This is a genomic window from Vibrio sp. R12-SG2-ISO1, from assembly GCF_059834045.1.
On record NZ_JCBDGO010000008.1, the window covers coordinates 461,372 to 519,042 of the forward strand.

The 57,671-nt window shown below is 49.3% G+C and carries 49 protein-coding genes and 4 tRNA genes (2 of these 53 running past the window's edge); 33 read left to right on the forward strand and 20 right to left on the reverse strand.

The window, feature by feature from the left end:
- On the reverse strand, window positions 1-2,386 hold the 5' portion of the coding sequence (gene purL / locus AC6R10_RS07515; RefSeq protein WP_500671896.1) for a phosphoribosylformylglycinamidine synthase. Its footprint begins 1,508 nt before the window's first position; the window shows 2,386 of its 3,894 coding nt (coding positions 1-2,386); it begins with the start codon at window positions 2,384-2,386; its stop codon lies beyond the left edge, outside the window.
- A 371-nt stretch (window positions 2,387-2,757) separates the two neighbouring features.
- On the opposite strand from purL, the gene mltF reads away from it, so the two are divergent.
- Window positions 2,758-4,299: a membrane-bound lytic murein transglycosylase MltF gene (mltF, locus tag AC6R10_RS07520; RefSeq protein WP_500628841.1), complete on the forward strand. Its 1,542-nt coding sequence runs from the start codon at window positions 2,758-2,760 to the stop codon at window positions 4,297-4,299.
- Window positions 4,300-4,701: 402 nt separating this feature from the next.
- On the opposite strand, the gene tadA is transcribed toward mltF, so the two are convergent.
- The 6 genes from tadA to AC6R10_RS07550 all read right to left on the reverse strand — a co-directional run bounded on the left by tadA (window position 4,702) and on the right by AC6R10_RS07550 (window position 10,019).
- The gene (gene tadA, locus AC6R10_RS07525) at window positions 4,702-5,229 is read right to left on the reverse strand and encodes a tRNA adenosine(34) deaminase TadA (protein WP_500671897.1); all 528 of its coding nucleotides are present in this window, start codon (window positions 5,227-5,229) and stop codon (window positions 4,702-4,704) included.
- Window positions 5,230-5,402: 173 nt separating this feature from the next.
- On the reverse strand, window positions 5,403-6,962 hold the full coding sequence (locus AC6R10_RS07530) for an AbgT family transporter (protein ID WP_500638165.1): 1,560 nt from the start codon (window positions 6,960-6,962) through the stop codon (window positions 5,403-5,405).
- Between the two features lie 266 nt (window positions 6,963-7,228).
- Window positions 7,229-7,654, reverse strand: coding sequence for a type IV pilus modification PilV family protein (locus AC6R10_RS07535; RefSeq protein WP_500671898.1), 426 nt, complete (start codon window positions 7,652-7,654; stop codon window positions 7,229-7,231).
- A complete protein-coding gene (locus AC6R10_RS07540) occupies window positions 7,644-8,882 on the reverse strand; it encodes a hypothetical protein (protein WP_500671899.1) in 1,239 nt (412 codons plus the stop codon). The genes AC6R10_RS07535 and AC6R10_RS07540 overlap by 11 nt, the downstream gene beginning before the upstream one ends.
- Window positions 8,879-9,535 carry a PilW family protein gene (locus AC6R10_RS07545; RefSeq protein ID WP_500671900.1) on the reverse strand — a complete coding sequence of 219 codons (657 nt, stop codon included), beginning with the start codon at window positions 9,533-9,535 and terminating at the stop codon, window positions 8,879-8,881. Before AC6R10_RS07545 ends, AC6R10_RS07540 begins: the two co-directional genes overlap by 4 nt.
- Window positions 9,516-10,019 carry a GspH/FimT family pseudopilin gene (locus tag AC6R10_RS07550; RefSeq protein ID WP_500672023.1) on the reverse strand — a complete coding sequence of 168 codons (504 nt, stop codon included), beginning with the start codon at window positions 10,017-10,019 and terminating at the stop codon, window positions 9,516-9,518. Before AC6R10_RS07550 ends, AC6R10_RS07545 begins: the two co-directional genes overlap by 20 nt.
- Window positions 10,020-10,121: 102 nt before the next feature.
- Between AC6R10_RS07550 and AC6R10_RS07555 the strand changes: the two genes are divergently transcribed.
- The 3 genes from AC6R10_RS07555 to AC6R10_RS07565 all read left to right on the forward strand — a co-directional run bounded on the left by AC6R10_RS07555 (window position 10,122) and on the right by AC6R10_RS07565 (window position 12,360).
- Entirely contained in the window at window positions 10,122-10,553 is a 432-nt protein-coding gene (locus tag AC6R10_RS07555; protein ID WP_500628835.1) for a type IV pilin protein, read from the forward strand.
- Window positions 10,554-10,684: 131 nt separating this feature from the next.
- Window positions 10,685-11,539: a co-chaperone YbbN gene (locus AC6R10_RS07560; RefSeq protein ID WP_500671901.1), complete on the forward strand. Its 855-nt coding sequence runs from the start codon at window positions 10,685-10,687 to the stop codon at window positions 11,537-11,539.
- A gap of 185 nt (window positions 11,540-11,724) precedes the next feature.
- Window positions 11,725-12,360, forward strand: coding sequence for a YccT family protein (locus AC6R10_RS07565; protein WP_500671902.1), 636 nt, complete (start codon window positions 11,725-11,727; stop codon window positions 12,358-12,360).
- 129 nt (window positions 12,361-12,489) lie between these two features.
- On the opposite strand, the gene AC6R10_RS07570 is transcribed toward AC6R10_RS07565, so the two are convergent.
- The 3 genes from AC6R10_RS07570 to zipA form a co-directional block, all read right to left on the reverse strand.
- Complete coding sequence (locus AC6R10_RS07570; RefSeq protein WP_500671903.1) at window positions 12,490-13,617, reverse strand: porin; 1,128 nt, start codon at window positions 13,615-13,617, stop codon at window positions 12,490-12,492.
- Between the two features lie 508 nt (window positions 13,618-14,125).
- Complete coding sequence (ligA, locus tag AC6R10_RS07575) at window positions 14,126-16,138, reverse strand: NAD-dependent DNA ligase LigA (protein WP_500671904.1); 2,013 nt, start codon at window positions 16,136-16,138, stop codon at window positions 14,126-14,128.
- A gap of 148 nt (window positions 16,139-16,286) precedes the next feature.
- A complete protein-coding gene (gene zipA, locus AC6R10_RS07580) occupies window positions 16,287-17,249 on the reverse strand; it encodes a cell division protein ZipA (RefSeq protein WP_500671905.1) in 963 nt (320 codons plus the stop codon).
- 186 nt (window positions 17,250-17,435) lie between these two features.
- Between zipA and cysZ the strand changes: the two genes are divergently transcribed.
- From cysZ to crr, 5 genes are all read left to right on the forward strand, one after another.
- Window positions 17,436-18,179, forward strand: coding sequence for a sulfate transporter CysZ (gene cysZ, locus AC6R10_RS07585; protein WP_334555159.1), 744 nt, complete (start codon window positions 17,436-17,438; stop codon window positions 18,177-18,179).
- 142 nt (window positions 18,180-18,321) lie between these two features.
- Window positions 18,322-19,290, forward strand: a complete 969-nt coding sequence (gene cysK / locus AC6R10_RS07590; protein ID WP_334555158.1) for a cysteine synthase A — start codon at window positions 18,322-18,324, stop codon at window positions 19,288-19,290.
- Between the two features lie 297 nt (window positions 19,291-19,587).
- A complete protein-coding gene (locus AC6R10_RS07595) occupies window positions 19,588-19,845 on the forward strand; it encodes an HPr family phosphocarrier protein (protein ID WP_334555157.1) in 258 nt (85 codons plus the stop codon).
- A 195-nt stretch (window positions 19,846-20,040) separates the two neighbouring features.
- Window positions 20,041-21,765, forward strand: coding sequence for a phosphoenolpyruvate-protein phosphotransferase PtsI (ptsI, locus tag AC6R10_RS07600; protein ID WP_334555156.1), 1,725 nt, complete (start codon window positions 20,041-20,043; stop codon window positions 21,763-21,765).
- Between the two features lie 174 nt (window positions 21,766-21,939).
- Entirely contained in the window at window positions 21,940-22,449 is a 510-nt protein-coding gene (gene crr / locus AC6R10_RS07605) for a PTS glucose transporter subunit IIA (protein ID WP_334555155.1), read from the forward strand.
- Window positions 22,450-22,505: 56 nt separating this feature from the next.
- Here crr and AC6R10_RS07610 read toward each other — a convergent pair whose 3' ends face one another.
- Window positions 22,506-23,669 (reverse strand): 2-octaprenyl-3-methyl-6-methoxy-1,4-benzoquinol hydroxylase, encoded by a 1,164-nt coding sequence (locus AC6R10_RS07610; RefSeq protein ID WP_500671906.1) that lies wholly within the window; start codon window positions 23,667-23,669, stop codon window positions 22,506-22,508.
- A gap of 276 nt (window positions 23,670-23,945) precedes the next feature.
- Between AC6R10_RS07610 and miaB the strand changes: the two genes are divergently transcribed.
- The 5 genes from miaB to lnt all read left to right on the forward strand — a co-directional run bounded on the left by miaB (window position 23,946) and on the right by lnt (window position 29,605).
- Window positions 23,946-25,370 (forward strand): tRNA (N6-isopentenyl adenosine(37)-C2)-methylthiotransferase MiaB, encoded by a 1,425-nt coding sequence (gene miaB / locus AC6R10_RS07615; protein ID WP_334555153.1) that lies wholly within the window; start codon window positions 23,946-23,948, stop codon window positions 25,368-25,370.
- A 106-nt stretch (window positions 25,371-25,476) separates the two neighbouring features.
- On the forward strand, window positions 25,477-26,589 hold the full coding sequence (locus AC6R10_RS07620; protein ID WP_334555152.1) for a PhoH family protein: 1,113 nt from the start codon (window positions 25,477-25,479) through the stop codon (window positions 26,587-26,589).
- A complete protein-coding gene (gene ybeY / locus AC6R10_RS07625) occupies window positions 26,586-27,047 on the forward strand; it encodes an rRNA maturation RNase YbeY (RefSeq protein WP_500671907.1) in 462 nt (153 codons plus the stop codon). The genes AC6R10_RS07620 and ybeY overlap by 4 nt, the downstream gene beginning before the upstream one ends.
- 108 nt (window positions 27,048-27,155) lie before the next feature.
- On the forward strand, window positions 27,156-28,055 hold the full coding sequence (corC, locus tag AC6R10_RS07630; protein WP_334555150.1) for a CNNM family magnesium/cobalt transport protein CorC: 900 nt from the start codon (window positions 27,156-27,158) through the stop codon (window positions 28,053-28,055).
- A gap of 17 nt (window positions 28,056-28,072) precedes the next feature.
- Window positions 28,073-29,605 carry an apolipoprotein N-acyltransferase gene (lnt, locus tag AC6R10_RS07635; protein WP_500671908.1) on the forward strand — a complete coding sequence of 511 codons (1,533 nt, stop codon included), beginning with the start codon at window positions 28,073-28,075 and terminating at the stop codon, window positions 29,603-29,605.
- Between the two features lie 13 nt (window positions 29,606-29,618).
- On the opposite strand, the gene AC6R10_RS07640 is transcribed toward lnt, so the two are convergent.
- A complete protein-coding gene (locus AC6R10_RS07640) occupies window positions 29,619-30,089 on the reverse strand; it encodes a zinc ribbon-containing protein (protein ID WP_487903195.1) in 471 nt (156 codons plus the stop codon).
- Window positions 30,090-30,218: 129 nt separating this feature from the next.
- Between AC6R10_RS07640 and leuS the strand changes: the two genes are divergently transcribed.
- The 13 genes from leuS to AC6R10_RS07705 all read left to right on the forward strand — a co-directional run bounded on the left by leuS (window position 30,219) and on the right by AC6R10_RS07705 (window position 43,331).
- Complete coding sequence (gene leuS, locus AC6R10_RS07645; RefSeq protein ID WP_500671909.1) at window positions 30,219-32,792, forward strand: leucine--tRNA ligase; 2,574 nt, start codon at window positions 30,219-30,221, stop codon at window positions 32,790-32,792.
- 157 nt (window positions 32,793-32,949) lie between these two features.
- Window positions 32,950-33,570, forward strand: coding sequence for an LPS-assembly lipoprotein LptE (locus AC6R10_RS07650; RefSeq protein WP_500671910.1), 621 nt, complete (start codon window positions 32,950-32,952; stop codon window positions 33,568-33,570).
- A gap of 20 nt (window positions 33,571-33,590) precedes the next feature.
- Window positions 33,591-34,604: a DNA polymerase III subunit delta gene (gene holA, locus AC6R10_RS07655; RefSeq protein ID WP_500671911.1), complete on the forward strand. Its 1,014-nt coding sequence runs from the start codon at window positions 33,591-33,593 to the stop codon at window positions 34,602-34,604.
- Between the two features lie 96 nt (window positions 34,605-34,700).
- The gene (gene rsfS / locus AC6R10_RS07660; protein ID WP_334555144.1) at window positions 34,701-35,018 is read left to right on the forward strand and encodes a ribosome silencing factor; all 318 of its coding nucleotides are present in this window, start codon (window positions 34,701-34,703) and stop codon (window positions 35,016-35,018) included.
- Window positions 35,019-35,021: 3 nt separating this feature from the next.
- The gene (gene rlmH, locus AC6R10_RS07665; protein ID WP_334555143.1) at window positions 35,022-35,492 is read left to right on the forward strand and encodes a 23S rRNA (pseudouridine(1915)-N(3))-methyltransferase RlmH; all 471 of its coding nucleotides are present in this window, start codon (window positions 35,022-35,024) and stop codon (window positions 35,490-35,492) included.
- Between the two features lie 7 nt (window positions 35,493-35,499).
- On the forward strand, window positions 35,500-37,386 hold the full coding sequence (gene mrdA / locus AC6R10_RS07670) for a penicillin-binding protein 2 (protein ID WP_500671912.1): 1,887 nt from the start codon (window positions 35,500-35,502) through the stop codon (window positions 37,384-37,386).
- Window positions 37,386-38,507: a rod shape-determining protein RodA gene (rodA, locus tag AC6R10_RS07675; RefSeq protein ID WP_487903190.1), complete on the forward strand. Its 1,122-nt coding sequence runs from the start codon at window positions 37,386-37,388 to the stop codon at window positions 38,505-38,507. Before mrdA ends, rodA begins: the two co-directional genes overlap by 1 nt.
- Window positions 38,508-38,509: 2 nt before the next feature.
- Window positions 38,510-39,286: a septal ring lytic transglycosylase RlpA family protein gene (locus AC6R10_RS07680; RefSeq protein ID WP_334555140.1), complete on the forward strand. Its 777-nt coding sequence runs from the start codon at window positions 38,510-38,512 to the stop codon at window positions 39,284-39,286.
- A 90-nt stretch (window positions 39,287-39,376) separates the two neighbouring features.
- Window positions 39,377-40,555: a serine hydrolase gene (locus AC6R10_RS07685; protein ID WP_500671913.1), complete on the forward strand. Its 1,179-nt coding sequence runs from the start codon at window positions 39,377-39,379 to the stop codon at window positions 40,553-40,555.
- 191 nt (window positions 40,556-40,746) lie between these two features.
- The gene (ybeD, locus tag AC6R10_RS07690) at window positions 40,747-41,025 is read left to right on the forward strand and encodes a DUF493 family protein YbeD (RefSeq protein WP_334555138.1); all 279 of its coding nucleotides are present in this window, start codon (window positions 40,747-40,749) and stop codon (window positions 41,023-41,025) included.
- A 178-nt stretch (window positions 41,026-41,203) separates the two neighbouring features.
- Window positions 41,204-41,854, forward strand: a complete 651-nt coding sequence (gene lipB / locus AC6R10_RS07695; protein WP_500671914.1) for a lipoyl(octanoyl) transferase LipB — start codon at window positions 41,204-41,206, stop codon at window positions 41,852-41,854.
- A gap of 25 nt (window positions 41,855-41,879) precedes the next feature.
- Window positions 41,880-42,845, forward strand: a complete 966-nt coding sequence (lipA, locus tag AC6R10_RS07700; RefSeq protein ID WP_334555136.1) for a lipoyl synthase — start codon at window positions 41,880-41,882, stop codon at window positions 42,843-42,845.
- A gap of 174 nt (window positions 42,846-43,019) precedes the next feature.
- Window positions 43,020-43,331 carry a hypothetical protein gene (locus AC6R10_RS07705; RefSeq protein ID WP_487903210.1) on the forward strand — a complete coding sequence of 104 codons (312 nt, stop codon included), beginning with the start codon at window positions 43,020-43,022 and terminating at the stop codon, window positions 43,329-43,331.
- A gap of 104 nt (window positions 43,332-43,435) precedes the next feature.
- On the opposite strand, the gene glyA is transcribed toward AC6R10_RS07705, so the two are convergent.
- Window positions 43,436-44,686 carry a serine hydroxymethyltransferase gene (glyA, locus tag AC6R10_RS07710; protein ID WP_487903188.1) on the reverse strand — a complete coding sequence of 417 codons (1,251 nt, stop codon included), beginning with the start codon at window positions 44,684-44,686 and terminating at the stop codon, window positions 43,436-43,438.
- Window positions 44,687-45,125: 439 nt separating this feature from the next.
- On the opposite strand from glyA, the gene AC6R10_RS07715 reads away from it, so the two are divergent.
- Complete coding sequence (locus AC6R10_RS07715) at window positions 45,126-45,725, forward strand: DUF6198 family protein (protein ID WP_487903187.1); 600 nt, start codon at window positions 45,126-45,128, stop codon at window positions 45,723-45,725.
- A 31-nt stretch (window positions 45,726-45,756) separates the two neighbouring features.
- Here AC6R10_RS07715 and vexH read toward each other — a convergent pair whose 3' ends face one another.
- Window positions 45,757-48,867, reverse strand: a complete 3,111-nt coding sequence (gene vexH / locus AC6R10_RS07720) for a vibriobactin export RND transporter permease subunit VexH (RefSeq protein WP_500626575.1) — start codon at window positions 48,865-48,867, stop codon at window positions 45,757-45,759.
- Entirely contained in the window at window positions 48,867-49,937 is a 1,071-nt protein-coding gene (locus tag AC6R10_RS07725; protein WP_500671915.1) for an efflux RND transporter periplasmic adaptor subunit, read from the reverse strand. Before AC6R10_RS07725 ends, vexH begins: the two co-directional genes overlap by 1 nt.
- Window positions 49,938-50,204: 267 nt before the next feature.
- Between AC6R10_RS07725 and AC6R10_RS07730 the strand changes: the two genes are divergently transcribed.
- From AC6R10_RS07730 to AC6R10_RS07745, 4 genes are all read left to right on the forward strand, one after another.
- Window positions 50,205-50,289, forward strand: a tRNA-Tyr gene (locus AC6R10_RS07730).
- Between the two features lie 67 nt (window positions 50,290-50,356).
- A tRNA-Tyr gene (locus tag AC6R10_RS07735) sits at window positions 50,357-50,441 on the forward strand.
- 67 nt (window positions 50,442-50,508) lie between these two features.
- Window positions 50,509-50,593 (forward strand) — tRNA-Tyr (locus tag AC6R10_RS07740).
- A gap of 67 nt (window positions 50,594-50,660) precedes the next feature.
- Window positions 50,661-50,745 (forward strand) — tRNA-Tyr (locus tag AC6R10_RS07745).
- Between the two features lie 230 nt (window positions 50,746-50,975).
- On the opposite strand, the gene treC is transcribed toward AC6R10_RS07745, so the two are convergent.
- The 5 genes from treC to gmhB all read right to left on the reverse strand — a co-directional run bounded on the left by treC (window position 50,976) and on the right by gmhB (window position 56,348).
- Window positions 50,976-52,670: an alpha,alpha-phosphotrehalase gene (gene treC / locus AC6R10_RS07750; RefSeq protein WP_500671916.1), complete on the reverse strand. Its 1,695-nt coding sequence runs from the start codon at window positions 52,668-52,670 to the stop codon at window positions 50,976-50,978.
- 72 nt (window positions 52,671-52,742) lie between these two features.
- Complete coding sequence (gene treB, locus AC6R10_RS07755) at window positions 52,743-54,167, reverse strand: PTS trehalose transporter subunit IIBC (protein WP_334554527.1); 1,425 nt, start codon at window positions 54,165-54,167, stop codon at window positions 52,743-52,745.
- Window positions 54,168-54,376: 209 nt separating this feature from the next.
- Complete coding sequence (gene treR, locus AC6R10_RS07760; protein WP_500671917.1) at window positions 54,377-55,324, reverse strand: trehalose operon repressor TreR; 948 nt, start codon at window positions 55,322-55,324, stop codon at window positions 54,377-54,379.
- A 66-nt stretch (window positions 55,325-55,390) separates the two neighbouring features.
- Window positions 55,391-55,723 (reverse strand): MliC family protein, encoded by a 333-nt coding sequence (locus AC6R10_RS07765; RefSeq protein WP_334554523.1) that lies wholly within the window; start codon window positions 55,721-55,723, stop codon window positions 55,391-55,393.
- Between the two features lie 73 nt (window positions 55,724-55,796).
- On the reverse strand, window positions 55,797-56,348 hold the full coding sequence (gene gmhB, locus AC6R10_RS07770) for a D-glycero-beta-D-manno-heptose 1,7-bisphosphate 7-phosphatase (protein WP_487901255.1): 552 nt from the start codon (window positions 56,346-56,348) through the stop codon (window positions 55,797-55,799).
- 300 nt (window positions 56,349-56,648) lie between these two features.
- Here gmhB and metN point away from each other — a divergent pair, with 300 nt between their 5' ends.
- Window positions 56,649-57,671: the 5' portion of a methionine ABC transporter ATP-binding protein MetN gene (gene metN / locus AC6R10_RS07775; RefSeq protein WP_334554519.1), read on the forward strand. 12 nt of this gene lie beyond the right edge of the window; 1,023 of the gene's 1,035 nt are visible here — the first part of the coding sequence; the start codon lies at window positions 56,649-56,651; the stop codon falls past the right edge of the window.

Here is a 57,671-nt window from a genome sequence, read left to right on the forward strand (position 1 = left end):
AGGTCACCTCTTTGCTTTCACCATTATCTTCCCATTTAGTCTTCATCGACATGGAGTCTTTACCCACCGGGATAGTAAGACCTAGCGCTGGACATAGCTCTTCACCGACGGCTTTCACGGCTTCGTAAAGACCGGCATCTTCGCCTGGGTGACCTGCTGGAGACATCCAGTTCGCTGACAGTTTGATGCGCTTGATATCACCGATATCTGTCGCTGCAATGTTTGTTAGAGACTCACCTACTGCTAGACGTGCTGATGCACCAAAGTCTAGAAGAGCCACTGGTGTGCGCTCACCCATAGACATGGCTTCACCGTGGTAAGAGTCATAGCTTGCTGCGGTTACCGCGCAGTTTGCCACTGGAACCTGCCAAGGACCAACCATCTGGTCACGCGCAACAAGACCAGTTACCGAGCGGTCACCAATAGTGATCAGGAAGGTTTTCTCTGCCACTGTTGGTAGGCGTAGGACGCGATCAACCGCTTCGTTAATTTCGATGCCATCGCGATCAATCGCTGGGCTATCGACTTTAAGCGTTTTCGCATCACGGTGCATCTTCGGCGTTTTACCCAACAAGATGTCCATTGGCATATCAATTGGCGTGTTGTCGAAGTGAGAATCTTCTAGTGTTAGATGACGCTCTTCAGTAGCGACACCCACAACCGCATAAGGCGCACGTTCACGCTTACAGATAGCATCGAATACTTCCATATTCTCTGGCGCCACTGCCATTACGTAACGCTCTTGAGATTCGTTACACCAGATCTCAAGTGGGCTCATGCTCAGCTCGTCGTTTGGTACGTCGCGTAGCTGGAATAAACCACCACGTTCGCCATCATCACACAGCTCTGGTAGTGCATTTGAGATACCGCCTGCGCCCACATCGTGGATAAACGCGATTGGGTTGCTCTCACCAAGCTGCCAACAACGGTCGATCACTTCCTGACAACGACGCTCCATCTCTGGGTTTTCACGCTGTACAGAAGCAAAGTCAAGATCTTCCGCAGACTGACCTGACGCCATTGAAGAGGCCGCACCACCGCCAAGACCAATGTTCATCGCAGGACCACCCAGTACGATGAGTTTTGCACCCACAGGGATCTCTTTCTTCTGAACATGCTCATCACGGATGTTACCCATACCACCAGCAATCATGATTGGCTTGTGGTAACCACGGATCTCTTCACCCGCGTGAGAGGTCACTTTCTCTTCGTAAGTACGGAAGTAACCCAGTAGGTTTGGACGACCAAATTCGTTGTTGAACGCCGCGCCACCGAGAGGGCCTTCTAGCATGATATCAAGGGCGTTGACGATGCGACCTGGCTTACCAAAATCGGTTTCCCATGGCTGTTCAAAACCAGGAATACGTAGGTTAGAGGTAGTAAAACCAACCAGACCAGCTTTAGGCTTACCGCCAATACCCGTTGCGCCTTCGTCACGAATCTCACCACCAGAACCGGTAGACGCACCTGGCCAAGGCGAGATAGCGGTTGGGTGGTTGTGCGTCTCAACCTTCATAAGGATGTGCGCGTCTTCGTGGTGGTAGGTGTATTGACGAGTATCGGGATCTGGGAAGAAACGACCTACTTTTGAACCCGTCATAACCGCTGCGTTGTCTTTGTAAGCAGACAAAACGTGATCAGGTGTCGTTTCAAATGTGTTCTTGATCATCTTAAACAGCGACTTCTCTTGATCAACACCGTCGATCGTCCAGTCTGCGTTAAAGATTTTATGACGACAGTGTTCTGAGTTTGCTTGAGCAAACATCATCAGTTCGATGTCGTTCGGGTTGCGACCCAGTTTAGTGAAGTTTTCTACTAGGTAGTCAATTTCATCTTCCGCCAGTGCCAAGCCCAAGGAAACGTTTGCTTCTTCAAGAGCAAGACGACCGCCCGCAAGAATATCAACGTGAGCAACAGGCTTAGGTTCAGCAACGCTAAACAGTGCAGAGGCAGCATCAAGCTGAGTAAATACGGATTCCATCATGCGGTCATGGATGAGTGCTTTCACCGCATCCACTTGTGCGTCGTTTAACGCTACCGATGATTCAATGTAGTATGCCGTACCACGCTCTAGACGCTTAACGCTTGAAAGGCCACAGTTATGGGCAATGTCGGTGGATTTAGAAGACCAAGGAGAGATGGTGCCCGGACGAGGAGTCACAAGCAACAAAAGACCTTCAGGTGCGTGCTCTTCGATCGTTGGGCCGTAGGTCAACAACTTTTCTAGCTTTGCTAGTTCAGCGTCAGACAGATCTGCGGTAAGGTCAGCAAAGTGCATAAACTCAGCGTAAATACCTGTCACAGGCAGGTCTTGTTCACGACAAAGTTCTACTAGTTTGTTAACACGAAACTCAGAAAGAGCTGGGGAGCCACGCAAAATTCTCATGTGCTTAGGTCTCTTATGCAATTGATTAAGATGATATTGGAATAAATTCAATACGTTATAAAAAACAGATCAAACCTATACCAATCGCACCTCTGCGTTTGCGAGCGCATTATATAGCAATTGGTTTTGTGATGTAACACCAAACGCAACCGTTTGCGTCATTTTTTTCATCGGCGTACCGCCAGCACAATCGCCGCAAAGCCTTTCTTTCCTGTCCCGTCCACAAGCTCACCCTGTACGGAAGAGCATGAGCCATCATGGCCTGTGAACATGATGATTTTTTGAACTCTGCGGCTTCGCCGTCGATAGTTTCTTGCCTTGTGATGACACTTTGATATAAATGCCCTACTGGAAGTATGAGACTCTCTTTAATGAACAAGTATGACTTTAGCCCGCTGAAAGCCTTGTGCGCGCTGCTTTTTTCTGCGCTTTTTTTGACGGGATGCCAAATTGAATCTAAGCCGAAAAGCGAATTAGACCAAATTCGCGAACGTGGAGTGCTTCGCGTTGGCACCCTCAATAACCAGCTCTCCTATTATATTGGTCCTGATGGCCCGGCAGGCCTTGATTACGAAATCGCCCGTGAATTTGCCAACGAGCTTGGTGTGCAATTGGAAATGAAACCGGCCTATCGCATTTCGAGCCTCTACCCAGCGCTGGAAAAGGGTGAGATCGATATTATCGCGGCGGGCCTCAGTCAATCACCTGAGCGCATGAGCCGTTTTCGCCCTGCCCCCGCCTATTATTACGTCAGTCAACAACTGGTGTATCGCAAAGGGCAGTGGCGACCACGAAATCTAGAGCAGTTGATTGAGCGACAGGCCGAGCTCATTGAAGAGAACGACGGCAAGCCCGTTTTAAGTATTGTCAGTGACTCTCACTTCAATAAGACGTTAGGAGAGATTCAAATCGACTACCCGGAGTTTACCTATAAGGTCGACGCCAATGTCGATGTCAATGACCTGCTCAAGCAGGTCTCTGATGGTGAACTGCTATTTACCGTCGCAGACTCAGTCGAGATCTCGCTATCACAGCGGATTTATCCCGATGTGGCACTGGCGTTTGAGCTGACCGAAGATCAGCCCATCTCCTGGTTCTTACGACGCAGCCAAGACGAAAGCCTCTACGCCTTGCTGATCGAGTTCTTTGGTCATCTACAACAATCCGGGCATCTCGCCTCACTGGAAGAGAAATACATCGGCCATATCGACAGCTTTGATTACGTCGATACCCGCGCCTTTATCCGCGCGTTGGATTCCACGCTACCGACGTGGTCGCCACTGTTTAAGAAATACTCCGATGAATTTGATTGGCGATTGGTCGCAGCACTGGCTTATCAAGAATCACACTGGAACCCTCGCGCCAAATCACCAACTGGGGTTCGTGGCATGATGATGCTGACGCTGCCGACGGCCAAAAGTGTAGGTGTGACCAACCGACTCGATCCCGAGCAATCGGTCAGAGGTGGGGTTGAGTACTTGCGGCGCATGGTGGCGCGCATTCCAGACACGATCGAAAGCCACGAGAAAATTTGGTTTGCGTTGGCGTCGTACAATGTCGGCTATGGTCATGTAATGGACGCCCGCCGCCTGACGAAAAAACAAGGCGGCAACCCCGATGCTTGGTCAGATGTCAAAGACAGACTGCCCCTGCTTCGCCTTAAGAAATACTACAGTACCACTCGCTATGGCTACGCGCGGGGTGATGAAGCACGCAACTATGTGGAGAATATTCGTCGCTACTATCAGAGCATTATTGGTCACGTTGAACAGAAGGAGTCCAGCATTGAGGACCTGACCGTTGATGATCTGGTGGTGATCGAACTGCCAGATGAAGAAGAGCCGGAAGGCGAGGCCGTCATCGAACAAGAAATCGAAAGCGCCTCTTCCGCTGACAGCCATCTCGATCAATAATAAGCCGAGCACAGAGCTTAGCGTCGCGAACTCTCGCGCGCTAAGCCCATTTCTATCCTGTGCCTAATCACTCACGTAACATTCTTAAAACGGTAACATTGGACGGTTATAAGAATCGACACCTAGGACAAAGTTTCCTTAGGTGACACATGAGTGTCTGTCGTTAACATTAGCTAGGAGGTTGTTTTATGCGTCGACGTAAACTGCAGTCAAAACGCCTTAACAAGACTGTATCAGCGAATCGCCGAAAGCGAATGATCAGCAACAACAAGAAGAAAGTCATCGCACGTCACCGTGCATTTATGCAACTCATTTGTGCATAAACCCTACAGAGCAAACATCTTACTTAAGATGTTTGCTTAAAAACTCCCCCACCTACTCCACCTACTCCACCTACTCCACCTACTCCATCGACTCTGACGCATCGTCATTTGTTAACGCTTGCTTGGCCGCTTTTTTCTCTTTTCTACGTCGGCGAAAAAAGGCCTGAAGCTGCTCTCGGCACTCCGCCTCCAACAATCCATGCTCGACGTCTGCGTAATGGTACGCGGCTTGATGTTCAAAGAGGTTTAATACCGTACCTGCCGCCCCCGCTTTTAAGTCCGGTGCGCCAAACACAATCCGTTTAACGCGGCTGTGAAGAAGGGCTCCTGCACACATAGGGCAAGGCTCTAGCGTGACGTATAACGTGGTGTCTAATAAGCGGTAGTTGCCAAGCTGTTGCCCTGCCTGGCGCAACACTTGAATCTCCGCATGTGCGGTTGCATCGTGTTGACCAATCGACTGATTCCATCCTGTCGCAATAACCTTACCCTCCTTGACCAGCACCGCGCCGACGGGGACTTCACCTTGCTGTTCAGCCAGTTTGGCTTGTTCCATCGCAAGACGCATAAAGTGTTCATCTTGGGGGGTAAATGTGTCGGTAGACAAAGGAGAGTCCTCGGTGGTGATTAAGAGGCTTGATCCTAGTGGTTTGTGGGTGAAATGGGAAGTGGGTTGTGGGTTGTGGGTTGTGGGTTGTGGAAAAGAATACGCCAGCGGGATCGCTGGCGTAAATATTGAATTTAGGAGACTTGGCTTATCGTGATACCAAGTCGCCGCGCTTACATCACGTAAGTGTAAGGCGCTTGAATACCAAGAGGAATGCCAACAGCCCAGTACGCTAGCAAGAAGATAGACCAGCCAATCAGCATCGCAATCGAGAATGGCATCATCAACGATGCTAGAGTACCGATACCCGTCGACTTCACGTAGCGTTGACAGTACACCACCACCAATGGGAAGAAGACCATCAACGGTGAAATGATGTTAGACACTGAGTCACCAACACGGTACGCCGCTTGAGACAGCTCAGGAGAGATGCCTACAGCCATCAACATTGGCACAAGAATTGGACCAATCAATGCCCATTTCGCCGACGCAGAGCCAATCAACAAGTTCACAGCGGCTGTCAGTAGAATCATACCAATAATGGTCGCTTCACCCGGCAGGTTCATCGCTTTCAGGCCTTCTGCACCGTACAACGCCAACATAGTACCGATGTTCGATTGTGCGAAAGCAGAAAGGAATTGAGCACAGAAGAACGACATCACAATGTACGCGCCCATGGTCGCCATGGTGTCGGACATCGCTTTGATCACATCGTTACTGGTCTTAAACGTACCGGCAACCTTACCGTAAACGTAACCAGGGATGATAAACAGAATAAAGATCAGTGGCACGATAGACTTCATCAGCGGCGCTGAGAACGCAGTAATTTCACCCTCTGGTGAGCGCAGTGCAGAAGACTCCGGAATAATCGCTGCAATCAGCAGTGCAATACCCGCCATCATCGACCAACCGGCATAACGAAACGCTTTCGATTCCAACTCTGTAAATGAACCGAGATCCGGGGCTTTCTCCGCATCGTCATCAATCGGTGTTTTTGCTAGGCGAGGCTCGATGATTTTCTCTGTCACGTACCAACCAATCGCAACAATGATCACTGATGAAAGCCCAGTGAAGAAGATGTTGGCCAGTGGGTTGACGACGTATTGAGGATCAAGCACCTGTGCGGCAGTTTGAGTGAAACCCGCTAACAGAGGGTCAATACCAGAAGGGATAAAGTTAGCAGAGAAACCACCTGACACACCCGCAAAAGCAGCAGCGATACCCGCAAGTGGGTGACGGCCAGCGGCATGGAAAATAATACCACCGAGAGGAATAACCAAAACATAACCCGCATCTGCCGCCGTATGCGACACGATGGCAACCAGAATCAGCATTGGCGTCAGAAGTTTTGCTGGCGTGAAGTTCAGCATCTTCTTAAGACCTGTGGTGATGAAACCAGAAGAGTCAGCCACACCCACACCCAACATCGCCACAAGCACGATACCTAAAGGTGCGAATCCGGTGAAAGTCGTCACCATATTCGCGAGGAAACTGGCTAATGCCTCCCCCGTCAACAGGTTGTTGATCGCCAATGCCTCACCTGTACGAGGATTGATCAGATCAAATGACACATTAGACAACAGCGCTGATGCTGCCCAAGTGATCACCAATGCCCAAAAGAATAAGATCGCCGGATCAGGAATTTTGTTGCCTGCGCGCTCGATAAAGTTTAAAAAGCGATCCATCCCACTCGGCTTAGCAGATGGCGCTGAATTGATTGCTTGGTTACTCATGGTAACTCCATAGTTTGATGTTGTTGCCCTAGACCTTGTTATGTTTTTTGACGGTCTATTATCAGCCAAGCATTCTATAAAACCCGCTTACAAAAAGCACAAGATTCTAAGGTTTTTTCCATAATTGGAGACATGTTTTGCAAAAACGTCAAAGACGTGCAACACAAACACCACAAAAACCCCACCAAATACCTCACAACTCGTTCACTAATTAGAAATTTATTCAGCGCAACCATCAATTGACAACACCTAATCACGAGGGTTATTCAGTCATCAGCAAACTCACTGTAGCTTGATATCATAGTGGTCACGGATAGGGTTTGAGCGGTATCCAACCTATCTCGCCATTCGGTTGTCACTGTGATGGTTTTCAATGCGTTGGATAAGGTTGCAGCAGGCTCACTGGTTTGCCAACGCACGGTAAATGGAGCGTATGTGGTCGCGTCACTGCCACTGGTTATGCTCGTAAAATCGGCGGGAGGTATGCTAGACAACGCCGCTGATGCGCCGCGACTGCGAAACCACTCCAACTGACTTTCTGCGATATTGAGTGCTTGAATACTCTTGACGGCAAAATCGGAGCGCTGCTCAACGTATGCTTGGAGCTTGATCAGTGACAACGAGGCGACACCAATCAAAATAAACGCAATCATTACTTCCACCAAACTAAAACCACGCTGGCTATTTTGCATACCAACCTCCATTGTTCCACATTAGGGTTTTCGGCCGTTGGTAGAGACTATTGGCTGACGAGTAGTCGAGGTCGTACGAGCCATTGAGCACCACTTCACCGTTGGGTGAATCGAAATGCATCCCCCCTTTGGGGTGAAACGCGCCATTGTCCAAGTAGACAGTGTGGGTTGAGAGCAGACTTTCTATCGCGCTAAAAAAGCTGACTTCAGACCAATAGTTCGCCAAATTCTCATCGCTAAAAGCGGGACTGGTACGATCCACCATATGAAAAAATGAGCCTGAGTAACTCGTTGAACCTGTCGAGGCAAATATGCCATTGGCGACGACCAGTGAACGCGGCCCTGTGACAGTGAGCGGCGCACTGAGGACGCAGTGGCCTTCTACCCACACTTTGTCATAACTGGCAAAAGCATCCGCCAGTTGTTGATGGCAAGTCTGACCGTCCGAGACTTCGGGATTCGTGATTACGTAGTAATCCGCTTTAATATTTGAGATGTTTGACGTCGTTTTGGTGACACCAAAATAGTTATAAAACGGGTCAATATCGTCGTCTTTGAGATAATCCTGCGCAAAGAGGTCTGGGTCATCGGTGGTATTGCCCCCTTCAGTGGTCGAGGTTTTGTAGCTACTGGCACAGTCACCGGAGAACCCAGGATAAGGGCCATTTGGCATAGGGTCTTCGGTGCTCAATGAAGCACCTGTGGGTGACTCAAACGTCACACGGTGTTTATAGCGAATCGCAACGCACTCATATTCGCCTTCTCCATTCGGCTTTTTAGGCGCATCGGCTGCGATCGCCGCACTGCCACGGATACGCAGATCTGCTGTGGTTTGAATCGCGCCAAGCCCCGTCATGCTCCCCCAATAAAACGACTTTTTAAGTTCGTGAGTTGGGCCTTGTGACTCAATCACATAATCGGACGCGGTTAAAGCGCGCAGGTACAAGTCATCGAGCGCTAACGTCTCTTTACAAATTGAATCGAGCAACCCGTGCCCCGGCGCCGTCAAATCGGGCACGAGGTTGGGGCTTCCTTTTAAATAGGCATAGACGCACTCGATGCCACCTTCTGCCCGCCAATGAGCTTGTCTAGCTTTGACTTCATTGTGTGAGCGCTTGATCTGGTAAAAGACATGTCGATAAGAAGCCAACACCATCACCAGTGCGATCACCAACAAAATCGATGTGACGAATAGAGTCACCACCCCACGCTGTTTGTACCTACTCATTGCCAATTCCTCTGCAAAGTCACCGAAGAAGTGTCGAACGTCACGCTCGTGTCACCCACTAACTGCGCGCGCAATATGACATTGACCTGTTGGCTGCGTGTCGAGCCTCCTCGAATCGTCTCTGTGTTGACGGTTAACGCGGTGAGGGAAATCTGTTTTGGATCAAAAACGTTGTAACAGTTTCCATGCAGTCCAGAGTCAGTTGCGTCACTGACAGAAAGTGGCGCTGGCGTGTGTTTCTCACAGATTTTGAGCGAGTGGCCGAGCGTCCCGGATGAGCTTGGCTCACGCTTGTAGACCACGTTGCGAAACGCACTCGCGCCAGACGAGGCAACGCGGTACACATACCCCACTAACTCCGGTGAAGACTGGGTATGAATGACACCCGAAGCGCCTGACAACTGGTGATAGGTATCCGTAAGGCCGTCATAGCCTGCGCGCTGCATGTCCTCTTTCATTTGTGCCATCGCAGTCGATAGGTTTTGGGCTAACAGCAACGCTTTGCCTCGCTCGGTTGCCACCGCTTGGCTGCGAATAAACACGCTGCCCACCAGCATGATGGCAATCAATCCAAGGGCCGATGCGATCAGCAACTCGACCAATGACGCACCGCGCTGAAAATGGCCTCTCGGTTTAGCATTGCGCATAGCCATAATGACTGCCTCCTACTGCGCATATCATCACTCGGCTCGCACCATAAGCACTCTTCAGTTTCAAGTTCTGATTGGTGGTATTGGCAATATAAAACTCCAAATTGCCATCTTTCACTTTGCCACGCACACCATCGAATTTAATTTGATCAGAGGTATAGTTAGAGAGGATCACCACATCTCGAAAGCTTGCGCCATCAAGGTAAAGAATGGGCGTTCCTCCCGAGGTGTCGGAGTCTGTGAGTAGCAGTCTCCACTGACCGGGCAAACTTGGAGTGACAGAAGCGTCAATGTGAGCCCACAGATCTTGGTTGCGCCACACCGCTTCCGACTTCGCTTGAACAAGAAAGTGCTCTAGCTCACCCGCGACGCGCTTCATTTGATTGCTTGCACTCATGGTTTGAAAACTCGGCGCGGCCACCGTAAGCACAATTCCGAGCACCACTATCGTGCAGAGCAGCTCAAGCAAGGTAAAGCCGCGAGTCATTTCCCATTTCATTATGTAAACCATCGCATATGCCATTTTTATCTTGCGCACATGCTATCAGCCCATAAAAATAGTTTATAAATCAAAGAGGAAGCATTAGAAATGATTCGAAAAAATCGCTGCAACAACCGAAAAAATCACTTACATGGCATGACATTGCTCGAATTACTCATCGCAGTTGCGATCGTGACGATATTGGCCATGATTGCCTATCCCGCGATGCAGAGCTACGCCTTAAAAGCGCATCGCACTACAGCATTAGCCGATTTGAGCCGCATCCAGCTCGCGCTTGAGAAAGGTTACGATGGCAGCTACCTCACCTTGGCATCATCGATTATGTCAGGGTCGAGCTGTACGGTGTGCGAGTCCGACACAGCACGTTACTCACTCAGCATTGTTGCGAGCGCCGCCTCCTATACGATTACGGCAACGCCCAGTGGCGCACAAGCGAGCGATGCGTGTGGCGGTGCGACTTACACCGCGCTGACACTCAATCAGTTGGGCCTGCGCTCACCCGCTAGCTGCTGGAAATAAGCGCAATGTTTGCCATTCAAAGGCATAAAGAGCACAGAATCGCGTTGCGTGCTTGAACTCTTTGGCTTTCGCCCATATGTTGCCTATAGACATCGTGACTACGAACACATCTACCAGCAAGGAATGATCACATGCAATCACCCTATATCGTTGAATTAAATGAGCAGAACTTTCGACAAGTATTGGAAGGCTCAATGCAAACGCCGGTGTTAATTCACTTTTGGGCACCAATGAGCCAAGAGAGTGCGCAAATCATTCCGCAACTTCAGTCGCTAACCCAGGAATACAACGGCGCCTTTACCTTAGCGCTCCTCAATTGCGAACAAGAGCAAATGATCGCCTCGCAATTTGGCGTGCAAGCGCTCCCGACCATTGCCCTATTTATTAATGGTCAAGCCGTCGACGGCTTAGGTGGCCCGCAGGGTATTGAAGCGATTCAAGCCATGCTGAGCAAGCATTTGCCAAGCCAAGAAGAGCTGGTGCTCAGTGAAGCGCTGACTCTGATTGAGCAAAAGCAGTACACTCAAGCACTGCCGATTCTTCAAAGTCTTGGTGAAGAGTGGCAACAAAAAGGTGACGTGAAACTCGCCATCGCAGACTGCTTACTCGAGACCCAAGCGTTTGATGAGGCAAAAGCCATGCTGAGCCATATTCCGCTTGAGTACCAGGATAACTACTACAAAGGCTTAATCGCAAAATTAGAGTTACATGAGCAATCCGCCAACAGCCCAGAGATTCAATCTCTCGAAGCCGACTTAGCGAATGACCCAGGCAACGCCAAATTGGCATCCGAATTGGCACTTTGCTACCACCAAGTTAAGCGCGATGAAGAAGCCCTTGCGCTACTTTGGACATTTCTTAAGAAAGACCTCAACACCGAAGGCGGTGATCTGAAAAAGATCTTTATGGATATCCTTTCGGCATTAGGCCAAGGAAACGCCATCGCCAGTCAGTACCGCCGCCAATTGTATTCGGTGTTGTATTAAACACTGATAGTGCAGAACGTCCCTCTCCTCCAATGACGTTCTGCACGGCAAAAATCGACTCTTTCAACACTCCATCCAGATCTCATTGTTGTAATTATTTAGTATTTTTTGCATCAAAAAATAACTATTATATTCTTCTCTCTACCTTCATTATTTAGGTCAGAATCACAGTTGATGGAGCGATTATGAAATTAGTTCACACCTTGTTACCCTCTATACTAATGGTTCCAACATTAGCCTTAGCGGAAGTAAGCATTGATATTCCAAGAGGGGTTCAATTACTCACAGTAAATGGCGAAGATGCCGGATACTCAAGTATGGGATTTGATTATAAAGATAATTTAGTTCTTGAAGACGGTGTTAATCAAATCGTCTTTAGACTTGCCCATCTAGTCAGAGAGTCTGGTTCTGAAAAAACCAAATTCAAATCAGAACCTTTGGTTGCAACATTTGATGACGAAAATGCACGCTTCAAGCTTGTTATCCCTAAGATTCAGACGTTTGATCAAGGTATGGACTTCAATGCTAATCCGACCTTTCAACTGATAGATAGCAACAACAATGAACCAAATAAAATAAAGAAAGACAAAATCTCAATTGGGTTTAAGCTTATGCCCGATATGGTACAAGAAGTAGAAAAGTACAACATGAGTACCGAAGTAGCGAGCTTAAAAAACTTCTCTCAAGTTTCTATTGCTGAGAGTAAACTAGAAAATACCTCCTCAAGTACAAGCTATGAAACATTAAAGAATGCTTACAATAATGCGTCCAAAGAAGATAAAAAGAAATTTTTAACTTGGGCAATTAGCAATTTAGAATAAGTTTACTCGACATTACATTTTACCAAAAAAAACACCGTAACTACGGTGTTTTTTATTATGCTCTTGTGAAAAAGAGAATAGCCAGCAAATGCTGGCTATTTTTTATAAGGCAATGAAATTTAGTGCGACTTAGAAGTAGTACTCTAGACCTAGACCCCAACCAAACTCTGCATCAGAATCGTCTTTCGAGATCATGTAAGGACGGAAGTAAGTCAGTGCTGAATCATCTAAGAAGTACATCGCTTGAGCAGAAATGATGTAATCTTTAGTACCTTTGACTTCAGAACTATTAAGGTCAGCATTTAGGTTTGCCGCGTAGTTCATTTTGAAGTTCCAGTTCTCAACACCGCTGTACACAATACCAAACGAGTAGCTGTCTTGAGCAATTTCTGCACCATTTAGCTCAGGTTTAGAATCGCCGTCAAGTACAACATTTGAATACTCAGCTTCTTCCATCTTATAAGCGCCGTATACGCCAAAGTCATTGATATAGTATTCGAAGCCAACAATCGCCGCAAAAGTATCAGAGACTGCAGTCACTGTTTCATCATCACCTAATGATGGAACTGAACCAGGGTTTTGGTTTAGGAATTGGTTGTAGGCCGTGTTGAAGTTGCTGACACTGCGGTTCTCGCCAACTTCTAAACCACCGTGAACAGTGAATCCACCCGTTGTAAAGTGCGCACCCACACCGTAGAAGTTAGAATCTTTGTCTGACTCAGTACCACGACCTGCAGCTAAGTTAAACTTAAAGCCACCAAAATTCGTTGAGTCGTAGCGAACCATGTTTGATTGACGGTCGTAACGTGCGCCACCAACCACATCGCCGCCCCAGTCAAACACAGCACCCGCACGCTGACCTGAGTATGGCCAGTCGACAATCTCGTACAACGGCGTCAACAAGCGACCCGCGCGAAGCTTACCGCCATCGTCAAATTCAAAACCAACGAAGGTATCACGAACACCTAGGCCACTGTTTGCGCCAACATCGCCAACGTTACCACCTTCCATTTGCCAAATCAGTTTAGGGCCGCGAGCAAGCTCTTTGGTGCCACGAAGACCGAAGCGTGATTCGTTTTCAAAATTTAGAGGTTGATCTCCGCCACCAATTTTATGTTCGCCGAACTGCCAGATAGACAGTGCAACTTGACCGTACAGGTCCACGCTGTCTGTAGCTGGTTTTGCAAGTACCGATCCTGACATCGCTACAGCAGCAACTGCAGCACCTACGAGTGAACGTTTAAACATTTTGTCCATGGAAAAACTCCTAAAAATGGATATAGCTGTCTTTTGTTTTCTCACCTTAAGTTGGCCGCCGAAGGGAGAAATCATTTCCTATGTTGAAAACCCTCTGCAAACCTTTCGCATCCGATTTTCTATTCCTGCATACACACTGTGTATCCATGAACTCAGGCTAACTTCGCGACTAAAAATATCCAAATAGAACTTAATTTTTTTCTAAAAAAATATGAGCAATAGCAAAGTTCCATTAATAGACAAGATCCACCTCTCATTTTTTGTTTTTTCAGGCGAAACCAATCAAAACAAACAAAATCAACAAGTTAAATAAAAAACAACATCAATAGGCGTGAGATCGCTCGCAAATTATCTTCATTGTAAGATTCGAACATAAGACTATGAACAAGATCACTGACTAATTATTGCGATTATTGAAGTCGGCGGAAGGTAGATAATACGAGACAAACAAAAAGCCCTTAGCGAAATCACTAAGGGCTTCAATAAAGAGGTGCTTGGCTGTGCGAGGTTATTTCATCAAATCAAGTAAGTCTTGTTCTGTTTTGATCTCGATACCTAAATCTTGTGCTTTGGCGAGCTTGGATCCTGCGTTTTCACCCGCAAACAGAATGTCGGTATTTTTGGACACGCTGCCGGTCACTTTGGCGCCTAACGTTTGCAGTGCCGCTTTTGCATCACTGCGTGTCAACTGAGAAAGTGACCCTGTTAGCACAACCGTTTTACCGGCCAGAGGCGCGGGTGCATCCTCGTCAGGTTCAGCGATATCCGGCCAATGTATCCCTTGCGCTAACAAATCCTCAACCACTTGCTGATTTTTCTCCTCAGAGAAAAACGCCAAAATGTGGCTTGCGACAATATGACCAATATCTGGGACTTCTATTAGCTGTTCCAAGGTGGCTTTGCTGATCGCTGGTAGCGTTTTAAAATGCATCGCCAGGTTCGCAGCCGTCGCTTCCCCCACTTCTCTAATCCCCAGTGAATAGAGGAATCTTGGTAATGTGGTGGATTTCGATTTTTGCAGTGCGTCGACCACGTTTTGCGCTGATTTAGGCCCCATGCGATCCAGCACTGTCAGTACACCAGCAGAGAGCTTGAACAGATCAGCAGGCGTTGTCACCATCTCTTTGTCAACCAACTGCTCAATCACCTTGACGCCAAGTCCATCGACGTCCAAAGCCTTACGTGAGACAAAATGCTTCAAGGCTTCTTTGCGCTGCGCCTGGCATACTAATCCGCCACTACAGCGCGTTACCGCTTCGCCTTCCACGCGCTCAACATGGGAGTGACACACAGGGCAAGCACTCGGAAACTCGATCACTTTTGCATCAAGAGGGCGGCTAGCTTCGACCACAGAGACGATTTGTGGAATCACATCACCAGCGCGGCGAACCACCACCTGATCACCAATCATGACACCAAGACGCGCGATCTCATCGGCATTGTGCAAAGTAGCGTTGCTCACCGTCACGCCACCAACAAATACAGGTTCTAGCTTTGCGACGGGTGTTATCGCGCCCGTTCGCCCGACTTGGAACTCAACGTCATTGAGCACAGTGATCTCTTCTTGCGCCGGGAACTTGTAGGCGATCGCCCAGCGCGGCGCACGTGCGACAAAACCGAGTTGCTGCTGAAGCGCCACATCATCGACCTTGATCACCACACCGTCGATTTCATACGGCAAGGTTTGGCGGCGAGTGAGAATGTCCTGATAGTAAGCTTTTACCTCTTCCATGCTCTCTACCAAACGCACCTCAGGGCACATGGGTAGGCCCCACTCCTTGAGTTGAATAAAGCGCTGGTAGTGACTTGAAGACAGGGTCGCACCTTGCACCACACCGACACTGTAGGCATAGAAACTAAGAGGGCGGGTCGCGGTGATTTTAGAGTCCAACTGGCGTAAACTGCCTGCCGCCGCGTTACGCGGATTGACAAACACTTTCTCCCCTTTGGCTTTCGCTTGCTCATTGAACTGCTCAAAACCAGCGGTAGGCATGAACACCTCACCACGAACTTCAATACGCGCAGGCCAACCTTCACCACGCAGTTTAAGTGGAATCGCTTTGATGGTTCGAACGTTGTCGGTGATGTTCTCCCCCGTCGCGCCGTCACCCCGCGTCGCCGCTTGGGTTAGCACGCCATTTTCATACAGCAAACTGACTGCTAAGCCATCCAGTTTTGGTTCACAGCAAAACGCAGCCACGCTCTGGCCCGCCAGTCTATCAGTCATGCGTTTGTAGAAACTATCTAACTCGCTGTCATCAAACGCATTGTCGAGCGACAACATTGGGATCTCGTGAGTCACAGGCTCAAACTGAGATAAGGCCATGCCCCCTACCCGAGCGCTCGGCGAATCGGGTGTTCGCAAATGAGGGTGCTGTTGCTCTAGCTCTATAAGCTCACGCATCATACGATCGTATTCTGCATCGGGGATTTCAGGGCTATCTTCTACGTAGTACTTAATGCCATGATGATGAAGCGCACTACGAAGGGCCTCAATTTTCTGTTCAATTTCTTGGGACATCAGTCTCTCTGCTCTATATCTTGGCCACTTACAGGGCCTTTGCCTTTGATCTTAATCCAATATGAATCAGTGACTCTAAAGCGAATAAGGTAAAACGAAAAAGGCTCCGCATCAGGAGCCTTTATGGTAGCACGCTTTGTTTTGCTGACTAGGGTTGCTGTGCGAGCTTAAACGCCTTGATTTGAGCGCGATACGCATCAAGTCGGTTCGGCGTCATGAGATTACGCGCATCATCCAGCACGTTGGCGCCTAAATCATCGGCAATTTGCTGCGCGGTTTTCAGCATCAACTTGAAGTTTTGTTCACCATCACCGTAGCACGGCAATGTCATAAAGAATGAGATCCCTTTAGTGGTGAATGTTGCAGGATCATCATGCTTGAGTGTGCCAGGGTGCATCATGTTGGCAACGCTAAACAGCACTTTGCCGGTACCAGAGAGATCCGCATGACGATGGAAAATGTCCATTTCACCGTAAATCAGCCCATTTTGCTGCATGCTATCAAACAGCTTGGTGCCCACAAATGGCGTCTCTCCAGCGCAATGCACATTGATGACAATCACCTGCATCTCATCTTCGTCATCACTATCATCAATCTGGGTCGGCGCGGATTCTGTGGTGGATACAGAGCTCACATCACGGGGCTCTTGAGGCTTTGCAGACATAGAGGGAATGTCTAGCTCTTCCGATGACGCTTGACGGGGATTATCTTGCAGCGGAGTAGTTTGAGACTCCTCTACCAGATCGTCTTTCCACTCACTAAAGGTTGGCTCATCTCGAGTGGCATCGCTTGAAAACGTTGAGTCACTGATGGATGCATCGAGAAGCGGATCATTTAGCAGAGGATCATCCATTGTCTCACCGGAGTCTGAAGCAAATTTATTGCTGGTGTTGCGACTGGTCTTAGTCACGCGAACAATCTCAAAATCATCTTCGGGAGCAAAAGAGCGCTCGGGTACGGATTCGTCTTGCTCTGGCGTCGCCAGTTTTCCAATTGGCTTGTTGCCAAATTTTGTTTTGCCTTCTTTTTTGCTTGTCCATAATCCGTGGAACAGCAGCGCGGCAATGGCCAAAGCGCCCACAATGATCAGTACAAATCGCAATTCCTGCATCTTTCACTCTCAATCATTCAGCTGCTAAATCAGCCAAACTGGTTTCAAATAATCTGATTTGAGTTACTCTACCAAAACTCTCATAGGTTTTAGAACAACTTAATGTTAGAAGTTCCCATAATGATGTGATTTTGAACACGCTTTTCCTTGTTAACACACCATAAAAACCCTGTTAGGCACATTTTCATGAACAACACTCAACAGTCAAAAACCGGATTTGGTTATTTTTTCCACGGTTTGCAACTCACTCTGCAACCCGGCATTCGTCAGTTTGTCCTTTTACCTCTCCTCGCTAACATTATTTTGGTCGGAAGCGCGCTCTTTTATCTCTTCTCTCATTTGGATAGTTGGATTGCGGAGTGGATTGGTCAGCTACCCGATTTCCTCTCTTGGTTGAGTTATCTTCTGTGGCCGTTGCTGGTGCTCACTATTTTGGCGACCTTCTCCTACTTCTTTAGCACCTTAGCGAACTTTATCGCAGCACCTTTCAATGGTCTGCTCGCAGAAAAGGTGGAAGAGCACCTAACGGGCCAAAAGATCAATGACGATGGCATGCTCAGCGTTATCAAAGATGTGCCGCGTGTGTTGGCACGAGAATGGCGCAAACTGCTCTACGTTCTGCCCAAAGCCATTGGATTGTTTATTTTGCTGCTCATTCCAGCCTTAGGCCAGACGCTCGGCCCCATTCTGTGGTTTGTGTTTACCGCTTGGATGCTGGCGATTCAGTACTGCGATTATCCGTTCGATAATCACAAGGTGCCGTTTAATGACATGCGACACAATTTGAAACAAAAACAAAGCAAAGCCTATACCTTTGGTGCGCTGGTCTCCGTGTTCACCACCATTCCTATTTTGAACCTGATCGTTATGCCTGTCGCGGTGTGCGGTGCGACATCGATGTGGGTGACCGAGTTCAAAGCAAGAAACTGAGTTTATCAAGTTCATATCATATAACTTTTTAATCCTTTTCTAGTTTTTTACCCTGACCTAATCTCTATCGGGTCAAACTTAAATAGAACATGATTGGTGGCGTGACAAACACGCTGCCAATATTTCGATGAAGGACTACATCATGAGCAAAATCTACGAAGATAATTCACTGACTATTGGTAATACCCCTCTTGTTCGCCTGAACAAAGTGAGCAACGGCAAAGTCTTGGCTAAAATCGAAGCGCGTAACCCAAGCTTCAGTGTTAAGTGTCGTATCGGCGCGAACATGATTTGGGAAGCTGAGAAAGCAGGCAAGCTAAAGCCGGGCGTTGAACTTGTTGAACCAACCAGTGGTAATACCGGTGTTGCTCTTGCCTTCGTCGCGGCGGCGCGTGGTTACAAATTAACCCTAACGATGCCTGAGTCGATGAGCCTAGAGCGTCGTAAACTGCTGAAAGCCCTAGGTGCGAACCTAGAGCTAACTGAAGCAGCCAAAGGCATGAAAGGTGCGATCAACAAAGCTGAAGAGATTGTGGCGAGCAACCCTGACAAGTACCTGCTTCTTCAGCAGTTCAATAACCCAGCTAACCCACAGATTCACGAAAAAACCACTGGTCCAGAAATCTGGGACGCGACAGACGGTGAAATCGATGTCTTCGTTGCAGGCGTCGGTACCGGCGGTACCATCACAGGTACAAGCCGCTACATCAAAGGCGAAAAAGGTAAAAACATTGTTTCCGTAGCGGTAGAGCCAGCGGAATCGCCTGTGATTGCACAAGCGCTCGCGGGTGAAGAAATCAAACCAGCACCACACAAAATCCAAGGTATTGGCGCTGGCTTTATTCCAGGCAACCTCGATTTAGAGTTGATTGACCGCGTGGAAGCCGTTACTTCTGAAGAAGCAATTGAGATGGCTCGTCGTCTTATGGAAGAGGAAGGTATCCTTGCGGGTATCTCGTCAGGCGCGGCTGTGGTTGCTGCAAACCGCCTTGCTCAACTACCTGAATTTGAAGGTAAAACCATCGTGACTGTATTGCCAAGCTCGGGTGAGCGTTACCTAAGCTCAGCGCTATTTGCAGGCATCTTTACCGAGAAAGAGAACCAACAGTAATATGTGGTGAAATCAATTTTTCGTCTAAAAAAGCCCCGTTCAGGGGCTTTTTTGTTGATCCTAGCTCCACCTTTGGTAATATCGGGATGTTTTATTTCTAGCATCAAAATAAAACATTAAAACGATTTTATAGTTGCGGCGAAAAACAGCAAAGACTGACCACGCGGCACCTAGTATACAATTAGTATCAGTTCTGACACGAAAACAACGTCTGTTGCCTAGCGCAACCGTTTAATCCGAGTTAAGCTGTTTCTAATTAATAAACTATCTAAAAATAAATCAATTGGGGTATACAACATGTACGAGAAGCAAGTAGAAATCACAGCAGAAAACGGTCTTCACACTCGTCCAGCTGCACAGTTCGTGAAAGAAGCAAAAGCATTTGACGCGGACATCACTGTGACTTCTAACGGTAAAAGTGCAAGCGCTAAGAGCCTATTTAAGCTACAAACTCTAGGCTTAGTGAAAGGTACTGTAGTCACTATCTCTGCTGAAGGCCCACAGGCTCAGAAAGCAGTTGACCACCTAGTTGCTCTAATGGACCAACTACACTAATCGGTCTGCTATTGATTAAAGCCATTTTGCCAACGCAAAATGGCTTTATACCAATCTGATCCGGTCGATGAACAGGCCACTTCGTTTGCGCCGAACTATCCCATCATATTGGAAATAGCACCCAGATTAAGCTACACATAAACGTTAGCGCACCCATTTCTCCCGTTTAAAAGTTGACCAATTTAAGGTAAGGCTATGATTTCAGGCATCCTAGCATCTCCAGGTATTGCTATCGGTAAAGCACTACTCCTTCAAGAAGATGAAATTGTCCTAAACACTCACACTATTTCTGACGATCAAGTCGACGCTGAAGTAAAACGTTTCTTTGAAGCACGTGACAAATCAGCGGCTCAGCTTGAAACCATCAAGCAGAAAGCACTAGAAACCTTCGGTGAAGAAAAAGAAGCGATCTTTGAAGGTCACATCATGCTTCTTGAAGACGAAGAGCTAGAAGAAGAAATCCTAGCGCTGATCAAAAATGACAAGATGCATGCAGACAATGCCATTCACACTGTGATTGAAGAGCAAGCTGCAGCACTTGAATCTTTAGACGACGAATACCTCAAAGAGCGTGCGACAGATATCCGTGATATCGGTACACGTTTTGTGAAAAACGCGCTAGGCATCAATATTGTCTCTCTTAGCGATATTGACCAAGAAGTCATTCTAGTTGCGTACGATCTGACTCCATCAGAAACGGCACAGATCAACCTTAACTACGTACTGGGTTTTGCTTGTGATATCGGTGGTCGCACTTCTCACACTTCAATCATGGCACGTTCACTTGAGTTGCCAGCGATCGTGGGCACCAACGACATTACCAAAAAAGTGAAGAACGGCGACATGCTGATTCTTGACGCTATGAACAACAAGATTGTCGTCAACCCATCTGACGCTGAGCTAGAAGAAGCTAAAGCTGTTAAAGCCGCATTCCTTGCTGAAAAAGAAGAGCTGGCAAAACTGAAAGATCTTCACGCTGAAACTCTGGATGGTCACCGCGTCGAAGTGTGCGGCAACATCGGTACAGTTAAAGACTGTGATGGCGTACTGCGCAATGGCGGTGAAGGTGTTGGTCTGTACCGTACTGAGTTCTTGTTCATGGACCGCGATGCGCTACCAACAGAAGAAGAGCAGTACCAAGCGTACAAAGAAGTGGCAGAAGCGATGAACGGCGAAGCCGTTATCATCCGTACTATGGATATCGGTGGCGACAAAGACCTACCGTACATGGATCTCCCACAAGAGATGAACCCATTCTTGGGTTGGCGCGCTGTACGTATCAGCCTAGACCGTCGTGAAATCCTACGCGACCAGCTACGTGGCATCCTACGTGCCTCTGCACACGGTAAGCTGCGCATCATGTTCCCAATGATCATCTCTGTAGAAGAGATTCGTGAACTGAAAGCGGCGATTGAAGAATACAAAGCAGAGCTTCGTGCAGAAGGTCTGGCATTTGATGAAGAGATCGAAATCGGTGTCATGGTGGAAACACCAGCAGCGGCAGCGATTGCACCACACCTTGCAAAAGAAGTGGCCTTCTTCTCAATCGGTACCAACGATCTTACCCAGTACACACTCGCGGTAGACCGTGGTAACGAAATGATTTCTCACCTATACAACCCACTGTCACCAGCGGTTCTTACGGTCATCAAGCAAGTCATTGATGCATCGCACGCGGAAGGCAAGTGGACAGGTATGTGTGGTGAGCTAGCGGGCGATGAGCGCGCAACGCTACTATTATTAGGTATGGGGCTGGATGAGTTCTCAATGAGCGGCATCTCTATTCCTAAAGTGAAGAAAGTGATTCGTAACTCAAACTACGCGGAAGTGAAAGCAATGGCGGAAGAGGCACTGTCTCTACCAACGGCGGCTGAAATTGAAGCGGTAGTTGAAAAGTTCATCGCTGAAAAATCACTATAACCGGCTAATACCAATCTCCGATCTGGGGGGAGCCTTGTTGCCTAATCAGGCGTTTGTAATGAACGAATCTGTTTAGGTAAGAAGGAGATAGACGACTAAAAATAGTCGTCTATCTCGTGAGATTGGTATACTATAATTCGACAGAATTAAATTAAACGTTAGGAGCATGACACAATGGGTCTGTTTGACAAACTTAAGAAGCTAGTATCAGATGACAGCGCTGACGCTGGTGCAATCGAGATCATCGCGCCACTTTCTGGTGAAATCGTAAATATCGAAGACGTGCCTGATGTGGTTTTCGCTGAGAAAATCGTTGGCGACGGTATTGCAATCAAACCAGCAGGCGACAAAATGGTTGCTCCTGTAAACGGTACTATCGGTAAGATCTTCGAAACAAACCACGCGTTTTCTATCGAATCTGACGATGGTGTTGAGCTTTTTGTTCACTTCGGTATCGATACCGTTGAACTGAAAGGCGAAGGCTTCAAGCGTATCGCTGAAGAAGGTCAAACAGTGAAAGCTGGCGACACTATCATTGAGTTCGATCTAGCACTTCTAGAAGAAAAAGCAAAATCAACGCTAACACCTGTTGTTATTTCTAACATGGATGAAATCAAAGAGTTGAACAAACTGTCTGGTTCTGTCACTGTTGGTGAAACACCTGTTCTACGTGTGACTAAGTAATTAGCTTCACGAGAATAACAAAACGCAGCTTTACGCTGCGTTTTTTGTTTTCTGGCCTAGAGTGAAGCGTCCATACCCAACGCATAACGCAATACTTGATGCTTAATGGGGCCAGAGTGTTCTGCCACTTTCAGCGCCGCATTTCTTATCCACTTAAGCGGTGCCTTGTTATTGCTAAACCCTTTATAAAACAGATCCATCCCTGTTTGCATCAGCAAATTATCAGGCCGACGACGACGCTCATATTGCGCTAAGTGCGACAAAAGAATCTCTTCATGATCGCGCGTCACGTTCAGCAAAGCCTCCACATCTTTAAAGCCGAGATTCACCCCCTGCCCTGCCAGTGGATTGATGGTGTGCGCGGCATCCCCAACCAGGACGCAGTGGGGCGTGTAGTAGCGCTGTGCATGGCGGCGAGTTAACGGGAATGAGCCGGACTGAATCACCTCAATACCGCCAAGCTCAGCGGGAAAATGAGTCTTTATTTCGCTGGCAAGTTGAAGCGGCGTCATCGCCTTTAACTGACGAATACGCTTTGGCGTGTCGTACCAGACCAGAGAGCCTTGATGACCACATAGAGGTAAAAATGAGCGTGGTCCCGACGGCGTAAATTGCTGCCAAGTGATGTCTTGTTGAGGGAGATCGGTTTTGACATTAATTAGCATGCAATGCTGCCTATAGTCCCAAGCGGTGATGCCAATGCCTGCACTCTGTCTGACGCGAGAATGAGCACCATCGGCCCCGACAATCAGCCCGGCTTCGATAACCTCACCGTCTGATAGCGTCACTTGATTCACTGAGCCATATTCGATGTGCTCGACCGTCACGGGGCAACGCAACGCCAGATTCGGCCATGCCGAGAACTGCGACCAGAGCCCCAGTTGAATGATGCGGTTCTCAACGATGTAGCCTAATTGATCACAAGCGACATCGTCACTGTGAAAGCGGGTTCGGCATTCGGGATGTTCCCACGTTTCTAGACGTTTATAAGGACACGCGCGCATCGACTGAATGGTTTGCCATGCCCCTAGCGACTCAAGTAGGGCAACCGAATGATTCGATATCGCGGAGACGCGGACATCCATCGTTTGTTGCGGTGCGTACGGCGTCGGCGCCTTCCCTTCGATCACCACGACACGTCGACCTTGCTCCGCAAACCCGAGAGCGATAGCTGCGCCTACCATTCCTCCGCCAATCACGGCCACATCATACTTGTTCATATTTCGTACTTCATCGTATTGATTCAAAGGCTGTTTTCGATTGTACGGTTTGAGTGCCAATTTGTAACTAAAAACCTTGATGGGGATACGGGCAAACCCTTGTAACCACAAGGCTAGAATTGCTTCTGGTCACTCGCCATTGAAAGCAGTACAATACGCCGCTTAACGCCGCACAGGCGGTGAAAAATCGGCCAATTGAGTCACTCAATACCTTGGCCAACTGGAACCAATGGGCGATTTGCTCCCTTAATTTAAACTAACGATCGAGCGAACAACATGAGTAAGAAACTGCTAATAAAAACCTGGGGCTGTCAGATGAACGAGTACGATTCATCAAAAATGGCCGATCTCCTGAATGCCGCAAACGGCTATGAACTCACAGAAGAACCAGACGAAGCAGACGTGTTGCTACTGAACACCTGTTCTATCCGTGAGAAGGCACAAGAAAAGGTCTTCCACCAGCTCGGCCGTTGGAAAACGTTGAAAGATAAAAAGCCAGATGTGGTGATTGGCGTTGGTGGCTGTGTTGCCACTCAAGAAGGCGACCACATCCGTGAGCGTGCTCCTTACGTTGACGTCATTTTTGGCCCGCAAACTCTGCATCGCTTGCCAGAGATGATCAAACAGTCGCAATCCGATGATGCGCCAGTGATGGACATCTCCTTCCCAGAAATAGAGAAATTTGACCGTCTGCCTGAGCCTCGTGCTGAAGGGGCAACGGCGTTCGTCTCTATCATGGAAGGTTGCTCGAAATACTGTACCTACTGCGTTGTGCCATACACCCGTGGTGAAGAAGTCAGCCGTCCTATGGATGACGTGCTGTTTGAAATCGCCCAGTTAGCGGAGCAAGGCGTACGTGAAGTCAACTTGCTTGGCCAAAACGTAAACGCCTATCGTGGCCCTACTCATGATGGTGAGATTTGCAGCTTCGCTGAATTGCTCCGTCTGGTCGCGTCGATCGATGGCATTGATCGCATCCGCTTTACAACCAGCCACCCGCTCGAATTCACCGATGACATTATCGCGGTTTATGAAGACACACCAGAGCTTGTTAGCTTCTTGCACCTACCTGTGCAAAGCGGCAGCGATCGTATCTTGACGATGATGAAGCGCCCGCACACTGCTATCGAGTACAAATCGATCATTCGCAAGCTACGTAAAGCGCGTCCTGACATTCAAATCAGTTCAGATTTCATTGTCGGCTTCCCAGGTGAAACAGACAAAGACTTCCAAGACACCATGAAGTTAATTAAAGATGTCGACTTCGACATGAGCTTTAGCTTTATCTTCTCACCACGTCCTGGTACACCAGCGGCGGACTACCCGTGTGATGTCTCCGAGCAAGAGAAGAAAGAGCGCCTCTACGAATTGCAGCAAGTGATCAACAGTCAAGCGATGCGCTATTCGCGTTTGATGCTTGGCACTGAGCAACGTGTGCTGGTTGAAGGGCCATCGAAAAAGAATCTAATGGAGCTTCGCGCTCGTACAGAGAACAACCGAGTGGTGAACTTCGAAGGCAACGCCGAACTGATCGGTCAGTTTGTTGATGTTAAGATCACTGACGTGTTTGCCAACTCGCTACGTGGTGAAATCATCCGCACAGAGAAAGAGATGGATCTGCGCAGCGTCATTTCACCGACACAGATGATGGCAAAAACCAAACGCGAAGATGAGCTAGGTGTAGCAACCTTTACGCCTTAGTCTTGAAAATGCCTAACTAAGTAGCCATCTTAGTAATAGGAACTGTCGCCATTGGAAGCCCGGTCTCAATCGGGCTTTCTTAAATGGCCAATTATGTGAGGCAACTTTGAGCAATAAAATCGTTACGCTAGAAATCGATCTAGAACCTTCAGATAACCGCCGACTCGCCAGTCTATGCGGTCCATTCGATGACAACATCAAACACCTTGAGCGACGTTTAGGGGTAGAGATCAGCTACCGAGGCAACTTTTTTACCATCGTAGGTAAGCCTCATACTGCCGCGGCAGCACTTGAAATCGTCAAAACACTCTACGTCAACACGGCGCCAGTACGTGGCACCATTCCTGATATTGAGCCGGACGAAATCCATCTTGCGATCAAAGAAACGGGTGTCCTTGAGCAAAATCTTGAGTCGAATATTGAGCATGGCAAAGAAGTCTTCATCAAAACGAAGAAGGGCGTCATCAAACCACGTACGCCAAACCAAGCCCAGTATCTCGTCAACATGGTGACGCATGACATCAGCTTTGGTATTGGCCCTGCCGGTACGGGTAAAACCTACCTTGCGGTCGCCGCTGCGGTCGACGCATTAGAGCGCCAAGAAATTCGCCGTATTCTACTCACGCGTCCTGCGGTCGAAGCCGGTGAAAAGCTCGGGTTCCTGCCGGGTGATTTGAGCCAAAAAGTCGACCCTTATCTGCGCCCACTTTACGATGCATTGTTTGAGATGCTCGGTTTTGAGAAGGTCGAGAAACTGATTGAACGTAATGTCATTGAAGTGGCGCCGCTTGCGTACATGCGCGGCCGAACCTTGAATGATGCGTTTATCATTCTCGACGAGAGCCAGAACACCACCGTCGAACAGATGAAAATGTTTTTGACTCGTATCGGCTTTAACTCACGTGCTGTGATCACCGGTGATGTCACGCAAATCGACTTACCACGCGGCGCGAAGTCTGGCCTGCGTCATGCGATTGAAGTGCTCAGTGACGTTGAGGAGATCAGCTTTAACTTCTTCCAGTCTGATGACGTTGTTCGCCACCCTGTCGTCGCTCGTATCGTCAACGCCTATGAAAAATGGGAAGCGCAAGATCAAAAAGAGCGCAAAGAGTATGAAAAGCGTCGCCGTGAAGAGCGCGAAGCGAAACTGCTCGACACTCAGGTCGCGTCTGCGCCACAGGCACACGTTGCCCCTTCGACAGAGAGTAAAGAGTCATGAGTATCGAACTCGATCTGCAACTCGCGGTCGAACAAGAAACGGATCTACCTACATTCGAGCAGTTTAGCCAATGGCTAAACGCCGCGGTCACTCTTTTTCAACAGGATGCGGAAGTGACGATTCGTATCGTAGATAGCGAAGAGAGCCAACAACTTAATCACGAATATCGCGGCAAAGACAAGCCAACCAATGTGTTGTCTTTTCCTTTCGAAGCACCACCGGGCATCGAGATAGATTTGCTGGGCGACCTGATTATCTGCCGCCAAGTGGTTGAACAAGAAGCCAATGAACAAGGTAAACCCTTGATGGCACATTGGGCGCATATGGTTGTACATGGTAGCTTGCATCTGCTAGGTTATGATCATATTGAGGATGACGAAGCCGAAGAAATGGAGTCTCTCGAAATCGAGATTCTAGACAAAATGGGCATCGCCAATCCTTACGAAACGGAAGATTGAGTGTCGGCTTTCGGCACTCAGCATCGTCACTCGACGCTCAATTACCTCCATGAGCGCGAGTGCTATGTGAGCTACCACACTTTGGTAGCGTGACTAAAATGAGAAACAATGAACGACGACAATTCTCCCTCTGCCTTAGAAGGTAAGAAAGAAAAATCTGAAGGTCCGAGTAGAAAGTCCTTCTTCGGACGCCTGGGCCAAATCTTCCAGGGCGACCCAAAAGATCGCCAAGAGTTAGTGGAAGTATTCCGCGACTCGGAAGTAAATGACGTAATTGACCATGACACCCGCGACATGCTCGAAGGCGTCATGGAGATTTCCGAGATGCGAGTGCGTGATATCATGCTGCCTCGCTCTCAGATGGTCACTATTGACCGCAATGACGATTTGGATGCGCTAGTGATGCTGATTACCGATGCACAGCACTCTCGCTACCCTGTCATTAGTGAAGACAAAGACCACGTTGAAGGCATCCTACTAGCGAAGGACTTATTAAAATACTTAGGCTCTGATAGCTCGCCATTTAACATTGAGGAAGTGATCCGCCCTGCGGTGGTTGTTCCTGAAAGTAAACGCGTTGACCGACTCCTTAAAGAGTTTCGTGAAGAGCGTTACCACATGGCGATTGTCGTCGACGAATTCGGTGGTGTGTCTGGATTGGTGACGATCGAAGACATCTTGGAAGAGATCGTCGGTGAAATCGAAGACGAATTCGACGATGAGGAAGAGATCGATATCCGCAAGTTAAGCAAACACACCTTTGCGGTGAAGGCGCTGACAACGATCGAAACCTTTAACACCACATTCGGCACTTCTTTCAGCGATGAGGAAGTCGATACTGTAGGCGGCTTAGTCATGACGGCGTTCGGTCACTTGCCTTCACGAGGGGAAGTGCTGGAAATCGACAACTACAGCTTTAAAGTCACCGCCGCGGACAACCGCCGCGTACTGCAACTTCAAGTGACGATCCCAGAAGAAGACGCTCAACCTGAGCCTACTCAAGAGTAGTATTAGAGATCACATCCATGATGAATCCCCTCATTCATCGCCTAAAACGGCCGTTCGCGGCCGTTTTTGTTGGCGCCGCAACCACGTTTGCTTTTGCACCTTATCAACTGTGGCCCTTAGCGATTATCAGCCCTGCACTGCTGCTACTTCTCATCCACCAGCAGTCGAGTAAACGCAGTTTTGCGATTGGTTATGCTTGGGGACTTGGTCAATTTGCCACCGGCATCAGCTGGGTGCATGTCAGTATTGATACCTTCGGCGGCATGCCCAAAATCGCCAGTCTGTTTTTAATGGCGCTGTTGGTCGGCTATCTCGCACTCTATTCGGCACTCGCCTGTTACCTGATAAATAAGTGGTTTCCTGCACTCTCAAGGCGCCGCTATTTCCTTGCCTTTCCGGCTCTTTGGCTGATCATGGATTGGTTACGAGGCTGGGTAATGACTGGCTTTCCATGGTTGTGGCTCGGCTACAGTCAAATCGATAGCCCGCTTGCCCAGTTCGCCCCGCTAGGTGGCGTTGAGCTGATTACCCTTTTGTGTGTGTTAAGCGCGAGTGCCCTAGCTTTTGCGTGGCTTCGCCGCCAATGGTCAATCCTGTGGATTCCCCTTGTCATTCTCGCAACAGGCTTCGGTCTGCGCAGTGCACAGTGGGTAACACCAAACCCTGACAGCAGTACTCGTTTTGCGTTGATTCAGGGCAACATTGACCAAGCAATCAAATGGGTTCCGAGTCAGCGTTGGCCGACCATGATGAAGTACACCGATTTGACCCGTGAAAACTGGAATGCCGATATCATCATCTGGCCAGAAGCGGCGATTCCTGCGTTTGAATTTGAAATCGCCTCTTTCCTTTCCAACTTAGACTCAGCGGCGAAGATGAACGACAGCGCCGTGATCACCGGCGTCGTCAATATGGGTGAACAGCGTCAGTTCTTCAATAGCATCTTGACCTTAGGTAAGTCTGGGCGTGATGAGTACCGTTATGATCTGAGCGAGCGCTACCACAAGCATCATCTTCTACCCTTTGGTGAGTTCGTGCCTTTTGAGGAGATATTACGCCCGCTGGCTCCTTTCTTTAATCTGCCGATGTCTTCTTTCAGTAGCGGCGCGTTTATCCAACCCAACGTGTACGCCAACGGTCGCCATTTCGCGCCCGCGCTCTGTTATGAGATCATCTTTAACGACCAAGTAAGGCAAAACGTTAACGATGAGACCGACTTCATTTTGACTCTCTCCAATGACGCGTGGTTTGGTCACTCGATTGGCCCGCTGCAACACATGGAGATTGCACGAATGCGTGCGTTAGAGCTGGGTAAGCCTGTGATTCGTTCGACCAATAATGGCGTCACGGCGGTAACAGACTATCAAGGAAAGATCACCGCGCAAATCCCGCAGTTTGAAACCGCAGTGCTCACTGCACACGTGGTTTCCACCACAGGGCAAACGCCGTACCATCAATGGGGTACGTGGCCATTGTATTGCTGGGCGGCATTGAGCCTGTTGGGGGCGTTTCTGTCTTCAAGACGGGGCGAACGCCCCATCACTCAGTAAAACAACTACGCGGTTAAGGTTGTAGCGCTTGCCGCGTAAAGCCTTTGCAACCGCATTTAGTACAAGCAATGATAGTAGTGGGGTGGTTGTATTCGGTTTTGTGGCCACAATCATCACAAACCAACACCCCAAGCCCTATCACCTCACCGGCCTGATAAAGTCCTTGGTGCTCCAAGTCTGTAAATAGCTCCACCCACTCCACTTTGGTTCGATCGGTTATCTCGAGCAAGCCTTGCCAAATCGAGTCTGCAATCATCAGATAGAAAGGGCTGCTTTTCGAGCGGTCATAGTTGTCGGCAAACTCCTTCAAGTCTGATTTGACATAGGCGGAAACCAGCGCCAATTCGTCTTTAGTTAAATCGTTCGCCGCCTCGACCACCTTACCTGATGTCTCTAGCACATGGTTGACTTCTTCCGGGCTATGTTTGAGGGCTTCGAGAACATCCTCAAACATCTCCTCATAACCGGCTTTCTGTTTTGCCATGGTGACCTCCTTAGGAATAATCCAGAATTTCCGCTATTGTTGTGCACCTCTCCTTTAGGTATTCTATGACGATCTATTTATGTCTGTTCGAACTGAACTCACAATTTCCAAGATAACCGGATATCATCGATGCAAGAGCAATACAACCCGCAAGATATTGAACAGAAAGTTCAAAAGCACTGGGATGACAACAAGACCTTTGTTGTAAGTGAAGACCCAAATAAAGAAAAATTCTACTGTCTGTCTATGTTCCCTTACCCAAGTGGTCGTCTCCACATGGGTCACGTGCGTAACTACACCATCGGTGATGTGGTCTCTCGTTTCCAACGTCTGCAAGGCAAAAACGTCATGCAGCCTATCGGTTGGGATGCATTTGGTCTTCCGGCTGAAAACGCGGCGGTGAAAAACAACACGGCACCAGCGCCTTGGACTTACGAAAACATCGAATACATGAAGAACCAGCTTAAGCTTCTTGGCTTCGGTTATGACTGGAACCGTGAGTTCGCGACATGTACGCCAGAGTACTACCGTTGGGAACAAGAGTTCTTCACTAAGCTTTATCAAAAAGGCCTCGTTTACAAGAAGACCTCTTCTGTTAACTGGTGTCCAAACGACCAAACCGTTCTTGCCAACGAGCAGGTTGAAGATGGCTGCTGCTGGCGTTGTGACACGCCTGTAGAGCAAAAAGAAATTCCACAGTGGTTCATCAAGATCACTGAATACGCTCAAGAGCTACTAGACGATCTCGACAACCTAGACGGCTGGCCTGAAATGGTGAAAACCATGCAGCGCAACTGGATCGGTCGCTCTGAAGGTGTTGAACTCAAGTTTAAAGTCAAGGGTCAACAAGACCTAGAAGTGTACACGACACGCCCTGACACACTCATGGGTGTGACGTACGTGGGCATCGCGGCAGGTCACCCTCTTGCAGCTCTGGCGGCTCAAACCAACCCAGAACTTGCTGCGTTTATCGATGAGTGTAAGAACAACAAAGTCGCGGAAGCGGAACTGGCGACCATGGAGAAGAAAGGTATGGCGACGGGCCTTACTGCTATTCATCCATTGAACGGTCGTGAAGTGCCAATCTTTGTGGCGAACTTCGTCCTGATGGATTACGGTACAGGCGCAGTTATGGCGGTACCGGCGCACGACCAACGTGACTACGAGTTTGCGACCAAATACGGTCTCGATATCGTACCGGTTATCAAACCCGTTGATGGCAGTGAACTCGACATCTCTGAAGCGGCCTACACAGAAAAAGGTGTACTGTTCGATTCAGGAGAATTCGACGGACTAGAATTCCAAGCAGCATTCGACGCAATCGCAGCCAAGCTAGAAGCAGAAGGTAAAGGGACGAAGACCGTTAACTTCCGTCTGCGTGACTGGGGTGTATCTCGTCAGCGTTACTGGGGCGCACCAATCCCAATGGTCACCACAGAAGATGGTGAAGTTCACCCTGTCCCTGCTGACCAACTGCCAGTCATTCTGCCAGAAGACGTGGTCATGGACGGCGTGACAAGCCCAATCAAAGCCGACAAAGAGTGGGCGAAGACCACATTCAATGGTGAACCTGCGCTGCGTGAGACAGACACCTTCGATACCTTTATGGAATCCTCTTGGTACTACGCGCGTTACTGTTCACCACAAGCGGACGACATCCTTGATCCTGAAAAAGCCAACTACTGGCTACCAGTTGATCAATACGTTGGTGGTATCGAGCACGCGTGTATGCACCTGCTCTACTCTCGCTTCTTCCACAAACTCCTGCGTGATGCTGGTTACGTCACCTCTGACGAGCCATTCAAGCAACTGCTATGTCAAGGCATGGTACTGGCAGACGCCTTCTACTTCGAGAACGAAAAAGGCGGTAAAGAGTGGGTAGCGCCGACCGATGTGGCTGTCGAACGTGACGGTAAAGGTCGCATTATTTCGGCCAAAGACAACGCGGGCCGTGATGTAACGCACTCAGGCATGATTAAGATGTCTAAGTCGAAAAATAACGGCATTGACCCACAAGAGATGGTCGACAAGTACGGCGCTGACACTGTACGTCTATTTATGATGTTTGCCTCGCCAGCCGATATGACATTGGAATGGCAAGAGTCTGGTGTAGAAGGCGCGAACCGCTTCCTGAAACGCGTGTGGAAACTGGTCAATGAGCACACATCAAAAGGCGCAGCTGAAGCAGTGAATGCGTCTTCCTTGTCGGGTGACCAAAAAGCATTGCGTCGTGATGTCCACAAAACCATTGCTAAAGTGACCGATGATGTTGCACGTCGTCAAACTTTCAATACCGCTATTGCGGCGATCATGGAGCTGATGAACAAGCTATCAAAAGCGCCACAAGATTCAGCGCAAGATCGTGCGATTTTGGATGAAGCACTGAAAGCCGTGGTCGTGATGCTTTACCCTATCACTCCGCACATCTGTTTTGAAATGGGCAATGCGCTCAACATCACAGACATCGACAACGCGGCTTGGCCACAACATGACGAGACAGCGCTGGTTGAAGACGAGAAACTGATCGTCGTTCAGGTCAACGGTAAACTACGTGCCAAACTCACTGTGGCGGCCGATGCCAGCAAAGAAGAAGTGGAAGCACTCGGTTTGGGTGATGAGAACGTCACCAAGTTCACAGAAGGCTTGACGATTCGTAAAGTGATTTACGTCCCGGGCAAACTTCTCAACATCGTGGCGAACTAATCCCATTAGTTCGAGTCTTAAGCAGGGCCTAGTGCCCTGCTTAACTTCGATGAGCGTTTTATTTTTGACAGAGCGCTCACCGAAGTTATCCAACCACTGTGGTCTATAACACTTTCGTCCATACTATTAGTATTCTTAACCAAAGAGCCGTTCACTCATGCGTCTATTTTCAATCTCATCCGTTAAGCTAACCAGCGCACTGTTGGTTGCCTCGCTTCTTGCTGGTTGTGGTTTCCACTTACGTGGTGATTACTCGGTTCCAGAGGAGCTCGATAAGATGTCATTGACCAGTTACGACAAATACAGCACCTTTACCCGCATGATGAAAGCTCAGCTACGCATGAGTGAAATCGAGATCGTGCCACTGGCGGAAAACATCGCCAATTTGCACCTGATCAGTGAAGGCGTTGGCGAGCGCACCCTCTCGCTTTACCAAAACACGCGTGCGGCGGAGAAAGAGCTCACCTTCCGTGCCTCCTATCGCGTTACCGTGCCCGATCTTGGCACCAAAACCTTCTCTACGAGCGTCACCCGTAGCTACCTGGATAACCCGCTGTCAGCGCTAGCGAAATCGGTTGAGCGCGACATGATCGAAGATGAGATGCGCAAGCTCGCAGCCACCCAAATCATTCGCCAAATGGCGCGCCTTAAAGCCGATATCGAAGCCAACGAAATCGAGCTAGAGAACGAAGAACAAGTGCAACTCAAAGCGCAAGAAGAGCAATATCGCGTCAAGACCTTTTACAGCGATGATGCGCCCGCTCCGGTCACTGAGTAATCCCGAGTTCGTTATCGCGCATGAGAATTTTTGCAGATAGGTTAGCTCAGCACCTAAACCACCAACTTGATCCGCTGTTTTTGATATTCGGCAGCGAGCCGCTGCTGATTCAAGAGTCTCGCCAAGTCATACACGCCAAAGCCCGTGAAGCGGGTTTTGAAGAGCGTCACCGCTATACGGTCGACAGCCGCTTTGACTGGGCGCCCGTCTATGATGCGTGCCAAGCGATGAGCCTATTCAGCGCCCGGCAAGTGATCGAGCTGGAGCTTCCAGAGTCAGGTGTCAATGCCGCAATGGCCAAAGAACTACTGGCCATTGCTGAGCTTCTTCACAGCGACCTGTTGTTAATCATCATCGGTACCAAACTGACCAAAGCCCAAGAGAACGCCAAGTGGTTTAAGACGCTCAACCAACGGGGGTGCTGGGTCAGCTGCGTCACGCCTGATTTGGCCAGATTGCCCCAATTTGTCCAAACTCGCTGCCGCGCCCTAGGCTTACAGCCGGATGCCGAAGCGACCAAGATGCTTGCTCAGTGGCACGAGGGAAACCTCTTCGCTCTAACGCAAAGCCTAGAGAAACTTGCGCTGCTCTACCCCGATGGCAAGCTGACCTTAGTACGACTTGAAGAGTCGTTGAGCCGTCACAATCACTTCACCGCATTTCATTGGATTGATGCCCTGCTGGCAGGCAAAGCCAATCGCGCCGATCGTATTTTGCGCCAGCTTGAAGCGGAAGACGTCGAGGCTGTGATCCTTGTCCGCACGGTTCAAAAAGAGCTTGAGCAACTACTGGCAATGAAATCGCTGATGCAAACCCTGCCATTGGCGCAAGTGCTGGAACGCTACAAAGTTTGGTCCTCCAAACGTCCGCTCTATTCTAGCGCTTTGCAAAGATTGGACACCACGCGCCTTATGCGCCTCCTGCAACTGCTGGCCCAGATTGAACTGACTGCCAAAACGCTATATGAGCAGAGCCCTTGGCCACAAATACATCAACTGAGTCTGGAAATTTGCTTGCCACAAGTGCACATTTGAAATGCGTGGTATACTTCGGCCCCAACAGAGTAGGCCGTGCAGAGCCCTGTCATCGCCGCTAGCCATACGCTCATCCAAACAAGAGAGGAACAACACTTGCAACTAGAACAGCTTAACGAGTTTCTTGTCGACAAAGCCGACGACATGAAAGCGCAAAACATCACTGTGCTCGACGTACAAGGAAAATCAAGCATTACCGATTTTATGATTGTCTGCACAGGCACGTCGAAGCGTCATGTCTCGTCCATCGCTGATCACGTTGCAAAAGAGTCCAAACTGGCCGGCCTAGTGCCACTCGGTATTGATGGTCAAGACCTGGGTGAATGGGTGGTGCTGGATATGGGTTCAACCATTGTTCACGTCATGCAAGAAGAGCAGCGCGAGCTTTACCAACTGGAAAAACTCTGGAGCTGATCGATGAAACTTCAACTCATTGCAGTCGGCACCAAAATGCCCAAATGGGTAGAAGAGGGATTTCAAGAGTACCGCCGCCGTTTCCCTCACGATATGCCTTTAGAGTTGGTGGAAATTCCAGCAGGAAAACGAGGTAAAAACGCCGACATTGCAAGGATTTTGCAAAAAGAGGGCGAAGCCATGCTCGCCGCCGTGCCAAAAGGCAGCCGAATTGTTACTCTCGATATTCCTGGTAAAAAATGGGACACCCCCCAACTTGCAGAACAACTGGAGAGTTGGAAGCTAGATGGTCGTGACGTATCGATTTTGATCGGTGGCCCAGAAGGCTTAGCCCCTGCGTGCAAAGCCGCCGCGGATCAAAGCTGGTCACTGTCCGCGTTAACTTTACCTCACCCTCTGGTACGCATTGTGATGGCAGAAAGCCTGTACCGAGCGTGGAGCATTACCGCCAACCACCCATATCATCGAGAATAACCAATAGATGTTGCGAAAGCGTAGCCAAATTAGGGATTATCAGGAAGAAGCGCGGCTATTCAAAGGCCGTGCTATTGTCGCTTTCTTAGGCATTGTCGTCATGATGGGGCTACTGGTTGGTAACCTCTACAACATCCAGATCAATCAATACCAAGATTACAAAACTCGATCTAACGACAACCGCATCAAAGTGGTGCCGATCGCCCCCAATCGTGGTTTGATCTATGACAGAAACGGCAAGCTGCTGGCAGAAAACCGCCCGGTATTTAGCCTCGAAATCACCCCAGAGCAAATCGACGATATGGAAGATACCCTGAGTCGATTACAAAGCATCGTCACCATCACAGACGATCAGATTGAACGCTTTGAGCGCGAGCGTCGTCAAACTCGCCGCTTCAAATCGGTGCCCATTCTTACTCAGCTCACTCAAGAGCAAGTGGCTAAGTTTTCCGTGCATCAGCACAAGTTTCCTGGTGTCGCCGTGAACGCGGCGCTCAAGCGTCACTACCCTTATGGAGAAGTGCTCACTCACGTGATTGGCTACGTCTCTCGAATCAACGATCGTGATATGCAGCGTTTGATACGTGAAGAGAAAGACGCCAATTACCAAGCCACTCGTGACATCGGTAAACTCGGCATCGAGCGCTACTATGAGGACGTACTGCATGGTATTGCCGGCTACCAAGAGGTGGAAGTCAACAGCCGTGGGCGCGTAATTCGTACTTTGAAATACGTGCCACCTGAGCCCGGCAAAGACATCGTGCTCAACCTTGATATCGACTTGCAGCTCTACATCCACGAGTTACTCGCTGACCGACGTGGCAGTGCCGTGGTGCTTGATCCGCACGACAATGGCGTGCTCGCTATGGTCTCAAGCCCAAGTTACGATCCTAATGCCTTCGTGCATGGTATTTCAGGCAAAGACTACAACGCGCTATTGACCGATAAGAATCGTCCATTGGTTAACCGTGCGACGCTGGGCATCTACCCGCCCGCATCAACCATCAAGCCATTTATGGCTGTCGCGGCGCTGCAAGAGGGTGTTATCACCCCCTACACCACCCGCAACGATCCTGGCTACTGGAAAATACCCAATTCGAAGACGAAACCTTTTCGTGACTGGTTGCGTTGGGGGCATGGCCGCGTGAACATCGTGCAATCGATAGAAGAATCCGTCGATACCTTCTTCTACCAAATCGCTTACGACATGGGCATTGATCGCATCTCTCAATGGATGATGATGTTTGGCTTTGGCGACTATACCGGCATCGATATCCACGAAGAGAGCAAAGCGAACATGCCAACCAGAGAATGGAAAATGGCACGGCATCGCGTGCCTTGGTATCAAGGTGATACGATTCCTGTTGGTATCGGTCAAGGCTATTGGACCGCAACGCCTATGCAAATTGCCAAGGCGACGTCTGTGCTGGTTAACCGCGGAAAAGTCATCGCCCCGCATCTATTGCGCGCCACCATTGACAACGGTGAAGAGTTTGCTAAGCGCCAACTGGCCGACATCGACACCTACCCGCCCATCACCGGCGTGAAAGACAAATTTTGGGAGATGTCGATTGAAGGGATGCGTTTGGTAAACCACGGTAAGAAAGGCACCGCGCGACGCGCCTTTTCCAACACAGAGTACGTCAGTGGGGGTAAATCCGGTACCGCGCAGGTGTTCGGGCTTGCAGAAGATCAAGAGTACAACGCAGAAGAGCTGGCCGAGCATCTACGAGATCACGCCTTGTTCACTGGCTTTGCGCCACTGGAGGATCCTGAAGTGATTGTCACCATAGTGCTAGAGAATGCCGGCGGCGGCTCATCACAAGGGGGACCTGTGGTCCGTAGCGTGTTTGATCATGTTCTCGTTGAGAAAAAACAGGAGGCGGCACAGTAATGGATTTCAATCCAGCCACCGGTCAGAACCGAGCCCTTTTTGAGCGCTTTCATCTCGATCTGCCTTTGCTACTTGGTCTACTCGTCCTGATGGGTTTTGGCTTAGTGGTGATGTACAGCGCCAGTGGTCAAAGCCTGGCAATGATGGACCGCCAAGCGATGCGCATGGCGCTGTCACTGGGTGTGATGTTGCTGCTCGCCCAAGTGCCGCCTAGGACCTATGAAGCCTTAGCACCTGTCATGTTTATCGGCGGCGTTATCTTGTTGTTTGGCGTACTGTTTTTTGGTGAGGCTTCTAAAGGCGCGCAGCGCTGGCTCAACTTGGGCTTTGTGCGTTTTCAGCCCTCAGAGTTACTGAAATTGGCGGTGCCGCTGATGGTGGCCCGCTATATCGGTAAACGCGCCCTGCCACCGAGTTTTCAAACCTTGGTTGCATCACTGGTGATGGTGTTCGTCCCAACGATTTTGATCGCTAAACAGCCCGACCTTGGCACCTCGATTCTCATCGCAGCATCGGGGATTTTCGTCATTTTCCTTGCCGGGATCAGTTGGCGCATTATTTTCGCCGCGCTGTGCGCCGTTGGCGGTTTTTTACCGATCTTGTGGTTTTTCCTCATGCGCGAGTATCAGAAAGTCCGCGTGCGCACCCTATTCAATCCAGAATCCGATCCACTTGGCGCTGGCTATCACATCATCCAAAGTAAAATAGCCATCGGCTCAGGCGGAATTAACGGTAAAGGGTGGTTACAAGGTACTCAATCTCAGCTAGAGTTCTTACCCGAGCGCCACACCGACTTTATTTTTGCGGTGATCGCCGAAGAGTGGGGATTGATCGGCATCTTAGTGCTGCTCAGTCTCTACCTGTTTATTATTGGTCGAGGTCTGTTTTTAGCGAGTAAAGCCCAAACCGCCTTTGGTCGTATGATGGCAGGCAGTATCGTTTTAAGCTTCTTCGTCTACGTATTTGTCAATATTGGTATGGTGAGTGGCATTTTGCCCGTGGTTGGCGTGCCGTTACCGTTAATCAGTTATGGCGGTACCTCGATGGTGACGCTCATGGCGGGTTTTGGCATATTGATGTCGATCCATACCCATAGAAAAGCATTTTCAAAGGCAACCTAATCATGGCCATTACGCACCCTATTTTCGTCATGTTGGCATCGCTCCTGGTGCTTGCAGGCTGTTCATCCTCCAAACGCTACAGCATCGAGGATGACGTCGCGCCATCGAAACCGATTTCTGTCGACCATATTGAGGATGCACACCCGCAATATGAGCCGTACAGCTTAGGCGGCAATAAAAGTTACACCCTGCGTGGCCAAAGCTATTCGATCATCAAAGAGCCCGAAGGCTTTAAGCAAAAGGGACAAGCCTCTTGGTACGGCAAAAAGTTTCATGGCCATCTCACCTCTAACGGTGAGGTGTACGATATGTACTCGATGACGGCGGCCCATAAAACCTTGCCTCTGCCGAGCTACGTCAAAGTGACCAATTTAGACAATGGCAAAACCACCATCGTCCGCGTCAATGACCGTGGGCCGTTCCATCAGGGACGAATTATCGACCTCAGTTACGCGGCGGCGGTCAAACTAGACGTGGTGAAAACGGGCGTGGCCAATGTGGAGATCGAAGTGATCACCTCAGAAAAGCCGGACTCAGAGCTGAAGAAAAAAAGTCAGCCCAGTTATGTTGTCCAGGTCGCCTCTTCACAACATGAAGATCGCGTGCGAACTTTAGCGCAAGATCTGAGTCAAAAATTGTCGGTGAAAAGCCACGTCACCTCGGGCGATAAAATTCACCGTGTCTTTTTAGGTCCTTTTAAAGACTACTTGCTCACAGAGCAAACATTAGAACAAGTGAAAGAGCTGGGTTACTCCAGCGCCTTTATTCGCAACCAGTAGTCCTCAACCCAGTGTGTGGTCGTCCTTGCACTGGTTTGAGTGATTGTTTCTGTTAACATATGGACAGTGAAAAATAATTCTGACTTTGATATGAAAAAAACAACGCTAACTCAATCTGTTTTTGTCTCTTCCGTTGCACTTTGTGCAACCCTCGCGAATTCAGCGATTGCCTCCCCGATTGTTGTTCCTGACGCGCCGCAAATTGCCGCTAAGGGCTACGTGTTGATGGATTACCATTCAGGCAAAATCCTTGCTGAGAAAGAGATGAATACCAAGCTTTCACCGGCAAGCCTGACCAAGATGATGACCAGCTATGTGATTGGTCAAGAACTTGAACGTGGCAACATCAACCTCAGTGATGACGTCACCATCAGCGAAAATGCCTGGGCGAAGAACTTCCCTGAGTCATCAAAGATGTTCATCGAAGTCGGCACCACAGTCAAAGTGGAAGACCTGAACCGTGGCATCATTATTCAATCGGGCAACGACGCCTGTGTTGCGATGGCCGAGCACATTGCAGGTTCTGAGGATGCATTTGTAGACTTGATGAACGCTTGGGCAAACTCACTGGGCATGGACAACACGCATTTCGCCAACGTTCACGGCCTCGATAACCCAAACCTCTACTCCACACCGTATGACATGGCGCTATTGGGCCAAGCCCTAATCCGTGACGTTCCGGAAGAGTACCGCATCTACTCTGAGAAGAGCTACACCTACAACGGCATTACTCAGTACAACCGAAACGGCTTGCTGTGGGATAAAAGCATGAGCGTGGACGGCATTAAAACCGGCCATACCAGCAACGCAGGCTACAGCCTCGTGAGCTCTGCGACCGAAGGGAAAATGCGCCTTGTCGCTGTCGTGATGGGCACACAGAGCGCCAATGCACGTAAGTCAGAAAGCAAAAAGCTGTTGAGCTACGGTTTCCGCTTCTTTGAAACCGTCGCACCGCACCAGGCTGGGGAAACCTTTGTCGAAGAGAAGATTTGGATGGGTGACAAAGACACTGTGAAGCTCGGTCTCGATCAAGACACCTTTGTGACCCTACCTCGTGGGCAAGCGAAAGAGCTGAAAGCCAGCTTTATCCTTGAAAAAGAGCTCGAAGCCCCCATTAACAAGGGTGACGTCGTTGGTAAGCTATACTATCAACTTGAAGGCGAAGATGTGGCTGAATACCCACTGCTGGCACTGGAAAGTGTCGAGCAAGGCAGTTTGTTCAGCCGCCTATGGGACTACATAGTGATGCTGTTTAAAAGCTTCCTATAAAGGCTAACCCTGCTGTCATGCTTAAAGCCGCCAAGGGCGGCTTTTCTATTTTTATCACCGCAGCCTAATACGCCCGTGGTCGGTACGCCAACCGCCTAACGTGGCCGCCAATCAGGCTCGGTTGAGGTTTGATGATTTTCGCAGTACTATGCACCGCTGCAAAAATCGACAGTCCAGTTTGGAGTAACAATATGCTGACTATTAATTCGGATGCAAAGCTAAAGGATTTACTCGAGTTCCCTTGCTCATTTACCTACAAAGTCATGGGCCACGCTAAACCTGAGCTACCAGAGAAAGTACTGGAAGTCATCCAGCGTCATGCTCCTGGTGACTACAGCCCAAGTGTGAAACCGAGCGCCAAAGGCAACTACCACTCGGTTTCCGTCAACATCACCGCCACCTCAATTGAACAGGTCGAAACCCTGTACAAAGAACTGGGTGAGATCGACATTGTTCGCATGGTTCTGTAATTATTTTTGATTTATTAAAATTTTTTTGAAAGCAGCGTAAGCTGCTTTCTTTTTAGATATCAGATAGATAATTATTCTAACCAAACTGATAGGTTAAAAATGTGTGGCTAGGTTGTAGTGCCTTTAGCAGAAGCAGTTTATAATCTTTCGACTTTATTAATGGATAACGGGCACAGCTATGCACAACCAGTTGGTGGTCAGACGACTAGGAAGACAAGATTACGAGCCGATTTGGCGCGCAATGCATGACTTCACTGACAGCCGAAATGACGACACCCAAGATGAAGTGTGGCTGGTTGAACACAATCCTGTGTTTACTCAAGGACAAGCGGGAAAAGCAGAGCACTTGCTCAGTACCGGTGATATTCCTGTGGTGCACAGCGATCGTGGCGGGCAAGTGACCTACCATGGCCCTGGTCAGTTAGTGGCGTATTTTCTGATTAACCTACGGCGCAAAAAACTCGGCGTGCGTGATTTGGTCACACATATCGAAAACCTCGTTATCCAAACGCTCAAAGCGTACAACATTGAATCCAACGCGCGCCCTGATGCACCTGGCGTGTATGTCGACGGACGTAAAATCTGTTCGTTGGGACTGCGAATCCGCAAAGGCTGCTCGTTTCATGGCCTAGCGCTCAATGTCGATATGGATTTGTCGCCTTTCCTGCGCATTAACCCCTGTGGCTATGCCGGAATGGAAATGGTGCAGGTTCGTCAGCTAAACACAGCGGCCTCTCTCCCTGACGTTGAAGAGTCGCTGATAAAAGAGCTCGTTACTTTACTTGGTTATGATCAAGTTGAATTTAGCACCACACGAGTAACGCCATAAAAAGTAAAGAGAAGTAAAGAGAAGCATGAGTAAACCGATTCAAATGGAAAAAGGCGTTAAGTATCGCGACGCTGACAAAATGGCCCTAATCCCCGTCAAGAACATGCCGACTGAGCAGAAGGAAGTCCTGCGTAAGCCTGAGTGGATGAAGATCAAGCTGCCTTCAGACAGTCAACGAATTCAAGACATCAAGTCAGCGATGCGCAAAAACAACCTGCACTCCGTTTGTGAAGAAGCCTCGTGTCCAAACCTAGCCGAGTGTTTTAACCACGGCACCGCCACCTTTATGATTCTTGGCGCGATTTGTACTCGCCGCTGTCCATTCTGCGATGTGGCCCATGGCCGCCCTCTTGCGCCAGAAGCCGAAGAACCGAAAAAATTGGCGAAAACCATCGCCGACATGAAACTCAAATACGTGGTAATCACCTCGGTGGATCGCGATGATCTGCGTGATGGTGGTGCTCAGCACTTTGCCGATTGTAACCGCGAGATTCGCGCACTCAATCCGCACATTCGTATTGAAACCTTAGTGCCGGATTTCCGTGGCCGCATGGATGTCGCGCTGGATCTGCTCAAAGACAATCCACCCGATGTTTTCAACCATAACCTTGAAACCGCGCCACGTCTGTACCGTAAAGCGCGCCCGGGTGCGAATTACAAATGGTCACTTGAACTGCTACGTAAGTTTAAAGAGCAGCATCCAGATGTCCCGACTAAGTCAGGCTTGATGATGGGGCTGGGTGAAACCAAAGAAGAGATCGTCGAAGTACTTAAAGATTTGCGTGCGCACGGCGTGACCATGCTCACGCTAGGTCAGTACCTTGCGCCAAGCCGCCACCACTTACCAGTGGAACGTTACGTGCCGCCATCAGAGTTTGATGAGTTGAAAGAGATTGCTCTAGAGCTTGGCTTTACTCACGCAGCGTGTGGTCCTTTTGTTCGCTCTTCCTACCATGCCGACCTTCAAGCGCAAGGCATTGAAGTCAGCTAACAAAGCGTAAAACCCATCGAATTTATCTAGGCTGGCCGAAAGGTCAGCCTTTTTATTGGCCCAACTTATTGCCTCAAATAATCACCCCAAAGCTTGAATGCCTTAGAGAGATTCTCTAAGCTAATGAAAAGATTATGAATCAAAGGGAATACGATGAAACTGACTGCACTTAGCATGGCCGCGATTGCCGTTGTCACAATCACCTCTGGCTGCGCCTCCAATACCAAACAAGACAACTTTCGTGAAGCCTCCTTTGAGCTGTGCAATACCGAAGTCGATCTCTATTCAGTCAGCGATGACGGCCGTGTACGTATTATTTGTTCCGACGGGTCTAAATTTGCGCTAGACAGCGAGAACACGCTGGAAACCATGCGCGACATCAACATTGATTACTGCGACGGTGAAGGGCTCGGCAAGTTCAGCGAAAGCAGCAAGTATTACTCCTTCAAGTGTAAATCTGGCACCCTGCTCAGCATCTCTAAATAATCCCTAAACGCAAAAACGCCCTTTATGTATTCACATAAAGGGCGTTTTTCTTTGTTTCGCTGAGCCGTCGCTCTGCAAAACAGGCTCGATATCGAACGGTGAGATTACGCGTAAACAGGTAGACGCTTACAGATCTCTAGCACCTTCGCTTTCGTCGCTTCAATCACTTCTTCGTTACCGATGTTATCCAGTACGTCACACATCCAGTTCGCGAGCGCTTTCGCATCTTCTTCACTGAAACCGCGGCGAGTGATCGCTGGTGTACCCACACGAATACCCGAGGTCACAAACGGGCTGCGAGGGTCATTCGGAACTGAGTTTTTGTTGACGGTGATGTTGGCTGCGCCTAGTGCCGCATCCGCATCTTTACCTGTGATGTCTTTGTCAATCAAGTCGACCAAGAACAGGTGGTTCTCTGTACCGTTAGACACGATTTTGTAACCACGCTCTTGGAACTGAGCCACCATCGCTTTGGCATTTTTCACCACGCGACCTTGGTACGCTTTAAATTCAGGCTCCATCGCTTCTTTAAACGCCACCGCTTTACCCGCGATAACGTGCATTAGAGGACCACCTTGACCACCAGGGAAGACCGCTGAATTCAGCTTCTTGTACATCTCCTCGCCAGCGTTAGAGAGGATAAGGCCACCGCGTGGACCCGCTAGGGTTTTGTGTGTCGTGGTCGTCACAACGTGCGCGTGAGGCACTGGCGTTGGGTATTCGCCCGCGGCAATCAGACCCGCTACGTGCGCCATGTCGACAAATAGGTACGCGTCCACTTTGTCTGCGATGTCACGCATGCGTTTCCAATCAACGATTTGAGAGTACGCAGAGAAACCGCCAATGATCATCTTGGGCTTGTGCTCAAGTGCTAGCGCTTCCATTTCGTCGTAGTTGATTTGGCCCGCTTCATCAATGCCGTAAGGAATGACGTTGTAGTGTTTACCCGAGAAGTTAACAGGAGAACCGTGCGTTAGGTGACCACCGTGTGCCAAGCTCATGCCCAAGACCGTATCGCCTGGGTTAAGCAGCGCCATGTAAACAGCACTGTTGGCTTGTGAACCTGAGTGAGGCTGTACGTTCGCGTACTCACAACCAAATAGCTGACAAGCACGATCAATCGCTAGCGCTTCTGCTTTATCGACGTACTCACAACCACCGTAGTAACGCTTGCCTGGGTAGCCTTCTGCATATTTATTGGTGAGCTGAGAGCCCTGAGCTTCCATTACACGTGGGCTGGTGTAGTTTTCTGAAGCAATCAGTTCAATGTGCTCTTCCTGGCGAAGAGTTTCTTCTTGGATAGCTGCGAACAGTTCCGCATCGTAATCTGCGATGTTCATATCACGCTTTAGCATCTGTATCTCCTGACTCAGATTAAGACTTAAATTGGCAAAAAAAACCGACTTACGACCCTGAGAATAACGTTTTTACGCTGACGCAAACGTTTGCATCGGGTTAATGACGCGCATTCTACATAATTTGATCTGGGTCATAAAGAGAAAAATACACTTTTTCTCATGCAGTTTTTTCATAATGTTTTACGAAGATTCTCATACGCGACATAACGTCAATCAATCACTTTGTCTGAATCCAGCTCTGCTTGCACAATAAACAGAGATCTCAGCCACCGATGCTCAACCCAGTTAACGTCGATCAATGAGTGTCAATTTTCTCCTTTACACCCCGTAAAACAGTGATTACATAGGTTTACCTTAAATTTCCTTCTCAAGCTACCGAAAACCTAATTTTTTCACTAGTATGCGCGCCATTATTTCCGATGAAAGTTTCAAATTGATGGAAAAACACTCACGTAAAGAAGATTGGATCGCGATTCTCACCGGGACATTTCTCGTCGCTCAAGGGGTATTCTTTCTCCAATCCGCTCAGCTACTCACTGGCGGTACAACAGGTCTCGCTCTGTTGGTCAGCCAATTCAGCACTTGGTCATTCGGTACACTCTACTTTGCCATGAACCTGCCATTTTACGCGCTCGCTTGGCAGCGGTTTGGCGCTCGGTTTGCGGTCAATAGTGCCATTTCAGGTGCTCTGGTCTCCATTTTCGCTGACCACCTCTATTTAGTGATAAAACTGGAGACCATTAATGAGATTTACTGTGCGCTGGCAGGTGGCTTGCTGATGGGGCTCGGGATGCTGATCCTATTTCGTCACCGCTCAAGCCTTGGCGGTTTCAACGTGCTCTGTTTATGGATTCAAGATCGTTTCGCCATCTCAGTGGGTAAAACTCAGTTGGCGATTGATGTGCTGATTTTAGTCGCGTCGTTCTTCTTTGTGACGCCTTACATCATTGGCTTGTCGATTCTGGGCGCTTTTTTGCTCAACCTCGTGCTCGCCATGAACCACAAACCGACGCGCTACACCGTTCAATACCGATAAAAAACAGCCCGCGAACGTGCGGGCTGAATCATTAATGCGCTTTACGCACCGTGACGTCTTGGCTGAGCTCTTTGTTGAGCTCCGCTTCAACATGGCCCGGTGATCGCGTGTTGGCCGAGATCAATCGGTACATGGCCGGAATGACAAACAAGGTCACTAAGGTGGCAAACGCCATACCAAAGAAGATCACCGTACCGACCGCAACGCGACTTTCATAGCCAGCGCCTGTCGAGAGTATCAATGGGATAGCGCCCGCTAGCGTGGTGAACGCCGTCATCATAATCGGGCGAAGTCGACGCGCCGCCGCATCAACAATCGCTTGCTCAAATTCAAACCCGCGGTCTCGAAGCTGGTTCGCGAACTCGACGATCAAAATGCCGTTTTTGGTCACCATACCTATCAACATGATCATGCCAATCTGGCTGTAGATGTTCATCCCCTCGCCCATAATCACCAGACCAAGGAAGCCACCAAACACGCCCATCGGTACGGTAAACATCACCACCAACGGGTTGATGAAGCTTTCAAACTGCGCCGCCAACACCAGATACGCCACCAGCAAAGCCAAACCGAACACCATCAATATGCTCGACTGATTCTCTTTGTAGTCTTTTGACTCACCCGAGTAGCTGACCGAAATATCCCCAGGCAGCAGCTCTACCGCTTGCTGATCAAGAAAGTCCAGCGCCTCACCTAAGGTGTAGCCGTCCGAGAGGTTGGCAGTGATGGTGATTGCTTTTTGCTTGTTGTAGTGAGACAGGCGTGTGGATGACGCCACCTCTTCAATCTTAGTCAAGGCATCGAGCGTCACTAGCTCACCGCCCGAGGTACGCATGTAGATTTGGCTCAAATCCGCGGCATTGTTGAAGCTGTTTTCATCACCGCGTAAATAGACGTCGTACTCTTCGCCGCGTTCCACAAAGGTGGTTTCGCTTTTGCCGCCCAGCATAATCTCAAGAGTGTCTGAGATATCCTGAACGCTGATCCCAAGCTCTGCTGCGCGTTGACGGTCAACCGAGACTACCAACTCTGGTGTACGCTCAGAGTAGTTAATGTCTGCCCCTTCCATATACGGGGACGCTTCGGCGATCGCTTCCAGTTTTTCCGCCCACGTTTTTAGCTCAGAGTAATCCGAGCCACCTAGAACAAATTGCACCGGCTCGCTAGAACCGCCTCTAAAGCCTGGCATAAACGGGAATACGCGCACATCGGCGATTCCTGATAGGGCTTTACGCACCTCACCCAGCGCCTCTTGTGCGGTGATGTCACGGTCATTCCAATCTTCCAGAATCATGATAACAAAACCGGTTTGGTCACCGGCATTGCCGCCAAACGCTGGCGATTGAATACTGAACGACTTCAAGAAACCTTGGCCAAGCAGAGGAATCAAACGCTTTTCGATGATGTCCATGTTCGCCGCCATGCGGTTGTAGCTGGTCGCATCCGCGCCACGCGCAAAAGCAAAAATAACTCCGCGGTCTTCTGAAGGGGTGAGCTGTGCGGGCACTTGTTGCATCAAGCCCCAACTGCCGCCGATACAAGCCATGATCACCAGAGGTGCGGCCCATTTCCACTTCAATGCGCCACGCAGCAGAGCACGGTACGTCGATTCGAGGCGGGCAAACATGCGATCAACAAACAGATTGAAACGATTCGGTTTGACGTTGGCTTTCAATAAATGACTACCAAGCACCGGAGTCAGCGTTAATGCCACCAGTGACGAGAAGATCACTGACATCGCCAGCAACACGGAGAATTCAGTAAACAGCAGCCCAACCATGCCATCCATAAAGGAGATCGGCAAAAACACCATCACCAATACCAAGGTGGTGGCAATGACCGCAAAGCCCACCTCACGTGTGCCTTTATACGCCGCAAGCAGTGGCTTCTCACCTTGCTCGATATGGTGGAAGATGTTTTCCACCACTACTATGGCATCATCCACCACCAGGCCAATCGACAAAATCAGCGCCATCAGAGTGATCAAGTTGATGGAAAAACCAAAATAGTACGCAGCGATAAACGAAGAAATCAGTGAAACGGGCACAGTGACGGCCGGGATCAAGGTCGCTCTCGCTTGGCCGATAAAGATGTACAACACCAAGATCACCAAGCCGCCCGTGATAAATAGCGTGTTGTAAACCTCGGAGATAGAACGTTCAATAAAGACCGTTGAATCGTAGTCAATCGCCAAACGGGTGCCAGCAGGTAGAAACTGCTGAATATTGTCGACCTCTTTGTGGACCAAAGTCGCCACATCTAAGGGGTTCGCATCCGACTGCGGCACAATGCCCATGCTGACGTTAACCACACCGTCGCTTTTAAAGGTCGAGTTTTCATTCTCGGCACCAATAAAGACATCGGCGACATCTTTTAGATAGATGGGCGTATTGTCGCTGGCGCGTTTGACCACCAGGTATTCAAAATCCTCGGCCTGATTGTAGCTGCGCGCGGTACGAACTGACATGACGATCTGATCGTTACGTACCTCGCCGCCGGGGCTTTCAATGTTTTCACTGCGCAGCGCTGAGGTAATGTCCGACGTCGTTACGCCGCGTCCGGCCATAAGCTCAGGCTTGAGCTTAACGTACATCACTTTGTACAAGCCGCCGGAAATATCGACCGAGCTCACCCCTGTGATCAAGCTGAAACGATCGAGTAATACCCGCTCAACGTAGTCCGTCAACTGGGTGCGATCCATCTCGGACGAGCTTAGGTTGATGTAAAGTGACGCCTCACCGGAACCATTGTTCTTAAACACCACAGGGTCGTCGGCTTCGTCCGGCAAAGAGCGCTGGGCGCGCGCCACCGCATCACGCACATCGCTCACCCCGGTGTTGAGGTCATACCCCAACTCGAACGTGATAGTAATGCGCGACATCCCGTTGCGTGTGGTCGAGGAGATCTCATCAATACCGCTAATACCCGAGAGCTGATCTTCCAACACTGAGGTAATCTGGCTTTCAATAATGGTGGCGGACGCGCCACTGTAGCGTGTGCTGATCGACACCACAGGGTTTTCGATGTCAGGCATTTCACGCACCGCCAGTTTGCTAAACGACACAATGCCAAACACACACAGCAGCAAGCTCAGTACGATGGCGGCAACCGGTCTTTTAACCGAAACATCGGATAACAGCATCAGTTCGCCCCTTCTTGTGCTGCACGCTCAACCTGACTTTTGAGCGGCTTACCATCTGGCCCAAGCTCACTCACAGTCACGCCATCACGCATATTAACAATGCCCTGCACTACGATCTTCTCACCGATATCGAGTCCTTGCTCAATCACCACTTGGTTGCCGATGCGCGCGCCGAGTAAAACTTCGGTTCGAGTGGCTTTACCCTGCTCATCGATGACGTAGACAAAACGCTTCGTGCCCGAATATTCAAGCGCTTGTACTGGAATAATGGGCGCTTCGATCGCTGGAAAGTCCATCTCTGCGGACACCAGCATGCCGGGTTTGAGCAGGTTGTCTGGGTTATCAAAGTGAATACGTACACGCAGGTTCAAGGTTTCCGCATTGATGCGTGAATCGATGCCGATCACCTCGCCTTCAAACACGCGACCTTGCCATGCCGCGTTGGTCGCTTTGACCTTCATACCTCGTGAAATCTGCGATAAATAGCGCTCTGGCACTTGAAGGTCTAACTGCATCACGGTGAGGTCGTCGAGCGTCAGCAGCTCTGAGCCAACGCTGACCAATTTGCCGCGACTGAAATCAATAAAGCCAACCGTACCGGAAAAAGGGGCACTAATATGGAGGTCATTCAGATTGGCATTGGCGGCGTCGAGGCGCGCTTTGGCAATATCGACGCTCGCTTTTTGCGCGTCGATTTCGGTTTGCGTAATGGCGTTACGTGACACCAAACGCTCAAATTCTTTGAGTTTACGCTGCTCATCTTTGAGGTAAGCCTGCGCTTCCACCACCGCTGCGCGTGCTTTATCGTCATCAAGCTTAACAAGCAGTTGCCCTTGCTGAACTTCTTGATTCGCCAGCACCGCAATGGTGTCCACTTTACCGGCCACTTCTGATGCGATAGTGACCGATTGATCCGCTTTCAGTTTGCCGACCAAAGATAGCGATTGCGATACTTGATGGATATCCACAGGCTCAGTGATCACACTGATACTCGGACCACGCGCGAACGCGACGGATGTGTTGGCCAACATCGATAATGACAACAGACTTACAAAAATTTTCTTTTTCATGATGATAGTTCAGTCCAATTAAACCCAACTTATTCTAGCGCTTTATACGTAGATACAACGTCAAGTAATGTAAAGAGTGAGAAATAAACAGTAAGAGAAGCGCGACTTTTGTGTCCTTTATGGTGAATAAATCCCGTCTTTGCCCAAAAAGGCACCATTCAGTTCAAAATGCTAAGAAAAGGCTTTACAGCTTGGGCGAGTTTGCTATGATTCGCTCCGCACTTGATTGATGGGTTGGGAAATCATCCGTTAAGTATAAAAATTCCTGGAGGGGTTCCCGAGTGGCCAAAGGGAGCAGACTGTAAATCTGCCGGCACTGCCTTCGATGGTTCGAATCCGTCCCCCTCCACCATATTCGCTCTAACGAGCACGCTTGATTGATGAGTTGGGAAATCATCAGTTAAGGATAAAAATACCCTGGAGGGGTTCCCGAGTGGCCAAAGGGAGCAGACTGTAAATCTGCCGGCACTGCCTTCGATGGTTCGAATCCGTCCCCCTCCACCATACTCGCTCTAACGAGCACGCTTGATTGATGAGTTGGGAAATCATCGGTTAAGGATAAAAACACCCTGGAGGGGTTCCCGAGTGGCCAAAGGGAGCAGACTGTAAATCTGCCGGCACTGCCTTCGATGGTTCGAATCCGTCCCCCTCCACCATATTCGCTCTAACGAGCACGCTTGATTGATGAGTTGGGAAATCATCAGTTAAGGATAAAAAACCCCTGGAGGGGTTCCCGAGTGGCCAAAGGGAGCAGACTGTAAATCTGCCGGCACTGCCTTCGATGGTTCGAATCCGTCCCCCTCCACCATATTGACGAAAGCCAGCTCATTGAGCTGGCTTTTTTGCATCTATACTTCTGCGCTCCTATACTTCTTCGTTCCTATACTTCTTCGTTTCTATACTTCTTCGTTTCTATACTGTCGCGTTCCTTTCCAAACACCGCTGCTTTTTTCTCACTTCGCATTTAGCCGATAGAAAAATGCCCTGACAAGCAGGGCAAAAAGCGGGGGTAACGCTCGGTTTGGGTTATCTCTCGTTCTACACTTCGCTGAGAATAATCCGCGTTTCGTATGGCCTTAATACCTGATGACGAGTGACTGGCTCTGAGCAATCGGCTGAATGATCGGCATAATTGCCAAGAAGATAACGCGCCTTGTCGAGCTCGAATGCATCGGGTAACTCGCACTGCGTTTCTTCACCATAGTAGTTGCTCAGACAGATCAGCGTTTGATTGCCATTACGGCGTTGATAACCAAACACGGAAGTGTGGGTAGGATAGAGGTCAAGGTAATCCCCGTCGGTGATCACCGCGATCGCTTTACGCAGTTGAATCAAGCGTTGATAGAAGTAGAACACAGAGTTTTGGTCGGCGACAGCTTGCTCGGCGTTAATTTCTTGGTAGTTGCTGGCGATATCGAGCCAAGGCTGGCCCTTGGAAAATCCTGCATTACGCTCACCATTCCATTGCATTGGCGTGCGAGAGTTGTCACGCGATTTTTGCGCCAAGATGGCTAACATGGCTTGCTCGCTCAGTCCTTGTTGGTTGACCATGATGTCGTACATGTTGATGCTCTCCACATCTCGGTACTGAGAGATCGAGTCATAGTTGGGATTGGTCATGCCAATCTCTTCCCCTTGGTATATGTAAGGGGTGCCCTGCATCATATGGATGGAGGCCGCCAACATCTTTGCCGACTCGACTCGATAGCGGCGATCGTCGCCCAAGCGGCTCACGATACGCGGCTGATCATGATTACACCAAAAGAGCGCGCCCCACCCTTGGCCATTCAGCCCGGTTTGCCAGTGGTTGAATATTTGTTTTAGGGCGAGAAAATCAAACGGTGCATGACTCCACTTCTCACCATTGGGGTAGTCCACTTTGAGATGATGGAAATTAAACACCATCGACAACTCACGGCCATCGAGTGACGAGTACTGCTGACAATGTTCCAGTGTAGTGGACGACATCTCCCCCACTGTCACACTGCCATATTGCTGAAAGACGGCGTCGCTGATCTCTTGTAGATAAGTGTGCACTTTTGGGCCATCGGTGTAAAAACGGCGACCATCGCCACACTCATCATTGGGGAAGTCTTGCTGCTTGGAAATCAAATTAATCACATCCAAACGGAAACCATCGACCCCTTTTTTGGCCCAAAAACTGATGATCTCTTTCACTTCAGCGCGCACTTGCGGGTTTTCCCAGTTGAGATCCGCTTGCTCTTTGGCAAAGAGATGCAGGTAATACTGCCCTGTTGGCTTATCTAACTCCCATGCGCTGCCGCCAAATTTGGATTGCCAGTTATTAGGCGCTTGTCCGTCAACCGGATCTTTCCAGATATAGTAGTCTCGATATGGGCTGTGTTTATCGCCAAGGGCAGATTGAAACCACGCATGCTCTGTTGACGTGTGGTTCACAACAATATCCATGATGATTCGAATCCCACGCTGATGGGCCTTGGCGAGCAACGCATCAAAGTCCGCCATGGTGCCAAACTCGGGATTGATCGCGTAGTAGTCAGAAATATCGTAACCATTGTCGACCATAGGTGATTGGTAAACCGGTGTTAACCAGATGGCGTCAACCCCAAGGTGTTTGAGGTAATCCAGCTTAGCGATGATCCCTTGGAGATCACCGGTGCCTTTCGCCCCGCTATCACAAAAACTTTTTGGATAGATTTGATAAATGGTGGCAGTTTTCCACCAATTGGCCTCTTGAGTTGTTCGTGTCATATCACGCCTAAAATTTCAGTAACAAAGAAGGGGCGCTGAGAATAGAGAGCGACCAAGGCCGCTCCGTCAGCGTTATGCGTTCGCAGGCTCAAGTTCGCCTTTAGACTGCGCACGTTTATAGAAGAAGAGTGTCAGCATGGCAGGCAGAGCTATGGCCACCAGCATCGCCATCGCGTAAACACTCCAATACTGGGGCTGGATAGAGAGAATACCCGGCAAGCCGCCGACCCCAATACCGTTCGCCATGACGCCAGCACTGCCACAAATCGCCGCCGCGACCGCACTGCCAATCATCGCGCTTAGCATAGGGAACTTGTACTTTAAGTTGATGCCGTACATTGCTGGCTCAGTCACCCCTAGATAAGCAGAAATGGCAGCAGGTACAGAGATGTCACGCTCTCCGTGTTTTTTGCTGATCAGGATGATGCCCACTACCGCTGATGCTTGAGCGATATTCGATAGTGCAATCAGCGGCCAAATCGGTGTGCCACCTAATTCTTGCATCAGTTGCAGGTCAACCGCATTGGTGGTGTGGTGGATACCGGTGATCACCAAAGGCGCGTACAAGAAGCCGAATATCATCGAGCCAATCACCGCAAAGTCGCCGGTCATGGCAGCCTTAGCAGCAAACGCAACACCGTTACCCAACACGCGGCCAAATGGACCAATCAGGGAGTGCGCCAACACGACAGAGAGAATAATGGAGACAAACGGCACCACAACAAGGTAGAGGTAAGAGGGTACAATGCGCTTTAAGTTGGTCTCAATCAACGCCAAGGCGACCCCAGCCAACATCGCGGGGATCACCTGCGCTTGATACCCGACCTTTTCAATCACAAACAGGCCAAAATCCCACGCTTCGGGCACTTGCTTACCGATCAAATACGCGTTCATGAGCTGAGGTGAGACTAAGGTTACCCCAAGCGTGATGCCCAGAATCGGCGTACCACCCAGTTTTTTCACCGTTGACCAACACACACCCACCGGTAGGAAGAAGAAAATCGCTTCGCCAATCAACCACAGGAAACTGTGCACCGTGGCCCAAAACTGGCTGATTTGCGTTAATGTTTGGCCATCAAACATCCGGATGTCGCCAATCACATTGCGGAAACCTAAAATCAGACCACCGGTGATGATCGCAGGCAACAGCGGAACAAAGATTTCCGCAAGATGGGAAATACCACGCTCAAGAAGGTTCATGTTCTGTCTTGCCGCGAGTTTGGCTTCCTCTTTCGACGCAGCAGATTGACCGGATAGCTCAATCAACACTTTGTAGACTTCATCGACTTCCGTGCCAATCACCACCTGAAACTGCCCGGCATTGGTGAAGCAACCTTTTACCATTGGCAACGCTTCAAGGGCTTTTTCATCGGCTTTACCGGTGTCGTTTAACACAAAGCGTAGCCGCGTCAAACAGTGACTTACACTGGCGATGTTGTCACGTCCACCGACTCGCTCAATCAGACGTTCGACGTCTTGCTTGGCTATCTTACTCATTTCCATGTCCACCCTCATTGGATTCTATTGATATTAGTCTGCGATTGCAGACATTCAAACTGACTCTGTTTGATTGTTATTATATTAATGGGAACATTCCCATAAATTCGACATTATAATCCCAAAAAGCGCATGACATTAAAACGGGAACAGTCCCATAAATTGAAAATGATCACACTAAATAAGAAATTGCCAACGGATTCAGATAGTTAAATTTGGATGGGTTGTTGAGTGATGTGCACCTGATCAGAACTACCATTGATCTTATTGATCAATACGTTAGCCGCTTTTTCACCCGCTTGAGCGTAACCAGGGTCGATACTAAAGACATTCGGAAATAGGAAAGAGAGCAGCTCGCTGCCGCCTACGCCTGTCACGTTGACAGAGTCACGACCGAGCTCTTGCAAACGCTTGATGACGCCAAGTGCTAAGGTGTCACTGGCACACACAATCGCGTCGGTGCGCTCTGACAACACCTTATCCACCAACGCGTAAGCACTGTCATGACTGAGCTGACCGGTTTGATAGCAAGGAGCGATCTGGTTGTGCTCACACCAGCTCAAGTAGGCGTCCAAACGCAGTTTACCTGTGGTTTTATCACTGGGATCGACGCCGATAAACGCGATATTTCGGCACGCACGTTGATGGAGGTGATTGAGCGCGTGCGTGATGACGCCTTGGTTGTCGTAGTTGATCGAAGAGACAGCGTCCGTCTCCATCGCGATCACCACACAGCGCGCCTGCCACTGCGCTAGACGCGCGACGTCCAAATCACTAAAACCAAAGACGATAACGCCATCCACATTGCGTCTTTTCAACACCTCTAAGTGTTCATTGGTCATCCGGCGATCAAACTGGCTCTCCATGATCACCACGTCGTAGCCTTGTTGATACAAGACGGCAAGCATACTGCTCACCGCCCTGTTTTCTGAAGGGGAGTCAAGACGAGAGATAATCACCCCAACCACTTTTTGTCGCCCACCACGCATCGATTGCGCCGATTTGGACGGCACATAACCCGACTCCTGAATCACTCGCTCCACTTTGGCGCGGGTTTCCGGTTTGACTTTCGGGTCATTGGTCAGCACACGTGAGACGGTCGACTTTCCGACGCCAGACAGCTTGGCAATATCAACAATGGTGAGTTTTTTGCTCATGTTCCTACGTCATTAAAAGCCATGCCAAGGCGAAGGCCTTGGCTATTGAGGTGCAGTAACTTGGATTTAATCAGTGACACATTGGGTAAAGCGCTGATCTTGATAGTTCAAACGCGCTTCGTTGCCTTTAATTGCCAAATTGACAGCCGGCGTCACTTCTTGGCCATCGTCCATTAGCGCGTAGCGGCTACCCGAACCTGAGGGTAGCTGAGTTAGACGCAGCGATTTGCCCTCTACTTTAACCAGTGCGGCCTCTTCACCAGAAAGGTAAGCGGCTGAAAACTGCTTGCCCTCATCACACTGGTAGGTATGGAACTTTACTGGCGCGCTCGCCTGCTCGCTTTGCGCGCAGCCCAACATCAATCCCGCGACTGCCCACAAGGCTAAATGCTTGTTCATACTCGACTCCTTGAGTGTTTGTGCCTTTGACTGTTCGTTGTCCGTCAATGGTTTTATTGGTTAACGGTCTTTGTTAGCTAACGGTATTTGTTAGATAGTGCGGCACATCGGCAAGACTATCAAGCACCACGCTTGCTAGCGCTTCACCTTGTTCGGTCACCGGTTTGCCTGAGCGGACCAAAATCTTCTGCCCTACCCCAGCAGCCTCTGCCGCCATCAAATCTTGCGCCTTATCACCGACCATGACCGATTTGGCCATATCGATATCGAGAAAGCGCTGCGCTGACTGGAACATCCCCGGCTTTGGCTTACGACATTCGCAATCTCGATCGTCGCCATAATCAGGGTGATGCGGACAGTAATAGAAGCCATCAAACTCGACACCGTGATCGACAAAGTTCCAATCCATCCATTGCGTCAGTGACAAGAAGCGATCTTCGCTAAACTTGCCACGGGCTATACCCGACTGATTGGTCACCAGCACCAATAGGTAGCCCATCTGCTTGAGTTGCTTCGTCGCCTCAAATACGCCATCGATAAACTCGAAATCATGCTCATCATGCACGTAACCGTGGTCAACGTTGATGACGCCATCTCTATCTAGAAAGACTGCTGGTTTTGCCAAAATATGTGTCTCTGTCTGCTGTGTTTGGCTCGAATTATACCTTAAAACGAGCGAATTGCAGCAAGGCGAGCGCTATCGCTTTAGCGCCTGTGAATAAGGCCATTTGCCCGCGTTATTTCTTTCTTATCTATCTCATGACGAAACAATCTCCGCACAAGAGAGTTAAAAAAGGCGTTTGGACGTCTAGCCGTAAAAATATCTATTGACACTAAACCTGCAAACCCATAGCATCGTCTACCAAATGAGAGGTAGTTCAAAATAATCGACTTCTCACCAAGTTATTTGCAAGCGGGTTAACTGATGATTGAAATTAATCAAGTCAACAAGGTGTTTTATCAGGGCAGCAAGGAAATCCATGCGCTGAAAGACATTAACCTTACGGTTCCTCAAGGAACGATTTTCGGTGTTATTGGCTCTTCTGGAGCAGGGAAAAGTACACTGATTCGCTGCGTGAACATGTTGGAAGCGCCCACCTCAGGTTCAATCAAGGTTGATGGTGTTGATTTGACGACACTGTCTAAATCACAGCTGAGCCAAGCACGCCGCAATATCGGTATGATTTTCCAGCACTTTAATCTGCTTTCATCCCGCACTGTGTTTGATAATGTCGCACTGCCACTTGAACTGGCGGGCAAAGACAAAAACGCCATCACCACTAAGGTAACCGAACTACTGAAACTGGTCGGCCTTGCAGATAAGCATGAGAGCTACCCGTCAAACCTCAGTGGTGGTCAGAAACAACGTGTTGCGATCGCTCGTGCGCTCGCGTCAGACCCTAAAGTGCTGCTGTGTGATGAAGCGACCAGCGCGCTCGATCCCGCGACCACTCAATCGATTCTTGAGCTGTTAAAAGAGATCAACCGCAAGCTGAACATTACTATGCTTTTGATCACTCACGAGATGGACGTGGTCAAAAGCATTTGTCACCAAGTGGCGATCATCGGTGGTGGTGAATTGGTGGAGAAAGGCACGGTTGGTGATATTTTTGCTCACCCGAAAACCGAGCTGGCGCACCAATTTATTCGCTCTACGCTCGACTTGTCGATCCCAGAAGATTACGAGGCTCGCTTGCAAAGCAGCCGCGTTGAAGGCAGCTACCCTCTGGTACGCCTTGAATTCACTGGCGCAACCGTCGATGCACCGCTGATGAGCCAAATTGCGCGTAAATTCAATATCGATGTCAGCATTCTGAGTTCAGACTTAGATTACGCCGGTGGCGTAAAATTCGGCATGATGGTCGCCGAGCTATTTGGTAATGAGCAAGACGACAACGCAGCAATCGAATTTCTGCGTGAACACAATGTAAAGGTAGAGGTGCTTGGC

Coding starts and splice junctions, on each gene's coding strand:
- mltF (WP_500628841.1), top strand. CDS start 2,758: ATGAACAAGTATGACTTTAGCCCGCTGAAAGCCTTGTGCGCGCTGCTT.
- AC6R10_RS07530 (WP_500638165.1), bottom strand. CDS start 6,962: ATGAGTAACCAAGCAATCAATTCAGCGCCATCTGCTAAGCCGAGTGGG.
- AC6R10_RS07535 (WP_500671898.1), bottom strand. CDS start 7,654: ATGCAAAATAGCCAGCGTGGTTTTAGTTTGGTGGAAGTAATGATTGCG.
- AC6R10_RS07540 (WP_500671899.1), bottom strand. CDS start 8,882: ATGAGTAGGTACAAACAGCGTGGGGTGGTGACTCTATTCGTCACATCG.
- AC6R10_RS07545 (WP_500671900.1), bottom strand. CDS start 9,535: ATGGCTATGCGCAATGCTAAACCGAGAGGCCATTTTCAGCGCGGTGCG.
- AC6R10_RS07550 (WP_500672023.1), bottom strand. CDS start 10,019: ATGACTCGCGGCTTTACCTTGCTTGAGCTGCTCTGCACGATAGTGGTG.
- AC6R10_RS07555 (WP_500628835.1), top strand. CDS start 10,122: ATGATTCGAAAAAATCGCTGCAACAACCGAAAAAATCACTTACATGGC.
- AC6R10_RS07560 (WP_500671901.1), top strand. CDS start 10,685: ATGCAATCACCCTATATCGTTGAATTAAATGAGCAGAACTTTCGACAA.
- AC6R10_RS07565 (WP_500671902.1), top strand. CDS start 11,725: ATGAAATTAGTTCACACCTTGTTACCCTCTATACTAATGGTTCCAACA.
- AC6R10_RS07570 (WP_500671903.1), bottom strand. CDS start 13,617: ATGGACAAAATGTTTAAACGTTCACTCGTAGGTGCTGCAGTTGCTGCT.
- ligA (WP_500671904.1), bottom strand. CDS start 16,138: ATGTCCCAAGAAATTGAACAGAAAATTGAGGCCCTTCGTAGTGCGCTT.
- zipA (WP_500671905.1), bottom strand. CDS start 17,249: ATGCAGGAATTGCGATTTGTACTGATCATTGTGGGCGCTTTGGCCATT.
- cysZ (WP_334555159.1), top strand. CDS start 17,436: ATGAACAACACTCAACAGTCAAAAACCGGATTTGGTTATTTTTTCCAC.
- cysK (WP_334555158.1), top strand. CDS start 18,322: ATGAGCAAAATCTACGAAGATAATTCACTGACTATTGGTAATACCCCT.
- AC6R10_RS07595 (WP_334555157.1), top strand. CDS start 19,588: ATGTACGAGAAGCAAGTAGAAATCACAGCAGAAAACGGTCTTCACACT.
- ptsI (WP_334555156.1), top strand. CDS start 20,041: ATGATTTCAGGCATCCTAGCATCTCCAGGTATTGCTATCGGTAAAGCA.
- crr (WP_334555155.1), top strand. CDS start 21,940: ATGGGTCTGTTTGACAAACTTAAGAAGCTAGTATCAGATGACAGCGCT.
- AC6R10_RS07610 (WP_500671906.1), bottom strand. CDS start 23,669: ATGAACAAGTATGATGTGGCCGTGATTGGCGGAGGAATGGTAGGCGCA.
- miaB (WP_334555153.1), top strand. CDS start 23,946: ATGAGTAAGAAACTGCTAATAAAAACCTGGGGCTGTCAGATGAACGAG.
- ybeY (WP_500671907.1), top strand. CDS start 26,586: ATGAGTATCGAACTCGATCTGCAACTCGCGGTCGAACAAGAAACGGAT.
- corC (WP_334555150.1), top strand. CDS start 27,156: ATGAACGACGACAATTCTCCCTCTGCCTTAGAAGGTAAGAAAGAAAAA.
- lnt (WP_500671908.1), top strand. CDS start 28,073: ATGATGAATCCCCTCATTCATCGCCTAAAACGGCCGTTCGCGGCCGTT.
- AC6R10_RS07640 (WP_487903195.1), bottom strand. CDS start 30,089: ATGGCAAAACAGAAAGCCGGTTATGAGGAGATGTTTGAGGATGTTCTC.
- leuS (WP_500671909.1), top strand. CDS start 30,219: ATGCAAGAGCAATACAACCCGCAAGATATTGAACAGAAAGTTCAAAAG.
- AC6R10_RS07650 (WP_500671910.1), top strand. CDS start 32,950: ATGCGTCTATTTTCAATCTCATCCGTTAAGCTAACCAGCGCACTGTTG.
- holA (WP_500671911.1), top strand. CDS start 33,591: ATGAGAATTTTTGCAGATAGGTTAGCTCAGCACCTAAACCACCAACTT.
- rlmH (WP_334555143.1), top strand. CDS start 35,022: ATGAAACTTCAACTCATTGCAGTCGGCACCAAAATGCCCAAATGGGTA.
- mrdA (WP_500671912.1), top strand. CDS start 35,500: ATGTTGCGAAAGCGTAGCCAAATTAGGGATTATCAGGAAGAAGCGCGG.
- rodA (WP_487903190.1), top strand. CDS start 37,386: ATGGATTTCAATCCAGCCACCGGTCAGAACCGAGCCCTTTTTGAGCGC.
- AC6R10_RS07680 (WP_334555140.1), top strand. CDS start 38,510: ATGGCCATTACGCACCCTATTTTCGTCATGTTGGCATCGCTCCTGGTG.
- AC6R10_RS07685 (WP_500671913.1), top strand. CDS start 39,377: ATGAAAAAAACAACGCTAACTCAATCTGTTTTTGTCTCTTCCGTTGCA.
- ybeD (WP_334555138.1), top strand. CDS start 40,747: ATGCTGACTATTAATTCGGATGCAAAGCTAAAGGATTTACTCGAGTTC.
- lipB (WP_500671914.1), top strand. CDS start 41,204: ATGCACAACCAGTTGGTGGTCAGACGACTAGGAAGACAAGATTACGAG.
- lipA (WP_334555136.1), top strand. CDS start 41,880: ATGAGTAAACCGATTCAAATGGAAAAAGGCGTTAAGTATCGCGACGCT.
- AC6R10_RS07705 (WP_487903210.1), top strand. CDS start 43,020: ATGGCCGCGATTGCCGTTGTCACAATCACCTCTGGCTGCGCCTCCAAT.
- glyA (WP_487903188.1), bottom strand. CDS start 44,686: ATGCTAAAGCGTGATATGAACATCGCAGATTACGATGCGGAACTGTTC.
- AC6R10_RS07715 (WP_487903187.1), top strand. CDS start 45,126: ATGGAAAAACACTCACGTAAAGAAGATTGGATCGCGATTCTCACCGGG.
- vexH (WP_500626575.1), bottom strand. CDS start 48,867: ATGCTGTTATCCGATGTTTCGGTTAAAAGACCGGTTGCCGCCATCGTA.
- AC6R10_RS07725 (WP_500671915.1), bottom strand. CDS start 49,937: ATGAAAAAGAAAATTTTTGTAAGTCTGTTGTCATTATCGATGTTGGCC.
- treC (WP_500671916.1), bottom strand. CDS start 52,670: ATGACACGAACAACTCAAGAGGCCAATTGGTGGAAAACTGCCACCATT.
- treB (WP_334554527.1), bottom strand. CDS start 54,167: ATGAGTAAGATAGCCAAGCAAGACGTCGAACGTCTGATTGAGCGAGTC.
- treR (WP_500671917.1), bottom strand. CDS start 55,324: ATGAGCAAAAAACTCACCATTGTTGATATTGCCAAGCTGTCTGGCGTC.
- AC6R10_RS07765 (WP_334554523.1), bottom strand. CDS start 55,723: ATGAACAAGCATTTAGCCTTGTGGGCAGTCGCGGGATTGATGTTGGGC.